A 41,230-nucleotide genomic window follows, 5' to 3' on the forward strand; every position below is an offset into this window, starting at 1 on the left:
TCTCCGACTCGTTGTTGCAATCACCAACTACGAGCGAGGAAACGAACCGGGCTGTGAGAAGCTATGAGATGGATTCTATGACACGCTCTTCTCTAAATAGCTATCCCATGGAGGAGCAATACAACGACGGTGACGATTGAGGCGTGTACTCTCCCACGACAACAGAATCTGCTACCGTGTTGATTGTCCCGAGCCCCGCGTTCGTGAACGCGTCCCGGCAACCAGATCCCCGAGCGACAGTGCCCGCCGTGCTCTCGCCGATCGGCGGGACTGTCTTTGCGCTGTCAGAATCACTACCGACCGATCAGTACAGGTTGGTCAGCTACCGCGTCTCACCTCAGTTAGGGTACAGCGGAGGGGCGATGTGAGACGGAGCACTCAAGAGACTCTTCTCCATAGGCGAGAGCAGTGAGTCAGGACGCCATCACGGTACTGTTCGGCGATCCGTTCGCCGTTATGAACACCATCGGACTCGTCGCGTTCGCCCTCGTCGGCTCGTCGAAAGCCATCCGCGAGGAGTTCGACGTGTTTGGAATCGCCATCGTCGGCCTGGCGATGGCGTTCGCCGGTGGCATCACCCGCGACCTGCTCGTCACGCGCGTCCCGCTGGCGCTCCAGTCACCGATCGAAATCAGTCTGGGACTGCTCGGCGTTGGGCTGGCAATCGCGCTGAGCGTTGTTCTGTCGTCACCCGAACAGCATCCAGTCACCATCGTCTCCGACGCAATCGGGCTGGCTGCTTTCGCGACGACCGGTGCGATCGTCGCGACAGCGGCCGGCGTCTCCGCGTTCGGCGTCGTCGCGATCGCAACGATCAACGCCGTCGGCGGCGGTGCGTTCGCGGATATCCTCCTCGATCGTGCCCCGTTCATCCTCTTCGAGGATTTCTACGCGAGCTGTGCGGTTCTGGGCGGCAGCGCCTACTGGCTCGTCGGAACGGTCGGCGGTGCCGAAGGGCTCGCCGCCGTGGTCTGTGCGGCAGTGACCGTGGTGACCCGGTTAGCTGCGGTGACGTACAGCTGGAATCTCCCGAGGGTCCACCATCTGGGCCGACAGCGCAACCAGTGAGTGGTGTGGATCAGCCAGTGAGTGTGTTGAGTGTGACACGACCGAAGAGAGCGAAGCGAACAATCTGCTCCGACACCAGCACACCACCGCAGTACTGACACAGACCGAAAGTGCCAGAAAGGGTGCCCACGTTGTCTCCACATCTCTCGCCGTTGTCCCGCCAGCGGCACGCTCACCACCTATGGCCACACAGATCAAAGACCCAGTCCACGGCTATATCGAACTCGACCAGCCGCTGGTCGACCGCATCGTCGACACCCGCGCATTCCAGCGCCTGCGGTACGTCCGCCAGCTCTCGGCAACCCACCTCGTCTACCCCGGCGCAAACCACACCCGCTTCGAGCACAGCCTCGGCGTCTACCACCTCGGACGCACCGTCTTCGAAAAGCTCCGCGGGCAGTCGTACTTCACCCGAAATACCAACAGCGACAGTCTGGACGAAATCCAGCGGACACTCGAGTGCGCCTGCCTGCTCCACGACGTCGGCCACCCGCCGTTTTCGCATCTGGCGGAGCAGTTTCTTGATCGGGAGGAGCTATACGATCGACTCGAGGACGCGGGACTCGTTGGTGCGTTTGTGGAGGCAGGACTCGACGAGAGTGCGATTCAAACGGCGAGTTCGCACGAACTGCTCGGTTGCCTCATCATCATCAAGGAGTTTGGCGAGGCGCTGCAGGCGCTCGGTGTCGATCCCTACGAGGTCTGTGGCTACGTGCTCGGTTACAGTCTCGTCTTCGAACGCGGCGGCCCCTGGCAGTACGGCCTCGGGGCGCAACTGCTACACTCGCCGATCGACGTCGACCGGCTAGACTACATCACGCGAGATAACCGGATGACCGGCGCTGACGTGTTGAGCTTCGATACGAGCCGGATGGTCGACGCCTACACCGCCCACCCGGAGGAGGGGCTTGCGCTCTCGGAGAAGGCCCTGAGCACCATTGGGAACTATCTCGAGGGCCGAATCGCGCTGTACATGTGGGTCACCCAACACCACAAGTCAGTGTACGCGAACGTGTTGCTCCGAGCGATGCTTGAGGAACTGGATTCGCTCACCGCGGTACGGCCGGTGACGATCGACCAGGTGATCGGCGAGGAAATAGACGATAACACGCTGATGGAGCGCCTGCGGAAGACGGCTCGCGAGCATCCGGAGTCGACGCTCGCGGCGCTGTACGACCGCTTCCGGACGCGGCGCTTTCACAAAACCTGCTGGAAACACCGAATCGCCTATGCGGACCGCGTGGATGCAGACCGGGAGGCGTTCGGCCAGTGGCTCATCGGGAACGCGACGCGACTCGAGGAGTTGCTCGCGTCGGAGCTGGACGTGCCGACCCACGAGGTCTGGATCGAGCGTTCGTACGTCCCGGAGTACGAGCCGGGCGAGTTGCGGGATATTCCGATCGCCTACGGTGGAACGACCCGCTCGGTCGGTGACTGGGGCCTGTACGGTGAGCGGGCGTTCGACACGCCGATTCCGTTCGTGTACGTTCCCGACGGTGAGAAAAAGCGAGCGACGAAGACGCTTGTTGGGCAGTTTCACACGGAGTACGGCGGCCACTGAGTACGGTTTGCTATCGCTCAGGCGCAGCTCTTTGGTCTCCCAACTCGTCGAGCGTTCCGTGTCGAATTTGATTTGATCTGTGATCGCAAATTCCCATACTGACTCGGACGCGTTCATAGGGAGCTATAGTAGCCACTACAAGTCACTGCACACCTGATCGCCCGGCAGCTGTGCGATCAGTGTGTAACTAGTTGCAGTTGTTACTATAGTTCCACGAACAGTTACTCGTGTGGCAAACCCGTAATCGCATACCTTGGGTTCAGACGTGCCCGGCCTGCCTCGCGCTCCGGCGAGCGCACCGTCGAAGCGTAATCGCATACCTTGGGTTCAGACGTGCCCACAATGGCGTGCTCGCGGGTCGAGATGGTATGGGTATGAATCACCGACGAATCGGGGTAAGAAACTATTATGACGGTTACATGAGCAGGTGGAGACATGTCCCACAGACACTCTCGCCGAGCGGTGCTAGCCACCGTTGTGGCGGGGGCGACCGCAGGCGTCGGCGGTTGTCTCACGGGAACGGACGACGCCGAGCCAAAGCGATTGCTGTATCTGATGCTCACCAACAACCGTGTGCAGGAACAGCGGATCGAGGTCCACCTCGATATCGGGGATGAACGAGTCAGTGAGACAGTCTACAAGTTCCCACCGTTCGGGTCGGAGGAATCAGCAATTCCCGGTACCACACCGCCGTCGCAGTACATGGTGGTTCCCGACGAGACGGAGCCCGAGACCAAGCACGGTCTCAGGGTTCGGTACCCCGAGACAGACACATGGGTTGAAGCGGAATTTGGGGCGGTTGAGACCAAACAGTTCGCGGTCTGGGTTACGATGTGGCAGCCACAGGAACCGTCGGTCGAGACCGAAGTGTTTGTCGCGGACGACTCCGAGCGCAACGAAGCCGACGATGCAGCTGGAATGACGCTTGCAGAGGGAGAAGCGTTCAGAGATTCGTTTCTGGAACGGCAAGCGGACCGAGACTATGCTGTTGGGTCGGAATGAGACACAGCGATTGGTGTTGTTGTCGTTCATGGCGGTGCTGACGGTGCTGGTAGTGCTGCTAGCGCTCTAGTGTAGCCGCCTGTCGATCAGCTGCCAGTATGTGTGGTGTACTGGATAGTGAATCGATACAGCGGACACACAGAATACTCACCACAGGACACCCATAGGCCACCGAATCAGTGTAGATCCTGCGTATAGACGTAACTCGCCCTGTCCATCTCCACACGATTCTCGTAGAAGCGATGCGCTTCGTCTCGTTGTAGTCCGGACGACAGGGCTATTTTCTCGCACCCTTTGTTTTCGGCCCATTCTACGAGGTACCGGAAGAGTTGTTCTCCGAATCCCCTCGACCGATGGTCGGCATCGGTGACCAACTCGAACACCCACAAGTGCCGCCCGTAATACATATTGGTCAAAATATCCACTCCCGCAACCGCGGCGAGATCATCATCCGAGAACAGGCCGAACAATCGATAGCCGTCGGCGGTCATCTGTTCGAGATAACTGAGATACTGATCCTCGTCGAGATGCGTGCGTAACTGCTTTATCACAGGGAATGCGCCCAGCCACTCTGATTCAGACTCAAGTTCCCGTATTTTCACATCGCTCATACGACGACTATTAGAGTGAATTACGATATTCTCTCCGGTACCTTGGCAGATTCACTCATACCGTAGATTCAATCGACTCAGCACGAATAGAACGCGACTGTTGTGCTGCAGCCTCTATATTCACCTATGGGAATTCTGCTGGTTAAACAAACCACGTTTGCCAAGATAATTCTTCGGGAGAGAAGGACTTGCCGTAGTTTTCTGGAGATTACCCACTGCTAGAAGCGTGCTGTCCAGTACCTCAGTCGTGCACCTCACATCTGTGAACACACGCGCAAGCGAGCACATCAGCTCGGTATTGATCTCGTCTTTCTTCCGGTCGGCTCACCGCATCTCAATCCAATCGAGCAGGTCTGGAAAGTGCTCAAACGGAATGCTTCACCAATCGTCGTGGCGAGCGAGAGCGCGTTCCGCACTCTCGCTCGCCGTCTCTTCAACACCCTCACCGATCGACTTGGATTCGTCAAGTCCTGGATCGACCAGTTCCTCAGTCCATATTTGCAAAAGTTATCTTGATCATTAATATTTCCGTACGACCCCGAGGCATTCGGCCTGTTCCGCCTGTAGAAATCCTCGGCAGACAACAAGAGTTGGCTGCTGAATATGGAGCATTAGTACAGCACGTCGACTTCGTTTGTTTCACATCGAAAACGATGAACCATCCGCACACTACATGTGCCAACCTTTTTCTCTGCGCTCCGTCGCTATCGCTCGGTCGCTCGGCAAAACGTTGATGAAAAGCACGGCGTCACCTCCTCAGCCGCGCCGTGGCGCGGCTTCGAGGGACTCCTTGGCCCGCTCGCTCACTCCGTTCGCTCGCGGTGAGTGCACACTTCTCCGCCTGCACTTTTCGTTCGCCGGATAGTTGCAGAGAAGACATGCGAACTGTTCTATGATACCCTCAACCCAATGCCTATTTTCGTCCGCCCGTACCACCCGTATCAATGACCGCTCCCCGCCACACATCGCAGCCACGACCCGACCTCGCGCCAGACCCGTCCCTTGGCCGCGCAGAGATGGAAGCGCTGCAGCATGACATCGCCGACGCCGCGGTGTTTGACGATGAGTTCAGGTTCGACCCCGAACCGCTGACCAATCCGCTGGCCGCAAGCGCTGCGACGACGACAACTGGCGACGCTGCTGCCAACGACGAGACCAACAACAGCCTCGACGACAACCACACACCCAACCCCACTGTCGTCGGCATTGATCAATCGTTCCTCACCAACGAGGCAGGCGACCAGGACCGCGCCCTGAGCGCCGTCGTCGCCATGCGCAGCGGCGAGGTCGTCGAACGCGTCCACGCCGTCACCACCCTCGAAACTCCCTACATACCCGGCCTCCTCTCGTTTCGCGAAGGTGGTGCGATTCTGGCTGCACTCGAGTCCCTTGCAGTCGAACCCGATCTCTTCCTGTTCGACGGAAGCGGGCGCATCCACTTCCGACAGGCGGGCATTGCGACGCACATCGGGGTCGTCCGTGACGTGCCGAGCATCGGGGTCGCAAAGAGTCTGCTCTGTGGCAGTCTCCAGGGAGACACTGCCAATCTGTCTGCAGGCACGCGCGTCGCCATCGAGGCCGATGACTCGGTTGACGCGCCCGAGGGAACACTGCTCGGCTATGCGGTGCAGACGCGGCAGTACGACTCGCCGAACCGATACATCAATCCGCTGTACGTGAGCCCCGGCCATCGCGTCGGTCCGGAGACGGCTGCTGATCTTGCGCTTGGACTTGCAGGCACCTACAAGTTGCCGGAGCCGGTACGATTGGCGGATTCCTATGCCACCGAGGCCAAAGGAGAGGGTCTCGACTGAGCGATGACTCGTCCGGGAGAAGGACAGTCATCCCAACCGGACCATACACCGAGCGCGACAAACCGTCGATACTTAGGTATCGTCTCACGAACGGGTCACGTATGGCCACCGCTGAGGAAGCCGATCGTCCCGCGGACTCCGACGGGGTCGGGGCCGATAGCGCCGACACGAATCGGGAGACGGATACGCGCACGAACACGGGCGCACAGACGGGTCCAGAGACGGAAACGGATCCGGAGACCGGCACAACCACAGCCGACGACCGCTACACCCGCAAACAGTGCGTTCTGATCACCGGCTGCTCCTCCGGGATCGGTCGCGCGACCGCACTCGCATTTCTCCAGCGCGACTGGCAGGTCATCGCGACCGCCCGCAACACCGACGACATCGCCGAGCTCGCGGAGGCCGGCTGTACGACACTCGAACTCGACGTCACCGATCCCGAGCAGGTCGCCACCGCCGTCGAGCAAACCGTCGAGATCGGCGGCGCAATCGACTGCCTCGTCAACAACGCCGGCTACGCACAGACGGGGCCACTCGAGGACGTCTCCACAGCAGATCTCCACCGTCAATTCGACGTGAACGTCTACGGGCCACACCGACTCACCCGCGCTGCACTTCCGCACATGCGCGCCCAGGGTGAGGGCCGAATCATCAACGTCTCGAGTGTGGTCGGCCGCATCTCGGTGCCGGGGATGGGCTCGTACGCCGGATCGAAACACGCACTCGAGGCGATGACCGACTCGCTTCGTGCTGAGGTCGAGGGATTCGATATCGAGGTGACGTTGATCGAACCCGGTCCGGTGCAGACAAACTTCTCAGAGCGTCTCGACGAGGAACTGCCTGAAGACGAGCGGACGCCGGCCTACGGAACGCTCTATGAGTTGCTCGACGAAGCGGAGTTGATCGGCAGCGGTGCCGGTGGCCCGTTCGCCTCAGAGCCCAAAGACGTTGCGGCGGCGATTCTCGATGCTGCGTCGACGCCCGAACCGCCGGCTCGGTATCCAGTCGGTCCAATCGCCCAGTACGGCGTCTACGCCCGCTTCCTGCCGGATCGACTGCGCGATGCGGCCTACGGCCTCATTCAGCGGCTGGTGTGAGTTTACGTCAGAATTACGTAACTTGGGTGCGTAGAACGACACCAGAACCCGGATGTCCGATTCCAACAGCGCTGTCGTTGCACTCGCTGACGCCGTTTCTGAACTCCTCTACGGTATCGTTGGCTGGCTCCTGGTCGGCTTCGGGCTCTTCGCTGCCCTTACTGTCTCCCTGAACGCTGTCGGTGAGGGACTGGCCGGTATGGCGGCGCTGTTAGCTGCGCTCATGCTGGCAGTTTCGTTCGTCTTCATTGCGCTCGGCATCTTCGTCAACCCACGTTTTCGCCGTCGACTCGACCGACGGCACTCACCCTCGACGGTTGGCCGCGTCCAGTCTGTCGACCAGCGCGTAATTCGACCCGAGGAGGACTGTACTGAACGCTGTGTCGCCTGCCAGTCAGCAATCGAGAAAGGGATGGTTCGGCGCTATCGAACCGAGTTCGCACTCGCGGGCGTGCCGGTGTACACCGATTCCGTGGGACACAACCACTACTGCCTCTCGTGTGCGACCGACGAACTCCAGTTACCGGCCGCTGGAGATGAGCGCGAGTTCGAATCGGGGGACCTGAGCAAGGCTGTGACTGCGGACGAGCATGCGCCACACAACGAAACCGCAGCAGACACAGAGGCAACCAGTGAGGAAGGTAGCGACCCTGAGACTGACCGCACAACCGACCTCGAAACCGAGGCGGCTGTCGAGACCGAGACAACACGGAACTAGTCTCAAAGCAAGGACGGCACGAAACGAGTCCCCGAAAGAACACCGTGAGTATCGAGTATCGGGCCCCGCCCTCAATCCGCAGCCGTCTGCCGTCTCGACGCACCCGCTCTCGTCAACCGATACGCACCACCAGGTCCGCGATTCAGATATCCCGCCTGCTGTAACGCCTGGCAACGACGTTCGACCGTCATCGGATGTGGTCTGGACTCGAGTACGGCTGCAAGTTCAGCGACGGTCGCCGGCTGTGCGCTGTCGAGGACAGCAAGAATCGATCGATCCTGAGACGAGAGTCGAGTCATCGCGTAAGTGCTTGTTGTCGAATCGGGAAATCAAGCACCGAGCCGATTCTCAGCTAGTGGGAACCAGCCCCAGCACCAGCACCGGCCGGGCACGCATCTACCGGAGACAGGCCGCCACGACCTCGAGCATCCCCTCACCACGGACTTCGTCCGCGAACAGCGGAACGCGCCGAACCTCCGGCCCGCGAAAGAGGTCCTGGGCCTCCGCAAGGGCGTTCTGCTGAACGTCCCAGCGCCGTTGACAGAACTCACAGTCGTCCAGATTCGGCTGTAAGAACTCGCCGCGCACGTCGTCGGTCACGTTCGACAGCGGCTCCATCACACGGTTGACGACGACTGTCCCCACCGGAATGTCGAACTCCTGGAGTTGCTGGCGCAGTCGCGTCGACTCATAGACGCTCATCTCCTCAGGGATCATCACGATTCGGAAGTCCGTCCGCGTCGGGTCCTGTAGCGCCGCCCGCAGGCGTTCGATTCGCTCCTGAAGCTCGTCTAGATCGGAGAGATCCGGCGTCTGGTCTGCCGGCTGGTCCTGTCCCCCGAACATCCCCTTCATTCCCTCGAAGAGGCCACTCATACGCTGGCGGAACTGCAGGATTTTTCCGACCATCGAGTCCATGATCTCGGGTAGCTGGAGCAGTCTAAGGGTGTGACCCGTCGGCGCGGTGTCGATCACGACCCGCTCGAATCGCGGGTCGTCCATGTACTCGAGTAGTAACTGCATCGCGGCGGCTTCGTCGGCACCTGGCATGGACCCGCCGAACAGGGCGTCCATGGGGTTGTCATCGCCGAGGAGTTGGCCGATGCCGCCGAGGTCGCCCTGGTCACCGCCGAAGGGGTTGCTGCTGCCTCCGAGCCCGTCGTCGCCGAGTCCATCATCTTCCCACTCGGAGTCCGTTTCTACACTCGCATTACTCCCAAAGACGGCCTGGCCGCGCTCAGCAGCCGCCTCGGGGTCGATCTCGGCACCGTACAGCGGGATGTCCTCGCGCAGTCGGCCGGGTTCTGCGGGCACGTCCGTCTCGAAGGTATCAGAGAGAGAGTGGGCAGGATCTGTGGAGACGACGAGCGTACTGGTGCCGCCGCGAGCGCTGTCGAGTGCGGTGGCTGCGGCCATGGTCGTCTTTCCGACGCCCCCCTTCCCGCCGTAGAGGATGTAATCGGGGCCGTCGATCGGCTCGTCGGATGGCTCGACATCGATGGTCGTGCGGTCTTCGTCCGCGTCCGTCTCCGGGGTGTCGGTCGAACCGGTCGGCGTGACCTCGATGGTGTTGTCCGAGTCGGCATCGCCCTGGTTGCCACCGTCTGCTGCGGTGTCCGCGTCGTCCTCGTCGACGACTTCGACATCGATTCCACTCATGACAGGCGGTTCGGGGTGACCACACGAGTATTCGTCGGTCCGTGTGCTCGGTCAGCTATGTGTCGATCCCGATCCGAGTGCGGCTCAGCTACCGAACCACCGTCACCGGCACCGGTGCCCGTCGAACGACTGGCTCCGCAACGCTGCCGAGCAACACGCGCGAAGCCAGGGGTCGTCCGTGCGCCCCAATAACGAGATAATCGTATCCCTCGCCTGCTCGCTCGACGATCCGTCGCTCCGGTCGCCCCGTCGCGATGGCGGTGTCAACCGTCTGATCCGCAGCCGCCGCGTGCTCTGCTGCCTCCTCGAGTACCCCCGACGCGTACTCACGTGCCTGCTCGGAAACCGGCAGCGTGAGATCCGGCCCATCGAGTCGCTTGAGGTCCAGTTCGGGAATCGGAATGACGTAGAGGACGGTGATGTCGGCGTCAGAGTGTGCATCGAGTGCGAACTCGAGTGCGGCGGTCGCCGGCTCTGACCCGTCGTAGGGGACGAGCACGCGGTCGGTCATGGTGAGAACTCCAACGGCCGACAGTATAAGCGTAGAGACGTGTTCGGGAAGGGTGTGTTCACGCTGGTCGGTCGGGTTTGCTGCTCGGTTCGATCCGGTACGTTACTGAGTAGCCCTGGGTCGTGCAGTTACGGCGGTTAGGATGTCTCCTGTTCGTCAGCCGTCTCGACCAGTTCGAACAGCGGGTCGAAGTCCTCGGGGAGCCCGTTATCGACCTTCTCGATATTCCCCGGCGGGACGACCGACGCAACGACGGCCATCACCTGCTGGGCGTGGTAGTTCGCATCCGACTTGTCGACGCCTTCTCGCTCCGCGACCCGGTCGAGGAACTCCTGGTAATCAAAGCGCTGTCCGTGGGCTGCTGTCGTCAGGTAGCGGTCGATCTCCATCGGAAGCGGACTGGCGAGATCCGTCGCCTCTCCCTCCGGCAGCCGCTCGCCGAGCGTCGTCAGGACGGCACGAGTGGCGCGAACGGCCTGGCCAATCTGGGCGTACTCGAGTCGGTGCTGGACCTGCCCGGTGAATTCGTTGTACTTCATCGATCTGGGGGTGACGACACCGACGGTGAGCATAAAGGGTGGTGGGCAAGGAGCGGTGGGTAGCGGACAGTACCTGACTCACTCGAAGTACTGCGCCAGCCGCTCTGCCGCCTCCTCGACGCGCGGCGAAACCAGCGCGAATCGGAGCCACTCCCCACGGGAGTCGCCAAACGCCTCTCCCGGCATCCCCGCGACGCCCGTCTCGTCGATCAGTCGCTCGACGTTCTCGAGTGTCCCCGGGTAGCCGTCGAAGCGTGCCATCACGTAGAACGCACCCTGGGGTGTCGTGTATTCAGCACCTGCAGCATCCAACGCGTCAGTAAAGGTCTCGACCCGCTCGCGCAGGAGGTCCCGGTTCTGCTCGTAGTAGTCGGGACCCGTCTCCCGGAGTGCGTGCAACACCGCGTACTGCGAGGGCCGACTCCCGGCCACGTTCACTAGCATGTGACGGCTCTTCGCGTTCTCGACGAGCTCCGGCGGGAAAATCGCATAGCCCACGCGAAAGCCCGTGATGGCGAGTGACTTCGAGAACGCATTGGTGACGATCCGGTGATCAGAATCGAACTCGAGTGCGCTCGCGAAGCGCCCGGCGTGATCGAAGTGATCGTAGACTTCGTCGCTGACGAGGATCGCGTCGTTCTCCTCGGCGATGGTGACCAGTTCGCGGATCGTCTCCCGTGGGTAGACCGCGCCCGTCGGGTTGTTTGGCGAGTTGACGACGATGGCGGCCGTTTCGTCGCTCGCAGCAGCGCGAACGTTTTCGGGGTCCAGTTGTCCGTCCGCCGCCGTCTCGACGAACGTTTTCGTGCCGCCGAGCATCGTCGTCTTCCCCGGATAGTAGGGGTAGACCGGCTCCGTGAGTATGATTTCGCTCCCACGATCACGTTCCAGAGCGCGCGCCATCGCAAGATAGTTTGCCTCGCCCGCGCCGTTCGTAATGACGACCTGCTCAGTGGCGACGCCGCGTCGTTCGGCGATTTCCTCGCGTAACTCGAGTAGTCCCTCGCTCGGTGGGTACTGGAACTGGTCAGAGTCGCCGTCGGCGTACTCGTGGAGGCCTGCGCGAAGCGCCTCGGGCGGCTCCCAGTCGGGGTTGCCACTGATCATGTCGATCACGTCGGTATCGGCATTGGCGGCGTACTCCATGACGTGGAAGAAAAGCGGCGTCTCGTACTCCGTGTCCATAGGAGAGTGTGTGCACGCTGGTACCGTTGTTCTTTCCGTTCGGTCTATTCGGCCCGTTCGGTCTGTTCGTTCTTCCCGTGCTCACTCGGGAAGCCACAGCCACCCCCACCGTCGAAGACCGCGCCTTGACAAGCCTGGCGTTCCTCGTGCCAACCATGAACGACGACATCGACCGTACCCTCCCGATGGACGTCGCGGATGCCCTACGAGAGACTGAAGAAACCCTCGCAGTCGCCGAGTCCTGTACCGGCGGGCTGATCGGCGCGGCGATCACCGCGGTCCCGGGTGCGAGTGACTACTTCGATTCGGGGCTGACGACCTACGCCTACGACGCCAAGCGCCGCCACCTCGGTGTGAGCCGCGAGGCACTCGACGAGCACGGTGCGGTCTCGGAGCCGGTCGCGCGCGAGATGGCCCGCGGCGTCCGTGACGTGACAGACGTAACCTGGGGAATCGCGACGACCGGCGTTGCGGGGCCGACTGGCGGCACCGAGGACGAACCGGTTGGAACGGTGTATATCGCCATTTCCTACGCCGGCCCCTGGGGAAGCGACTCCTCGTACGCGACGGTCTCACGCTACGAGTTCGACGGCGACCGAGCGGACGTACGGGCCAAGACCGTCGATCAGGCGCTGCTGGATCTCCTCAGCGCAGTCGAACACCAGTATCCCGAGGCGGTCGATCCCGAGTCGACGGAGTGACGATGACCCGACGCGACCTGATACGAACAGCTACCACAAGCTGAGAGTCACGACAGAAAGCTATTCGGCGGTCCGGTCGCCAGTTGCTGGTAATGAACAAGAAGGGGCACGTGCTCAACGCTGTCTTGCTGAGTATTGGACTGGGGTATCTCCTCGAGCCGTCCGGGAGCCTAGAGACGTTCGAAATGATCATCGCTATCGGCGTGCCGATCACGCTTGGGGCAATGGTCCCCGATATCGACACGGCGTTTGGCAAGCACCGAAAGACGCTGCACAACCTCCCGCTGCTCGCCGGGTTCATGGCGTTTCCGTACCTCTTCGGCAATCTGGAGTGGGTCTGGGTCGGCATCCTGACCCACTACGTCCTCGACATCGCAGGCAGCAAGCGCGGCATTGCGCTCTTCTACCCACTCCTGAAGACGGAGTACGGGCTGCCGGTCGGTGTCACGGTCAGCAGCAAGCGCGCCGACCTCGTGACGGTGCTCGTCACTGCAGGCGAACTCGTCATCGCAGCCATCATCATCTTCCAACTACCGCAAGAAGGGTTCGAGTTGGCGCGTCAGTCGATCGGAGTCTAACGCTTTTTACCGGCAAGACGACGGGTCTACTGGCTACCGACTATCGACTATCGACTATCGACTATCGCCGATTCGGCGTCCACTCCTCACAGGCATCCATATCGTCCATCGCCTGCTCGTGGCGACCACAGTACGGCACCATTCCAGACGACGAACGCACGTACTCGAAGTGCCGGCAGTTGCCACAGTATCGGTCCGTCGGCTCGGTCGGCGGCTCGTCTGCGTCCGACGCATCCGTCACAATCTCGGCATCTCGTCCGTCGCCGACCGGCTGGGACTCGAGTGGCGAGGAGATATCCTGGGTGGTCGAGCCGCCGTCGCTGGTGACGGCGCTGCGCCCGCCGAGTCCGGAGCGGGAGGCGTTCGACTGTGATTTCGACTGCGTGCGGCTCGTGGTCGACTGTGACTCGCTGTAGGAGAACGTCGAGTCGCCAGTGGCTGCGTCAGGTTGTCTGCCAGAGACGGTCGTGTTCTCGTCGTCGGTATCGTCCCCGCTCGAGGCGTTCGTCTGCGTCTCAACGTCACCGTCGGGTGTGCCACCGAGGAAGCCAATACCACCGAAGCCGCCGGTATCCGTCGACTCGTCGACTTCGACGACGGTCTGGTTGTGTCGGGTCACGTTCATCTCGAGCATACCACCAGGGTCGTTCCGTGTCTTGAAGTTGACAACGGCGACGAACAGACACCAGAGGGCGATGAAGAGCCCGAGCAGGTAGATGGCGGAGATTTCGAGCGTGAGCTGATCGCTTCCGAACCGCCAGCGCTGTGGATAGGCGTGCCAAAAGAGGACGACCCCGAGTAAACAGAGACTCGCACTAATTGCAGCGGCGGCGCGAACGCGACGGCTCGCCGGGAGCACGATGAAGACGCCCACGAGTGCGGCTGGAACACCAATTCCCGCGAGCACGCCGGCGACGCGGACGACCGCGTACTGATCGTCCATCCCCCACTCGGAGAGGCCGATCGCGAGATCAGCAAAGAAGTCTGTCGTCGCGACGAGCACAGCGACCACTGCAAGCGTCGCACCGAGCAGGACGAGGGCGGTTCCCGCGTACAGCCGCCGGAGGCTCGTCACCTCCCGTGCGTTCCCCTGATATGCCTCCGTCAGGCTTGTCATGCTGGGTCGTTCGTGTTCCCAGCACAAAACGATACGTCAGACATATATCAGCGACAAAAGACTATCTCCGCCGCCGATCAGTCACCTCCTCGTAATTCAGACACCAGACACCAGACACCAGACACCCGTCACTCGTCGATCACTGGCACATCCACAACCGCAGGTCCCGCCGTCGTGAGTGCCTCCTTGAGTACCGACTCGAGTTCCCCTGGCTCCTCGACGGTCACTCCCGTCGCACCGTGGGCGGCGGCACTCGCTGCAATGTCGACGGGCGGCTCAAAGTCGAAGCCGACGTAGTCGTACTCGTCTGCCTCGCCGCCGAGCAGGTTCGCCGTGTTCTCCTTCAGAATCCGGTAGTTGCGGTTGTCGGGGACGACGACAGTGAGGTCGAGGTCGTTTCGAACCGCCGTGTACAGCGCCTGTGGGTAGTAGAGATAAGAGCCGTCGCCGACGTAGCCGAGGACCGAGCGGTCACCGCCAGCCTCCCGCTCTGCGACCGCAGCGCCCACACTGGCCGGCAGTCCGTAGCCGAGGCCACCGCCTTTCGTGCCCAGCAACTGGTTGGCCTCGAACTCGAACTCGTCGAACAGCGGGGGCGACGCGGTGATCGCTTCGCTGACCACCAGCGCGTCCGGTGCAACGCTGTCGAACGCCCGTGCGAGCCCTGCCTTCGTCAGCGTCCCATCGATCGTTTCGGGGGCAGGATCGGTGTCGTGTCCGTTCGCCCAGTCGCGGACGGACTCGAGTCGACGCTCGCGTTCACTATCGTCGATGGCGTCGCTGACACTAGCAGCGAGGTTCGCAAGGACGGCCGCGGGGTCGCCGATCACCGCAGTTTCTGCTGGGGAGTGTTTGCCGAGTTCCCACGCGTCGGGCGAGATGTGGACCCGCGTCGCTTCGTCAGGCACGAGTTGAGTCGTCGGCCGCGTCACTGTCGTATTCGTCGAACAGCCGACGAAGACGAGCGTGTCGGTGTCCATCGCGGCCGCCGAGCTGGGCGCTTTCGTCGAGAGGACACCCTGCCACTGGTCGTGGTCCGTCGGGAAGTTCACTTCGTAGGCGAGGACTTCGTTGTGCACGCGTGCCCCCGTCGATTCGGCGAGTTCGACCGCGGCTTCGATCGCGTCGGGGCCGCTGCGCCCAACCTCGTCGCCGAGGACGAACACCGGTTCGTCCGCTTCGGCGAGGACTGTGGCTGCCTCCTGAATCGCCGCCTCGTCACCGCGGCCCGCCGTCGGAATCCGACCGAGCGGCTCCGGTGAGGCTGTCGTCTCCTCCGTCTGGACATCGACCGGGATCGAAAGGAAGACCGGCCCCGTCGGCGGCGTCAGCGCGGTCCGGACGGCCCGGCGAACCATCGTCGGCAGCGCGTCGACGTGTTTCACCTCGGCGCTCCACTTCGTGAACGGTTCGGCCATCTCGACGAGGTCACCGCTGAGGATCGGCTCCTCCTGCTGGTAGTCTCGGCTGTGGGTCCCCGACGTGAGCAGCAGCGGCGCGCCCGAGACATCCGCGTTGTAGAGGTTCCCCAACCCGTGTGCCAGTCCGCCGGCGAGGTGGAGGTTCGCGACGCCGAGGGGAAGGATGTCGTCAGCATCGCTATCAGCAGTACCAGTTGCCGCTTCGTTCGCGTGATGCCGCCGCCGCATCGCATACCCCGCCGCCGCCCCCACCGCTACGTCCTCGTGCAACCCCAGTACGTACTCGAGTTCGCTCTCGACGAGCGACTGCATGAGCGGGAGCTCGGTGGTGCCGGGATTGCCGAACAAGTTTGTGACGCCGTACGATTCGAGACTTTCGATGAAGAGATCAGCACCCGTCGCTGCCATAGCACTATCTCTCGATGGAGGTTCCTTATAGTGTTATCACGGATGGATTGACGTGTCTCTGTAGGGTCACGAGCATCGCTCCGAGCCGCGCGTGGAAGCGAAACCTTGAATCAACGCGCTTGCAAACCTCCGTCCATGAGTGACGAGGACGATTCCGAGTCGGCCGTCGAACTCGGCGAGCACGTACCTGTCGAGGGTGCCCCGCTCGCTCGCGTGAGTTCGCGACTGACTTGGCCGAAAGAGCGCAGCGAGGTCGACCGCCTGGAAGGCGACAGCGTCATCCGCACGCCCGAGGGGCCAGTCGAACTCTCGACGGTACTCGAGTCGGTCGACGAGACGTACTTCCAGCGCCGCCAGGAGTTCGAGTCTCACGTGCGCGACGTGATCGGAACCGGCCCGGTCCCGACCGCGGACGAGTAACGACTCGTGGCGACCGAGGATGACCGGCGTTTCGCCGGCCTGCTCGGCTGGGTTCGCGACCAGACGGATCGCCTTTCCTGGTTTCAGAAGTCGTTGCTGACCGGCGCGGTGCTCACGCTGCTGTGGATGCACTACGTCCCCGGCGAGCTTGACCGTCGCGTCGTCGTCGACAGTATCCTGTTGATTGGCGGTCCGCTCACACTTGGCCTGACACACGGCCGTCACATCGGCTGGAATATCAACCGGGTCGCCGTCCGCAACGCGGTCTTGCTCTCGATGTTCGTCCTCCCCTTCTACCTCGTCGGCTCGACGCTGCCGACGATCCGCGAGTTCTACCCGATGTGGGAAACCTCGACCGCGCCCAGCGAGTTCATCCCGCACGCGTTTCAGCTGTTCATGCTCGCGCTGGCCGCCGAAACCTACTACCGTGGACTACTCTGTGTCGGCGTCAAGGATATCGGCTTCAAGGCGGTCTTCATCAGCCCCATCGTCTACATGATCCACCACGCCTCGAAGCCGCCCATCGAGTTCCTGCTCTCGGGGCCGACCGACGTCCTCTTCGGTGCAGTGGACTACAAATCGAACTCGATCCTCCCCTCCGTCATCGCCCACGGCGTCGGCCTCGTTCTCCTGGACTGGCTCGTCCTTCACGACCCGCTGTTCGATCCGAACCTGTTCCTCGGGGTACTCGAGTGGGTACCGATACCGCTGTAGCCAGCACCGTCTCACACCTGTCGGACCCAACGGCTTTTCATCGCCGAGTGCGAATTGCCTGTATGTCACTTCCTTTCGATCCGGCAACGATCGACCCGGAGGCCTACGGCGAAAAACAGACCGTACTCGAGATGGACCACGAGGAGGCGGTCGAGTTCGTCCGAGAGGTCTGTACCGACTGCGGCTTCGGGATCCCAGTTGAGTTCTCGCCAGCCGAACTGCTGAACGAGAAGATCGATGCGGACCGAGATCCCTACTACGTGCTCGGTGCCTGTAATCCCGAAATCGCGAACAAGGCGCTTGACGAGACCAACCGGATCGGCGGGCTGTTTCCCTGCAACGTAATCATCTGGGAGGAAGAACCAGGTCGCCAGCGCGTCTACCACGTCTCGATTATGAAGATTGCCCACCTGCTGGGCACTGCGCCAGACAACGAGGCCTGGGACGATATTCTCGACGAAACGGGCGAACTTACCGAAACGCTGTTCGAGGAGCTTGAGTCCGCTGACGACGCTGTCTCGGCGTAGTTCGCTCAATCTCTCTACGTTTTCATCGTTTTCTCACCCGTTACAAAATACCAAGACTTACATGTCAGACGGATCACGTAGCGCCATGGACGTTCGAACTGCCGCCTTCGCCCTCCTCCTCCTCGTCCTTGGCGCAATTGCCACCCTGATGGTCGCACCGCTGCTCCAGTACGTGATGGGCGCTGCCCTCCTCGCGTTCATCCTCTATCCGGCGTACGAACGACTCGAACCCAAACTCGGAACGCGGGTCAGCGCCTTCCTGTTGACCGTTGTCGCCGTCGTCGGTGCTATCGTCCCGCTCTTGCTTGTCTCCCTGATCGTTCTCGATACCGTCGTCTCGTTTCTCGTTGGGTTTGACGCCGCTGGCACCATCGAAGACCTCCGAACGATCGCAGAGGACGATCTCGGTATCGACACCGAACAGATTCAGTCACTCGAAACGGCCGTCATCGAGGAACTCGAAGACTCCGTCGCGGGCGCACTCGAGCTCGCCCTGTTCGAATTCGTTGGTCTCCTCAACCGCGGGATCGAGATGGGAATCGGGCTGCTCGTGTTCATTTTCTTGCTGTACTACCTGCTCGCCGACGGCGATACCTTCGTCGCCTGGCTCCGTGATGTCGTCCCGCTCAAAGATCACATCCGCGAGGAGCTATTCACCGAGATCAACGTCGTGACCTGGGCCGTAATCAAGAGCCACGTCCTCGTCGCGGTGATCGAGGGACTGCTCGGTGGACTCGGTTTCTACCTGCTCGGCGTCCCGAACGTCGCCTTCTGGACCGTGATCATGATCATCGTCTCCTTCCTGCCGGCGATCGGCGTCTGGCTCGTCTGGGGGCCTGCCGTGGGCTACCTGCTGATGACCGCGAGTCCAGTGAGTGCGGTCGTGCTGTTGCTCTACGGCATCACCGTTCTCTCGCTGGTCGATAATTACCTCCGGGCGTACGTGGTCGATCGGGACTCTGGGCTCCACCCTGCGGTCGTCATCGTCGGTGTCATCGGCGGAATCTACCTGCTGGGCATCATGGGCTTGTTCCTCGGTCCGGTCCTGCTCGCTGTGTTCAAAGCGGGACTGAACGTGTTTAACAAGACCTCATTGTCCGCCAGTCAGATGGCGACTGGGTCCGAACAGCGGCCAGGGCCGTCCGAACCAACCGGATCGGCTGGGCCAGGACCAGCAGACGCAGGTCCAAACACGCCAGGTGCGAACGACTGAGGCGGATTGCTGTAACTGTGTACCGGCGCAACCGCGACCCGCCCTGTGGTTGCACCGGTACAGACTTACAGCGAACCGTATGAGGTCGCAGTCGACGAGGCGACGTGGCGACAAGAAAACAAGACGACGGGACGACGGGGCGATCACCGACAAAAATGAATCACTTCGGGTTCCTTTCTCACAGTACGAACCACAAGTTCACACGACCAAAGCAGTACGCACCTCATACTGTCGGACAGAACGAGTCGAAGACCGGTCGCGCTACTGTGGCCGCCACCTTCGGGAACGGCTGCGACTTCGCGACCGACTTCTNTACTGTCGGACAGAACGAGTCGAAGACCGGTCGCGCTACTGTGGCCGCCACCTTCGGGAACGGCTGCGACTTCGCGACCGACTTCTGTCCGGCAGTATGAACTGAACCAGAACATCGGTTCATAGCCGACTTGGAATCGCGATCGGGTCGAACTGGGTGCGAGCACACAGCAACACTCGAGTCCGGTCGACACAGGCAAGTCGTCGCAATCGGCAGCGTCACGCCGTGTCGTCGAGTGCCACAGGGTCGCCGTGTTCGATCGAGTAANAGTCGTCGCAATCGGCAGCGTCACGCCGTGTCGTCGAGTGCCACAGGGTCGCCGTGTTCGATCGAGTAAATCCGCCACTCGCTGTCGTCAGTTCTGAGTTCGAAGACCATCGGAATGCGATGGGAAGTTGATTCCTCCTCGAACTCGAGGACGATGCGATCCGCTTCGTCCGTAGTGCGTCGCGGCGAGGTAACGATTGCGGCGTCGTTCAGGTGNAGTTCGTCGACGGCTGTGCTGGAGTGATACAGCGCCTGGACGGCCTGGAGATTCTTGGTGTCGATGCCGTCGTAGAACCGTTCGACGATTGCCTCTGGCGCAAGGCCAGTAGGAGCGATACCGGAGTCGGAAACAGAGTTTGTGGTGGCGTCGGCTGTATCCACGTCTTGGGTGGCGGTGTCAGCGTCATCTGGTTCGGTCTCCGAGTCACTCATAGGGGCGTCATCGAGTTCGGTATTCGGTTCGCCCGTGGGCCCGCCGAGTTCGGTATCCGGTTCTCCCGTGGACTCACCGGGTTCAGTATCGACCGCAGACACGTCATCGGCAGCGCCATCACTACTCATTGCGGCGTTCGAGGGCGTGTCGGTGGTTGTCCCGTTGTTGTCGGCCAGCGTGGGCTCGGTTCCGGCTTCTTTGGACCGGCCTGAATCGATCTCGGCATCGTCCTCACCGACACCNTTCTCCTCGTACTGGAAGAACTCCCCTTCGATGGCGACGCCACCGGCCTCCTCAGCGTACTGCAACCCGAGGACAACGTGATCGAAGGTAATCGCCACGTCCGCGAGGTCGGCAGCCGACTCCTCGAGGGGATGGCCGTCGTGGGCTTCGGTGGCAGCGATGTAGGCGGCGTATTTTGCGACCTTGTGGATGACCGCGGGCGTCAGCGAGAGTAAACCGAGGTACTCGTAGTCGAAGTTGGCGGTGTCAACGTCGGCCTCGTCGGGCCAGATCTCCCGCCAGATGCGCCGGCGGATACGCTCTTGGGGGACATCGAAGTTGATCGAGTGGGCGATCCGGCGTTTGAACGCCGGGTCGATCCCCGAGCGCTTGTTCGTTGTCAGCAACGCGATGCCGTCGAATGCCTCGAGGCGCTGCAACAGGAAGTTTGTCACGTTGTTGGCGTAGCGGTCGGTCGAATCACCGACGTCGGTGCGCTCGCCAAAGAGCGAGTCAGCCTCGTCGAACAGCAGGATGGCGTTTGAGCGTTCGGCTTCCTCGAGCAGTGCCGCGAGTCGGCTCTCAGTTTCACCGATGTACTTGTTGACGATCTGGGAGAGGTCGACCCGGTAGAGATCGAGGCCGGTTTCGGTGGCGATGATCTCGGCAGCCATCGTCTTCCCGGTGCCGGGTGGGCCGTAGAAAAGCGCGACGACGCCGTCGCCCCGATCGCCGGGCTCACCAAAGCCCCACTCACTCGTGACCTGGCCCCGATACTGGAGATGTCCACAGAGTTCCCGCAAGTGGGTCTTGGGTTTGTCGTTGAGGTAGATATCCTCGAAAGCGTAGCCCGGTTCCATCGACTCTGCGAGGGCCTCGAGGTTACTCGCCGAGTACCGTTTACACGCTTCGTAGAGATGGTCGCGCTCGAGTGCGCCGTCGACGGGGGCAAACACGTCCTCGCCGTCGCTGAAGTCGTCGGTCTTCTCGAGGTCGGGCACGTCCAGTTCCTCAAGGGCCTCGGCGTCTGCATCAGTCCGACAGAGGTATCGGGCTGTTGTGACCGCCCGGCGGATATCGCGCTGGGGGAGGCGAAAGTTCGTGGCGACGTTCTCGGTGAGGTACTCGTCGGCGACTTCCTCGCGGTACTCCTCCCAAATCTCGAGGCGTGTGTCGTAGTCGGGGAACGGACAGTGTGCGGTCTCGACGCGATGGTCGGCGAGGTCGACGTCGGGTTTCCACTCGTCGGTGTGCGAGAGGAAGACGTCGCCGGGGGCGTCGTCCAGCCGTTCGACGAGTTCGTCGATCGTGAGTCCGTCGTCGGTGGTGATCTCGAGGCCGCCGTCGTCCTCGTTGATCGTCGGGCTTTCCCCGTCGCCTGTGACCGCCTCAAGTCCCTCGAGGTGGATGGCTGCTTCCTGGAGGATGGCTTCGCGGATGAGCCGGGTAGTGAGTGCTTCGTCATGGAGGATATCAGCTGCGTCAGTTCGCAGGATCGGCATCTCGGGATCGGTGAGTGCACCGGGAAGGCGGTCTTTGCCGGTGCCATCCTCGCCGGAGAAATAGAAGATTGTTGGCCGGTCGGTGGCGCGACTGCGGGCGTGGATGGTCGCCAGGCTAGTGGTTGTGGTGTCGTCGAAGACGAGATCAGAGAGCGAGCGGTCGTGATACTCGAGGCTGACTCGCCCTCCTAGCTTCGGATCGAGACTATCGTCGCCTTTGAGATAGTTGATGATACGTTCGTCGACGACGACGTAGTTGCTAGCAGTGAGTTCGACCCCGGTATTTTCGACGATGCGGAGGAACCCCTGTTCGAACAGCGGTGAGGCGCGCGTGAGTGGCGAGCCAGGCTGGTCGGGAGTGGCAACTGGTTCGTGTCCCATAAAGGTGAGCAGCTCTTCAAGCAGGCCGTAGGTAAGCGTCGAGCCGGTGTTTCGATCTCGAAGGAGTCCATAGACCGAGAGCACTCGTTCGTCGAATTCGGGAGCGGCAGCCAACAGGAGGGCGTCCATCTCGCGTCTCGAGAGTGAGAACGCAGTGCGGAGTCGATGAAGGAGAGTATCCTGGTTCAAGTGTGTGGTTTGAACGAGTTGTTCGATGTTCTGTGCCATCTCATCGAACAGCTCGCTGGGGGTGTCCGGTTCGTCGGCGTGAGTAGATGCCTCGTCTGTGATCGTTGTCTTCTGCCGTTTCTGTGGGGTAAACGATGAGAAGAGGTTCTGGGGCACACGATAGTCGGGGTTTTCGCCGCTCGATTCCGTCTCGACGGCAAATAGCTGGCCGTGCTCCTTGTAGGCTTGCTTGGCTGCGTCGAGCACTCGCTCGATTCTTCCCAACTCGGCAACCAGATGCTTGCGGCCGGGACCGTTCATTATATTCTGCTGATTTGTTTATCAGATAAATATTGGGGTGTTGTCGTCTCATGGGTGTTGTCACTATGTCTCGCCGATCGCTGACCTGGTCTGGCGGTCGACGGGAAGTGATTACAACGACACCTCTCACTCGATGCCCAATCACGGGTGGGTTATGGTTAGCACGAACATTAATGAACACAACAACTATATTCATCCACACATAACGAGTATAGAAATGGCGCGACAATCACCATCGGTACCCACCGTGGAGGGCTGTTAAATGGGCAACACGCAAGAGCGTCGGAAATCGCGCCGCTCGTCGAAGCAGTCGACAGCGCAACGATCGCGTGACCGACTAGGCACAGCGACGTCCAGTCTGGCTGAGATTGTCCAGCGTTCGGGCCACCAACATGCGCCCGCGTCGGGCGAACGCTCGTTTCGGAGCGATCCCGATGACATCCTTCCAGGACTCGATTACAGCCCGGAGGGAATCGCCGACCAGCTCCGCGACATGCGAATCCAGCGTGCGTTAGATGGTACCGACACGACCAGGGGAGAAGTACCAGACACTGTCCTCGACGTCCTCGGGAGTGGTGGGCAACCCCTGGACGGGACGATCCAGCGCACGCTGGAAGACCGGATGGACGCCGACTTCTCGAACGTGCGCATCCACACGGGCGCGAAAGCAGCCGAAGCCGCGGATGCGATCGACGCGAAGGCGTTCACCTGTGGCAACGATATCGTCTTTAACGCGGGCGAATACGATCCCAACTCCGCGGAAGGTCAGTTCCTGCTGGCACACGAACTGGCGCACGTCACACAGCAAAACGGTGGGGCACCAATCTCGATGATGCCCAAGCCGGATGCGGATCTACAGATCGATCCGGACCCGCAGTTGGAGCGGGAGGCAGATCAGGCTGCCAAGGAGGCGCTATCCGGTGAGGAGCCGCTAACGGTCGGTCGGTTAGGTACCGAGGTACACGTTCAACGGGTTAAAAAAGACCAAGCGGACAAGATGCTCGCAATTTTGGAAGGTAACTTCCAAGCCGACAATGCAGAACATCAAGAGTTCCTCGACAATTCAGAACTGAGTCCAGATCGACGGCAATCATTAGATGCACAGTTGAAAGAATACGATCCCGAGGCAATCGCCACCCGAGAAGCGGATATCGATATAAACTATCGGAATAGCGAACAGGAGGAGAAGTATATCTGTGTGAAAGCGGCAGTTGAAGTTCTTGACACTGCCGAATCTCTCAACGATGATTTCGACGAGACCAAACAAAAGTGGCAACGTGCGAAAAACGAACGTCGGCAATTACTTAACCAGCTGGAGAACACCGGCCGAGGTAGCAAGGCGCGTTTGGATCTCGAAGAACGGTTGGAACGAACAGAAGCCGAGATCCACGAATGTATCTCGAATTTGAACCAGATTCACGTTGAGTTGGAAAACGCAATCGAAACTGCAGAACAGTTGTGGGAGCAGGCGGATATCGATAAGAAGGAACAGCTGTTTATTACCGGTGCAGCAGATACAACAAAGCAAAAGCTTTTCTCAAGGGGTACTGTCAAGGCGTTACTAAGTAAAATCGATGAGAAGTTTTCTCAAATACTCGAGATTAAATCGTTAGGCGAACATATTTTGGATATTAAACGAGCACGTGATCACTCTGGTGAGATCGTTGAGGGTGAGAAAGAGACTGGTGAGGGTAAGCGGCCAGACAGTGTGCCATCGAACGAAGAGGTGGACGTATGAAGGCTGTTATTGGAAAAGAAGACGATGACGGCGTTGGGTTGAGAGTCATAGACAATAACGATGTAAGTCATGGAATTCATGTTGGGTTCGACGGCGAGATCAAATACCATGAACAAGATGGGTATCCTGACGACCCGTCCGAACGCACGCCAAATGAAAACGAGCACGTCGCTCAAGCGAGAGAATACGCTCGTCACTACGTCTCTCAGGAAACCGAATACGAACCGTTCCCCGTGGAGAAGAATCTACTGGGGATAAAACGCGTCCGTGATACCATACAAAAGCTGTCAGATGAACGCTTTCGAGAGTTGTTCCAGGACGCGTCCGAGCAGGTAAATGGGAAAGGTGTTGGTGGGTTCTCGGGCCCTGTCGATCTCCCGCCTGCAGTCGGTGAGAACGACTGGGTGTTGTTCATGGTCGACGTGTATCTGAACGACGACACAGAGATCGAAGCCGTCTCAGATATCCATCTTCGGTATCGTGACGAGGACGGGGAGCTGACCTCTCAGTGGAACGACGACCCGTTCCCGGACCGAAAGCCAGATGCACGTCTCCAGCTCGTTCCCGATCTGGTGCCGTCGGTCGAAGAGTTCCGAGAGTACCTCGATTATCATCTCCGCTGCCAGATCCGCGATTGCTATATCGGTGCTGGACTGGAGCCACCAGAGGAATTCAAAGTCCTCGGCCATGGCATCAACGAGTATACTGGCCGTTACAATCTGGACGAAATAACGCTCTACGACCAATATAATAAACATCACGCGGAGATTCCGGGGTATTCGCTGGAGTATAATTATGGCCTCGGTGACTACGGCAAATCCATCACGAAACTGCAGACGTTGACTGATGAAGACGACGAACTCGAGGAAGCGATAGAGACAGTACTTGAGACAGGAGAAGGTATCGGCCACGTGTTGGAATTACTCGAAGAACGGGGGTTCGACGACCCAGAAGCGACCCTCATCGACGTCTTGGGTCCGTAATAGAACGTCGTACCAGGACGGACAGCTTCGGATCCAATTGACGATGATGGGTGTCGAGAACCAAGCACAAACCACAACGCTGGTCAGAGCACTACCCAGCGGTGGCAACGGTCCTGGTCGAACGTACCTGAAATCGGATCAAGCGTCCAGTAGGTTGACACTGACCCGCTCGAGCGACAGGGAGACGGTTACGAGACAGCCCGCGGCCAGCAGTCCCGTGCCGGAGCTACCACAAACGCGGAATCCACTGACCGACTCCCCGAGCACATACCCCGGTGTGAACTGGAACAAGGACGGTGTCGCCTCTCCGGAGTCGACCGACGGGGGACGACTCGAGTTCCGCGAGCAGACACCCCAGTCCTTCGAGAGTCGGGACTACGGTCCAGAGCCCCAGTCACACATCTATCGTGCGGTTAAAGGTACTGGCACTGATCCCGAGGAGGTCCCAAAGCCAGTTCTGGACGTACTCGCCGACTCGGGCCAGTCACTCGATGGAACTGTTCAACGGGCACTAGGAGACCGGATGGACGCCGACTTCTCGAACGTGCGCATCCACACGGGCGCGAAAGCAGCCGAAGCCGCCGAGGCGATCGACGCGAAGGCGTTCACGTGTGGCAACGATATCGTCTTTAACGCGGGAGAATACGATCCCAACTCCGCGGAAGGGCAGTTCCTGCTGGCACACGAACTCGCGCACGTCACACAGCAGACGGGGGCGGCGATCAGCATGATGCCCAAGCCGGATGCGGATCTCGAGATCGATCCGGATCCACAGTTAGAGCGGCAAGCGGACGAGGTGGCTACACAGGCGCTGTCGGGTGAGGAGCCGCTGACGATCAGTCGGTTAGGAACCGACGTCCACATTCAGCGACTCGGAGAACACGAAGCGCTCCAGGCGATGGCATTGTTCGAGAGCGAACTGGCAGACGGAGATCTCGATTCCCATCGTGAAGCACACAACCGGCTTCAGTTAGAATACCTCTCAGGATTCGTCGATGGTCTCGTCGAGAAACAGCAAGACGAAGCGAAACTGGAGATTAGCCAGATCGACAACCCGGACGCCGTCGCAGCGGAACTGCAACACCGTATCGACCGCTCCGAACATGAGCTGAAATCCGATATCCAGGAATTAAGTGACGAACTCGACGGGAAGTTAGACAACGTTGCACTGACCGAAGACCAGCGCCGTGCGCTGAGTGGCGACGTCGAGACGAATAAAGTGGACAGGATCTCCTGGACAATTATCAAACCGCTGTTGGTTGGAACCGGAATCACGAAACTGCTCGAGGTCGCCGATCTGGCGGAGGCCTTCGATGGTGGAGATGTCTTGACCGCAAAAGACGCTGGCACCCAGGCCAAGGAATTCGACGTCAACGACGAATGGTCCAGACAATTGCACAGATCCGCCAGCGAGAAATCAGTAGTCTCGAAGATCTGAAAGAGATCTGGACGCAGACGAACGGCTCTCTGGAGGAACGGGCTGCAGAAATCTTCGAAATCGTTCGCGATGACGCCAGGGAGTGGCTCGAAGAGTGCAAAGTCGTCCTCGAGGAGGTCGAGGAGCACGAGGAGGGTAACTACGCTGAAAAGTATGGAGGTAACTGATGGAGGGAGAAATTGATGGCGAGGATGAAGATGGGGTAGGGTTGAGAGTGTACGATAATAACCAAACAGAACACCGAATTGGCGTGGATTTCGATGGTGAAATATTCATACATGAGTGCGACGAGTACCCTGCCAAAGCCGCCAAACGAACGGACCGCCAGAACGCGCATTCAGGGCAGGTTCGCCGCTTCGCGAAGTGGCACGTCTACCGTGAGCGGGGCTACGAAACCGTTCGCCGGCGCGAGAATCCCGACGTCCTGATGGCTGGCTTGCTGGCGATTGCGGCGCTGTCCGACGACCAGTTCAGCGAGTATTTTGGCGACATCGAAACGCAACTCGAGCGTCACTACAGCGATGCGCCGGTCGACCTGCCGTTCGATGACGCCGATCCTGACGATACAATCATCTACGAGAAAGACGTCTATATCACGCCAGACCCACTTGAGTTCGAGCCGCCGGTGCTCGAGCAGTTCATCGCTCGCTTCGAGGGGAACCCCGATACGCCCACCGTCGCTAGTACTGGCGACGTTCCACTCGACGAACTCGATGACCTCCTGTTCGATGTTGAAGGCGTCTCCGAAAAGCACGTCCTGCATTACGGTTCTGAAGGGACGGAACAGTACGAACGCGGCACCCAACCCGCGCTCGACCGTAAACCCGATTTCCGGGTTGAATTGATGGCGTTCGATCCAGCTGAAGTCGGCTCCTTCCAACACTACGTGGTCTCACACCTCGCCTACCAGATCAGAGACTGTTTCCTCCTCATGGGCTTGAAGCCACCGGAAGGCTTCCGTGCCACTGGATGGGGTTCCTACAAAGGCTTTCTCTCCCAGTCGGCGTTCGACCTCTATGAAAACTACTGGTCTGCACAAACTGACGTGACGTCCTGGGAGCCATCCTAAGTCGAGTGAGATGATCTCAGATCAGTCGGCCGCCAGCAGTCACGTGCTGGAACTGCCACAGACGCGCAATCCCATCACGGATTCTCCGAGCACGTATTCCAGCGGGGACTGGGGTGAGGCTGGCACCGCGTCCCCGGCGGCGAGCGAGCCAACGCCGCTTCGATTCCCCGACTCGGTTCCAGACAGCTTCGAGAGCCGCAGCTATGACCCGGAGGCTCAGGCGAACATCTACCGCGCGACCAAGGACACGAGTACGGATCCCGGAGAGGTTCCAGACTCCGTCCTGGACGTTCACACAAGTCCGAGTCAACCACTCAACGACACCATCCAGCGCACGCTCGAGGAGCGGATGGACGCCGACTTCTCGAACGTGCGCATTCACACGGGCGCGAAAGCAGCCGAAGCCGCGGATGCGATCGACGCGAAGGCGTTCACGTGTGGCAACGACATCGTCTTTAATTCGGGAGAATACGACCCCAACTCCGCTGAAGGGCAGTTCCTGCTGGCGCACGAGTTAGCGCACGTCACACAGCAGACGGGGGCAGCAATTTCGATGATGCCCCAGGAGGGCGCGGATTTGGAGATTGATCCCGATCCACAGTTAGAGCGGGAAGCCGATCAGGCGGCTGAACAGGCACTCTCCGCCGACGAGCCATTGATCGTGAGCCGGATGGGGACGGACGTCCACATTCAGCGGACGGCCACCGACGACAGTGGGTTCGCAAGTCCATCCCAGATTCGCAAACTCGTCTCCGAAGAGATCGAACAGCGCGTTCCCGAGGAGGTAGACAAGCGCCTAGAACAGCGCTCCGAAGAACTCGAGGAGATGCTCAGCGGCTCGGGTGAACTGGACGAAGAAGCGTTGGAAGACCTCGGGGTCGATCTTGACGCGATCGACACCGGCGAGGGGAGCTGGTGGGAACGGCTACGCGACGGAGCGACCGACAATCGAACGGCGGTCACCGCCGGAGTCGGCGCAACGTTTGCAGCACTGACGACGGTCGCGTCCGCTGGCGCGTTACCGCTTGCCGCTGGCGCTGCCGTCGCTGCTTCTGGGGCCTTTGCCTCGAACATGCTCGGAAAGGGGGCTGCCGACGCCGCACTCGGTGAGGAGAGCAATCTCTCACCGGAAGAGTTCGCTACGATCGTCGAAACGGTCAAACGTGAATTGCAAGAGAGTGACGAGACCGGGGTAGAACCAGTTGCTGGTGAAGGAGGACACGTCTAGTTATGAAGGCTGTAATCACTGGCGAAACAGAGGAGTTGGTTGGTATCAACCTTCGAGACAATAATGGGACAGAGCATGTTTTGGACGTTAGAAAGTCTGATGGCGAAGTGACTGCCCATAAGCAAGACGGCTACCCGGACGACCCGTCCAAACGCACCCAGGAAGAACATGAGTGGGTCAATCAGACGCGCCGGTTCGCCAAGTTCTACGTCTACCGGCAGCGTGGGTACGAAACAGTCGACCCGCTTTCGAACCCCGATCGGATCGCGACCGCCGCGATGGCCATCGCCAACCTTCCAGCAGATTCATTCGAGGCGCACTTCGGCGAGTTCTACCAGCAGATGCGCCACGACGCTGGCGAGGCAGCCCCCGTCGTCGAGGTTCCGGACCTGCCACCGATGACCGTCCCACGCGTCGAACAGGACATCTACCTCGGGCTGGACAAGGCGGATACGGCAGCCTTACTCGAGGAATTGATCGCCGACGGGACTCTGGAAGCAGTTGTGCGAACGGTCGAACAGGCCACCGACAGTGGTGGGCTCATGAGTCGTATCCAGCGAGTTTTCGCCAGCGACGAGGGGATAGACACCTCCAGTGTGGCAGAATCGTTCAGTGAAGACGTCATCGAGGCCATCGGACCGGTTACGATCCGGTGGGCAAACGGCGACCGCGACGAAGCGCTGACAGGAGACACCGATGGAGCCGTCCCAGACCGCCATCCCGACGCCCGTCCACAGATGTTCGGCCGTGCGTACCAGTTCGACGGTCTCGAGGATTTCCGCCACTCGCTGGTTCGCCATCTGTGCTGTCAGGTTCGAGATTGCTACATCACGATGGGGATCGCGCCACCGGAAGACGTGCGGATTCAGGGGCCGGGCTTCTACGATCATCTCGGCTGGTACAGCAATCACGACTTCTACCAGAACTACCACGATCCCGGAGCAACGATTACCGACTGGCAAGAACAACACACGCCCGACGACGCGTACGATCTCTCGGGGCTGCTCAACACCACCTGACAGACCTGTCGATACGCCCCGATTCTGGTCCAATTATGTCCTCTCAATGCAGGTAACGAGATGAATCTGCGTCCTCGAACGTCCGTATTTTCATGGGTACGGAACCTGCGGAGGCGGCTGAACAGGCATTCGCTGATGAAGACTCAGTCGTCGTCACGGATATCGTACTGGGCCAGTTTGCGGTCCTTTCGGATCGGTTTCTCGATGGGGTTGTTCGAGGCGACTGGCGAGTCAATCTCGAGCGGGAGGTGCGGCCAGTCGATGGCGTAAGAAGTCACCAATCGGTCAATATCCTAACGTTCTTTACGATTGCTTGAGTATCCAACAGACGCGCACGAAAGTGCGCAGAGCCNCGTAAGAAGTCACCAATCGGTCAATATCCTAACGTTCTTTACGATTGCTTGAGTATCCAACAGACGCGCACGAAAGTGCGCAGAGCCGGAGTTCGATGCTTGGCGGCCCGGACTCCGGCTCGTTTGCAGCCCCCGCGTAGCGGGAGCACTCCATCATTGACGGCGGTGAAATAAAGACCTGCCGACCTATCGCCAACAGAGTCTCACAGGCGATTGGATCATCTTGGGATGCGCTTCGCTGCGTGTCGGGCTACGCTATCAGCTTGACACATGTACTGTGAACTGACGATCCACTGTAAGTGCGGTACTGACATCCGCGCGGACCCGGCTCAGGGCACGATCACGTGTCCCGACTGCGAGTCGACGTTCGTTGCGCGAATCATTGATCTTGAGACTACCAATGCATCCCGCTATTTCCACGGCACTTACTCGTATCGCGGCCCATAACGACCTCGACGTGGCCGATCTGCCACCGCTGTACGAGGTCGTTGATCCAGAGGCACTGGCTGCGGTGCTNGAACGCCCTCGTTGGCTTCGAGTACGAAGGCTATCGCGTCGTGATCGGACCCGGACCTGACGACGTGGCGGTGGAGGTGATCGACGAGAACCGGTGACGGTTCATTGACAGGGAGTGGCTGTCGATCACCGCGTTTTTCTCAGTGTTATCAGTTCGGCCAGCGCCTCAAAGTTGTTCGCCGAGTACCGTTTACTCGAACGCTGATTCTCCCGTCTCGACACGCGATTCGACCCACGAAGCCGCTGCGTCAACTGACTCCACGGTTGTCCCGGTGATCCGAATCCGCCCTGGTCGCTGCTCGCTGCTCGCTGCTCGCTGCGCGGATAGCTCCCAACGCTGACGTCGTCGGTCGTGACGGACTCGAGTACGTCGTGCAGCGAGCCCTCGGGAGCGGGGGTGTAGATCGTCCGCACGACAGCTTCGCCGGAGAACTCGTCGGCGACGGTGTCGAACATTGCGCGCATTTCGTCGGGGATGCCGGCGAAGACGTAGACGCTGTCGACGGCGCAGCCGGGTGCCCAGCCCTCGGCGACGGCAGGGACGGTGACGTCGTCGGGCGTGCCGCCGATGCCGCCGGTGACGATGATCGCGTCGAACTCGGGGTCGTCGTGCCAGCCGGCGACGGTGCTCGCGATGAGCTCGCGTTCATCGGGTACCGTCAGGATGCGTCTGACGGTCGCGCCGCGCTCGCTGAGTCGGGCGGCGAGCCACGAGGCGTTGGTGTTCGTCGTCTGCCCGGCAAGGAGTTCGTCGCCGACAGTGAGGAGTGCGACGTTCATACCGACGGGTTGGGCTCGATTCAATTAGCGTCCGCGGCTTGGCTTGTGTACACGGTGATTACTGGGAGCTAGCAGCACCGCTGCCTCCGCCGGTAGCAGTCGCGTCCGACTGTTTGCGTAGTCGTTCGATCCGTGCGCCGAACGACGGGTTTGGGGAGAGCCACTCTCGTCCCGGGTCGGTATCGTGAGCGAACCCACCCGTCCTAACAGCGTACTCGATGGCATCCGCGAGGACGGCAGCGCCGACTTCGTCGGCAGCTCGTCTGTCGGTGAAGTACCGCAGCCGTCTGGTTCCGCCCCATCCGAGCAGGACCATACTGAGTGCGAAGACCACACCGACAGCAGCCGCGCCGAGGAAGAACGCGAGAAGGAAGCCCATCACTGCACCGAGAAGCGGCACCATCACGACCAGCGTACTGTAGCAGCGCTTTTGCTCACGCCGCGCGACGACCAGTGCCGTGAGGGCCTCGTCGTCGAGCGACTCAAGTGCCGCCCGCGAGACGAACAGTACTCGGTACCGTGGCGGGCCGGCGAGACGAGTGGTCAGGAACTGAATCTCGGAGTCAACGACACGAACGCGGACGGAGCGTGGTGTGAGCGCCGCGGACTCGAGTACACCCGTCAGACGCGCTCGTTCAGCGTCGGTTGGCTGGCGGACGGGGTTCAGAAGCGAAATGAGAACGGGTGTAGTGGCCCAGCAGAGAAGACCGATGAGTGGGACGAGCGCGAGCATAGTGAGTGGGCCGCCCTGAAGGACCGGTCGAACGAGGAGGGCGGAAAAACCGAAGGCAAGAACGATGAGTATCGTCAGAGAGCGAGCGTACCGCCAACAAACGGTCGCCGGGTCAGCAGAATGGAACAGGTCGGGTGTCGTTCGAAGGGTACCGACGGCGGACGCCGTTCCGACGACTCCGCCGGCGAGTCCGACCAGCAGCACTGCGAAACCATCGGAGATGAGTCGGGGAACCGCGACGTGTCCGAGATTGATGTTGAACCAGAGGGCGAAGGCAACAGCGCTTGCGAAGCCTACTGTGATCGTGTTCAGTCCGCGTGTTGCCGTTTCTCCACTGATCCGAGATGCGACGTGGCCATACAGAACGCCGATGCCACCGGCAACGATTGTGGCGAGAGTGACAGTGACGACGAGCGAGAGCCAGCCACCGACGGTGATTTCCAGCGACATAGCTGGCGTTTAGGGAGCGGATATAAACGAGTTGTTCTTCTGATGGGTACTGTTGTTTATTCGGGGAACGCTTTTCCTTTCGCCCACAGTATCTCGACTATGGCCGACGTAGCTCTGGACGACCGCGGCCGTCTCACACTCCCGAAGGAAATTCGAGAGCGATACGGCGAGCGCTACCACATCGTGCAGCTTCACGACGGAATCAAGCTCGTGCCGGTCGCCGAGGACCCACTCGAGGCGCTCCGGGACGAATTCGAGGATGTCGGGAAATCGGCCGACGAACTTCGCGACGGCGCACGAGATGCAGCCCTCGACGAGGCCGGCCGATAGATGTACGCGGAAACCGACTTTCTACTGGCGCTCATCAAGGACGAGGACTGGCTCGGAGATGCTGCCGAGACGGTGTATCGAGAGCACCAAGACGAACTGTGGACCTCACAGTTCACGCTCATCGAACTACTCATGGTCGCCTACCGGGAGGACCGAGACACCGAACGCGTCGTTTCGAACGCCGCCAACCTCGTCGAGGTACGCGGTGACGTAGACACCGTCGTCGCCGCAGCAACGTACGTCGAAGACCACGGGTTCACGCCGTTCGATGCGCTCCACCTCGTCGAATCGAACGGTGAGACGATCGTCTCGAGTGACGATACGTACGCAGAGGTTACCTCCCGACTCGACCTGCAGACGGTCGCCGAGGAGTGATGCTCCGCAATCCCTAAACGCGACTCGTCCCAATGGCCAGCAATGAGCGACTGGACCGAGACGTACCGCCCGACGACGCTGTCGGAGGTACGCGGGAACAACAAGGCCCGTGACAAACTCGAGGAGTGGGCCGAGACCTGGGACGACCACCAGGACGCGGTGATCGTCCACGGGAGCCCCGGCGTCGGGAAGACCTCGGCCGCCCACGCGCTGGCGAACGATCTGGGGTGGCCCGTGATGGAACTCAACGCCAGCGACAGCCGCGGGGCCGACGTCATCGAGCGCATCGCCGGCGAGGCCGCAAAGAGCGGGACACTCACCGGCGGCGAGTCGGGCCGACGGCTGGTCATTCTGGACGAAGCGGACAACTTCCACGGCAACGCCGACTACGGCGGCTCGCGGGAGGTCACCCGCGTTGTCAAGAGCGCCAACCAGCCGATGGTGCTCGTGGCCAACGAGTTCTACGACATGAGCCAGAGTCTCCGCAACGCCTGCGAGACGATCGAATTCCGCGACGTCTCGAAGCGCTCGATCGTCCCCGTCCTGCGGGATATCTGCCGACGCGAGGATATCGAGTATGAGGAGGAAGCCCTGGAGGAGATCGCCGAGGGCACGAGCGGAGACCTTCGATCCGCGGTCAACGATCTTCAGGCAGTCGCCGAGGAGGCCGAACGACTGACCGTCGACGATGTGGTGACTGGCGACCGTGACACCACGGAAGGCATCTTCGACTTCCTCGACACGCTCATCAAGGAAGAAGACGCCGAAGGCGCGCTCAAGGCGTCCTACGATGTCGACGAGAATCCGGACGAGATGCTGAACTGGATCGAGGACAACGTCCCCAAGGACTACCAGGGCGCTGAACTGGCAGATGCCTACGAGTTCCTCGCGAACGCCGACCGCTGGTTAGGACGGGTTCGTTCGACACAGAACTACTCGTTCTGGCGCTACGCCTCGGACAACATGACTGCCGGCGTCGCGGCCTCCCGCCGCGAGCCAAAGGGTGGGTGGACCCGGTACGGCCCGCCGAGCTACTGGCGGAAACTCGGCAGCAGCAAGGGCACGCGCAAGACGCGCGACGCAATCGCCGAGCGGCTCGCCGAGCGTGAGGGGACGAGTGTCGGGACGGCCCGCCGGGAAATCATGCCGTTCCTCTCGGAAATGACCCACCACTGCAAGAATCGGGACCTGACTGTACAAATGGCCGCGGCATACGACCTCGACGAGAAGGAAGTCTCGTTCGTGACGGGGAGTGGAAAGAGCACCAACAAGGTCCAGTCGATCGTCGAGGACGCCGAAGAACTGCTCACTGAGCAGACGGTCGAACACTCCGGCTCCGCGTTCTTCGATACGTCCGATTCGGACACCGATTCAGCAGCAGAGACGGACACGGATTCGGCGACCGGTGATGAGGCGTCTCAAGCAGCCAGCGATGGCCAGGGACAGGAAACGCTCGTCTCTGCGGGAGAGAACGGGGCCGGTTCGTCTGAGGAAGACCCGGACGACGCACCCGCTGAAACAGGTACACCAGACGAGACGGACGACGATCAGTCCGGCCTGAACGACTTCTTCTGATTGGGCCCGTCTAATTTGGCGTCTATAGCATCTCCAGTGACAACGAGCTCGAAACGCTGTTTCTCGAGACGGAGCAGTCGAACACACCCTTCCGCTGGATGGTGTTGGGTGCGTTCTTCGCGCTGGTCGGGATTGGAATGGTCGTGGAGTGGCAGTTAGCGACGCGAGGGTCGACAAAAATGAGCAGGCAGAGTGAGAGAGTGAGAGTAGCGTTCAGCGAAAAGCGAGACTCACGCAGAACAGAGGGCGAACGAGACTGAGACTGAGACCAAGACCGAAGCTACCCCGCATATAGAACGAGCCGCTACAGCAGTCCAAGTTCAGAGCCGACCGTCCGGAACGCCTCCAGACACGTGATAATATCGTCGCGGTCGTGGGTCGCAATCGGCGCGACGCGGAGTCGACTCTCGCCCTCCGGCACCGCGGGCGGCCGAATCGGCGGGACGACGATCCCGCGGGCGCGAAGCCCGTCCGCGAACGCGAGCGCGTCTCGCTGGTCACCGACGACAACCGGGAGAATCTGGGACTCACCTGGGATCGAGAATCCCATCGTTTCGAGTCCGTCCCGGAGATGCGCAACGTTCTCCCAGAGCTGTTCGCGCGCCTCGCTGTGGCGTGCGAGGTGGAGTGACTCGCTCGCGGCCGCGGCTGCCGTCGGTGCGAGTCCCGTCGAGAAGGCGAACGAGCGCGCCTCGTTGAGCAGACTCTCGATGAGCGCGTCGCTGCCGGCGACGTAGCCGCCCTGGCTCGCGAGCGCCTTCGAAAGGGTCCCCATCTGGATGTGGACCCGGTCCGCAAGTCCTTCCGCCTGCACGACACCGCCGCCGTCCACGTAGAGCCCCGTCGCGTGGGCCTCGTCGACCATCACCCACGCGCCGAACTCCTCGGCCAGGTCGCAGATTGCCGAGAGCGGGGCGACGGTGCCGTCGACGCTGAAGACGGTGTCTGTGACGATGAGCCAGGACTCGTCTTCGTCGCCCGTGTCTGCATCTGCACCTGCACCTGCAGTTGCACTCACACTTCCTCCCGTGCTCTCAGCAGCTGCGGCACGGGTCTCGAGTGCATCGCGCAGACTCGACGGGTCGCAGTGGTCGTAGACGACGATCTCGCAGTCGGCGAGTCGGCAGCCGTCGATGAGGCTCGCGTGGTTGCGCTCGTCGGAGAAGATGACGTCCGGCTGGAGTGCGGTGATCGTGCCAACGTTTGCGGCGTAGCCGGAGGAGAACGCGAGCGCGCGCTCGGTGCCCTTGGTTTCGGCGAGCAGGCGCTCCAAATCGTGGTGGACCATGGTGTCGCCGGTGATGATGCGGCTCGCGCCGGCACCAGTACCGACGGTGGCAGCAGCCTGTCGGGCCGCGTCCTGCACCCGCTGGTCGTCTGTCAGCCCGAGGTAGTTGTTCGAGGAGAAGACGAGCGCCTCGTCGGCGTCGAGCACCGGCAAGTCACCGCCGACAGGGTCTGCGAAGTATCCCCGTTCGGCAACTCGGTCGACCGGCGAGAGCGTTCGTCTCTGCTCACGGTCCTCGAGTATCCCCAGTCGGGCCTCGAGGTCGAACCCGCGGTCGCAGTCTTCCATTCGCCTGAAGGGAGTCCGTGGCGTGGTTTTACTCTCACGGTTCCGTTTTCATCAGGCGGTTGGCACGACCGTGTCGTGCTGCGGTCGCTATCGCGGGGTTTCAGCTCCCCACTTATCGAGTGCAGTTGCGAGTTCTGCGTGGTCCTGGGCGTACTCCTCGAGTGGGACGCCCTCGAGACTCGCATCGGTGGCCTGCCGAAGCGCTTTCGCGCCGGCGTGGGTGCCGTCGGGGTGGCCGTGGATGCCGCCGCCGGCCTGGATGCAGATATCGGTGCCGAGCGCGTCGATGAGTCGGTCGACGACGCCGGGGTGGAGGCCGCCGGAGGCGACGGGCAAGACGGGGTTTAGCCCGTGACAGTCGCCGTGGAGCCAGTCGTTGATCCCAGGCGTGTCCTCGTTTGCGAGTTTGCCGAGTCCAGCGGTGCCGGTGTGAATGTGGTCGACGCCGCAGAGGCGGGAGATTTGCGCGATGACACGCATCGAGACACCGTGATGGTCCATGCGATCGAAAGCGGCGTGCATGGCTCGGTGGGCGTGGATCGCGAGTCCGTGATCCTGACACCGGTCACGGACGCTCTGGACGGCCGACCAGCCGCAGGTGATGATGTCGACCATCACGAAGCCGCCGCCGTGTTCGGCGACGAGGTCGACGCGCTCTAGCATCTCGTTCGTCTCCGCTGTGACGTTCACGAGGTAGTCCTTGCGCTCGCCGACGTCCTCCTCAACGCGGTCGCGAGCGGCGAGACTCTCCGCGAGGCGGTCCTCGAACGGGTTGAAGTCTTGATCGGTAAGGTTCTCGTCGTCTTTCAGCAGGTCGACGCCGCCGCGCCAGGCCTCCTCGCCGACGCGGACGTGTGCGTCCGTCGAGAGGCCAACCTTGGGTTTCGGGACCGTCGCCAGAATCGGCCGGTCGCCAGCGTCGAGTTTCTCGCGTGCGACGCTTGTGCCGAACTGCGGGCCGGGAAACCCCGACGTGATAGATTTGGGCCACTCACAGTCCTCGAGTCGGATCGCGTCGACGGCCTTCATACCCATGATGTTCCCCGCGATACAGGAGAGAATCTGTGGCATGCTGCCCACCTCGAACAGTTCCGCAGGATAGGCGACAGTGATTTCGTTGCCGTCCATTCCACAGGCGACTGCGCCGAGATGGGTCAGTTCGTCCTCGTCGACGTGCAGGGCAGCCCAGGTGCCGTTCGAGGACTCAGAGGCGACGCGGCTCGCGGCGGCTTCCATCGACATATCCTCGGCCGGGTCGATGCTGAAGGTACAGACGAGGTCAGTTGAATCAGGTTCGTACTCGCGGTTGAGGAAATCGTCGTACTCGATGCCAGTCATGGTAGTCTTTGACATTCATTGCGGTGACTAATAGTGTTTGCGCAGATTTCGCTGGCTGAAGGCAGCCGAAGCGAGCATGTGACCGGCCAGTCTCATCGTTCAGTATCGACGAATTCGCTACGTTGGCGATCTGGTGTAGGCTGTCGCGTACTCACTGTCCTGTCAACCGTTCCAGAGTCCGGCGACAACACGACAGGCGGAAGTGACCATTCGTCCACTCAACTATCGTTATTCGGGTGAGAACGGCCAGTACACTAATACAGTACGTCTCGCCACGAACGTGACAGGAAAAATTGCAAAAATTAATTAGCTGTTATAATATACTGTGAATGTGAGCGTGCATGACCGATAGTACGATCGACGACAACGCGGGGGATGGCGGCGTCGACGTCGGCGGGCACGGGGCGGATCTCTTCGGTGAGATGACCGACGACGTGTTCGACGAGCCGACAGTTGATGGGGAAGGGGCTGGAACGGGTGCTAACGACATCAACGACGCTAATGACGCCAACGAGAGCGATGGGACTGACGAGACCGAAAAAACGGGCGGACCCGACGACACCGGTTCTGACACCACCAGTCCGAGCGGCGACGGCGTCGCCGACCAGACCGCAGCGTCCGTTTTCGGCCAACTCAAGGGTGACGACGAAGCCGCCGTCGACGACGTCCTCGACGACGACAGTCCAGATGATATCATCGCAAGCGCCGACGAAGAGCCTGACGAGCACCCCGACGACCTCGAGGACCTCCTCGCAGATGAAGGGGAACTCGAGAAGCTGTTGCTCACAGGCCGGACGAAAGAACAGGAGTTCCTCTGGGTCGAGACGGGCGAATCGGTGGAAGATGACGAGAGAACGGTAGAGTCGGGAGTGGAGTCGGAGTCTGAATTTGGATCCAAATCCGAAGCCGGGACCGGAGCCGACTCTGAGTCCGGAACACCAACTGACGCCGAACCAGAACCTGATGCGTCCGCCACGGACGAATCGGTTGATGCACACGCCGACGCTGTCGACGCGCCTGCTAACTCTCCGCGAGTCGCCGACAGCGGTCCAATCACGGACCAAGCTGCCGATGAGACGAGCGACGAGCGCGCTGTTGACGAATCTGCAGATAGCGAACTTGCCGCCGATGTCGATGTCGATGCCGGTGCCGGTTCCGACCACGATCGAGCTGCCGGTACTGACACAGATGTCGATGTCGATACTCACACTGACACCGAAGCTAACGACGAGACAGACGCCGATGGCGTCCTCACCCGCCTCCGCGCCACCGTCGGTAACCTCTTCTGATCGCTATCGAGTTCCGGCACGGAGGCGCGTCGCTACTTGAGCCCCTCGCTACTGCGCTTTTACCGTAGGAAGTGTTCAATTCAGGATGATCAACTATCCTCGGCGTGGTGGCTGCCAGCGCCCATCAGACCTACACCGTCGAAGTCGTTTCTGCCATGAGACAGAAGGGCGTGAATCAACATCTGTAATCGGTGTGTGACGGCAGCGGCGTGAGCAGGTTGCGAATGGCAACTACTATCAGTTGACATCTAGGGTGATGACCGAATACACCTTTAGGCGCTCGCGTGTCGTGTGATACCATGGGGAAAGAATACCGAACGACGCCCGACCCACCAGAAGAGCCCACAGAACGGAGCTTCATTGATGCAGATGAGTCGGTGACGGCGGTGCGACGCGGTGCCTGGGTTGCAACCTCGTCGCTGTTCGGCCTGGCGTTCCTCGTGGTTGCTCTGATGCAGGTGACGCGCCTATTTGCCACGTCCTCACCCTACGGCGGATTCGGTGTTGTCGATGGGTTCGTGATCGGCGTCGTCGTCCTCTCGTTTCTCGTGGGACTGGTTATCGGCCGTCGCGAACTCGCAGCAGGATAGCTCGGTGTGGAGGATGTCGTCACTCGAGACCGAATCTATCTGACCGAGCCTGTGACTCTTTTCAGCGGAGGTGAGGCAGAAGTGAGTCACTGACGAGCGATACGCAGAGAGCGACGACACGCTCACGAGCACAAACGCAGCTTTGACACGGGGTGGGTCTCCATTGGTAGCTAATGAGTACAGACGTGGATTTGCGGGAGTTCGTCCCCGACAGCTGCGCGGCCCTACTCGAGCGCACTGACGGGGAGCTAAAGTCTGCACTCCCTGAACTCGCCCGGGACAGGGGACGAATGGGGGAGGTAGACCAGGCCGTCAACGCACTCCCGTCACATCACGAACTCCACCGTGGCGACGCGCGGGACCTCTCGATGGTGCCCGACGAGAGCATCGAACTCGTCGTCACCTCGCCGCCGTACTTCGACATCAAAGATTACGAGAACGGCACCGGCGGCGAGGACCAGCTGGGTGATATCGATGGCTACGAGGCGTTCAACAACGAAATCGACCGCGTCTGGGAGCAGTGCTACGAGAAGCTCGTCCCCGGTGGTCGCATGTGCATCGTCGTCGGCGACGTGCTCCGCTCGCGTAGCGACCACGGCCGCCACCGCGTGCTCCCGCTCCACGCCACCATTCAGGAGCGGTGCACCGACATCGGCTTCGACAACCTCGCGCCGATTATCTGGTACAAAATCGGGAACTCGAGTCTCGAAGCCGGCGGCAACGCTCGCTTTCTCGGCAAACCGTACGAACCCGGTGCCGTCATCAAAAACGATATCGAGTACATTCTGCTCTTTCGCAAACCTGGCGACTACCGCTCGCCGACTGTCGCAGAGCGCGTCCTGAGCCTGATCGAGGCCGACCGCCACCAGACGATGTTCCGCCAGCTCTGGACCGATATCACCGGCGAAGCACAGACCGACCACCCCGCACCCTACCCCGCATCGCTCTCCGAACGGCTCATCCGTATGTTCTCGTTCGTCCGTGACACTGTCCTCGACCCGTTCGCCGGCTCAGGCTCGACAGCCGTCGGTGCTACCCGCTGTGGCCGCGACTCGATTTCGGTCGAACTCGAGGAGGACTACTTCGAAATCGCGAAGCAACGGGTCGAACGCGAGCGGGGGACACTGACGAATTATCGAAACGTGTCGGTGGAGACGTTTCGGTAGTGAGAGTCGCGTACCATAGTAACAACTGCAACGATTTACACACTGCGCTCTTGTGTAGCACTTTGTTGATTTCACAGTGTGGCTTTGATAGCGTGTTTGAGCGCTTCTCTCCCTGGTTTCTGCAGTAGCTTGCGTCGAAGTTGAAACGCTCGGAGATACTGTGTGAGCTTATCTTTTGAGATGCCTCGATGAGGCGAGAGCCACGGTCGC

39 protein-coding genes and 4 pseudogenes are annotated in these 41,230 nt (G+C 60.8%); 28 read left to right on the forward strand and 15 right to left on the reverse strand.

Annotation, left to right across the window (positions count from 1 at the left end):
- Positions 1–408 precede the first annotated feature (408 nt).
- The 3 genes from C482_RS11125 (at position 409) to C482_RS11135 (ending at position 3,631) form a co-directional block, all read left to right on the forward strand.
- A complete protein-coding gene (locus tag C482_RS11125; protein WP_006167724.1) occupies positions 409–1,068 on the forward strand; it encodes a trimeric intracellular cation channel family protein in 660 nt (219 codons plus the stop codon).
- Between the two features lie 181 nt (positions 1,069–1,249).
- On the forward strand, positions 1,250–2,629 hold the full coding sequence (locus C482_RS11130; RefSeq protein WP_006167725.1) for an HD domain-containing protein: 1,380 nt from the start codon (positions 1,250–1,252) through the stop codon (positions 2,627–2,629).
- A gap of 435 nt (positions 2,630–3,064) precedes the next feature.
- Entirely contained in the window at positions 3,065–3,631 is a 567-nt protein-coding gene (locus tag C482_RS11135; protein ID WP_152421997.1) for a hypothetical protein, read from the forward strand.
- Between the two features lie 176 nt (positions 3,632–3,807).
- Here C482_RS11135 and C482_RS11140 read toward each other — a convergent pair whose 3' ends face one another.
- On the reverse strand, positions 3,808–4,242 hold the full coding sequence (locus C482_RS11140) for a GNAT family N-acetyltransferase (protein WP_006167727.1): 435 nt from the start codon (positions 4,240–4,242) through the stop codon (positions 3,808–3,810).
- A 255-nt stretch (positions 4,243–4,497) separates the two neighbouring features.
- Between C482_RS11140 and C482_RS20445 the strand changes: the two are divergent.
- The 5 genes and pseudogenes from C482_RS20445 to C482_RS11155 form a co-directional block, all read left to right on the forward strand.
- Positions 4,498–4,758 (forward strand): annotated as a pseudogene (locus tag C482_RS20445) (transposase); the annotation flags it as partial.
- Positions 4,759–4,917: 159 nt separating this feature from the next.
- Positions 4,918–5,067, forward strand: coding sequence for a hypothetical protein (locus C482_RS21515; RefSeq protein WP_161605599.1), 150 nt, complete (start codon positions 4,918–4,920; stop codon positions 5,065–5,067).
- A 119-nt stretch (positions 5,068–5,186) separates the two neighbouring features.
- Positions 5,187–6,056 (forward strand): endonuclease V, encoded by an 870-nt coding sequence (locus C482_RS11145; protein ID WP_006167728.1) that lies wholly within the window; start codon positions 5,187–5,189, stop codon positions 6,054–6,056.
- Positions 6,057–6,157: 101 nt separating this feature from the next.
- Positions 6,158–7,156, forward strand: coding sequence for an SDR family oxidoreductase (locus tag C482_RS11150; protein ID WP_006167729.1), 999 nt, complete (start codon positions 6,158–6,160; stop codon positions 7,154–7,156).
- A 52-nt stretch (positions 7,157–7,208) separates the two neighbouring features.
- The gene (locus C482_RS11155) at positions 7,209–7,874 is read left to right on the forward strand and encodes a hypothetical protein (RefSeq protein WP_006167730.1); all 666 of its coding nucleotides are present in this window, start codon (positions 7,209–7,211) and stop codon (positions 7,872–7,874) included.
- A 71-nt stretch (positions 7,875–7,945) separates the two neighbouring features.
- Here C482_RS11155 and C482_RS11160 read toward each other — a convergent pair whose 3' ends face one another.
- The 5 genes from C482_RS11160 to C482_RS11180 all read right to left on the reverse strand — a co-directional run bounded on the left by C482_RS11160 (position 7,946) and on the right by C482_RS11180 (position 11,768).
- Positions 7,946–8,173: a helix-turn-helix domain-containing protein gene (locus tag C482_RS11160; protein ID WP_006167731.1), complete on the reverse strand. Its 228-nt coding sequence runs from the start codon at positions 8,171–8,173 to the stop codon at positions 7,946–7,948.
- 97 nt (positions 8,174–8,270) lie between these two features.
- Positions 8,271–9,533: an ArsA family ATPase gene (locus C482_RS11165; RefSeq protein ID WP_006167732.1), complete on the reverse strand. Its 1,263-nt coding sequence runs from the start codon at positions 9,531–9,533 to the stop codon at positions 8,271–8,273.
- Between the two features lie 88 nt (positions 9,534–9,621).
- Positions 9,622–10,044 carry a universal stress protein gene (locus C482_RS11170; RefSeq protein ID WP_006167733.1) on the reverse strand — a complete coding sequence of 141 codons (423 nt, stop codon included), beginning with the start codon at positions 10,042–10,044 and terminating at the stop codon, positions 9,622–9,624.
- A 137-nt stretch (positions 10,045–10,181) separates the two neighbouring features.
- Complete coding sequence (locus tag C482_RS11175; protein WP_049896648.1) at positions 10,182–10,583, reverse strand: DUF2267 domain-containing protein; 402 nt, start codon at positions 10,581–10,583, stop codon at positions 10,182–10,184.
- Between the two features lie 78 nt (positions 10,584–10,661).
- The gene (locus tag C482_RS11180; RefSeq protein ID WP_006167735.1) at positions 10,662–11,768 is read right to left on the reverse strand and encodes a pyridoxal phosphate-dependent aminotransferase; all 1,107 of its coding nucleotides are present in this window, start codon (positions 11,766–11,768) and stop codon (positions 10,662–10,664) included.
- Positions 11,769–11,923: 155 nt separating this feature from the next.
- Between C482_RS11180 and C482_RS11185 the strand changes: the two genes are divergently transcribed.
- Together C482_RS11185 and C482_RS11190 are read left to right on the forward strand one after the other, a co-directional pair.
- A complete protein-coding gene (locus tag C482_RS11185) occupies positions 11,924–12,469 on the forward strand; it encodes a CinA family protein (protein WP_049896651.1) in 546 nt (181 codons plus the stop codon).
- 92 nt (positions 12,470–12,561) lie between these two features.
- A complete protein-coding gene (locus tag C482_RS11190) occupies positions 12,562–13,047 on the forward strand; it encodes a metal-dependent hydrolase (protein ID WP_006167737.1) in 486 nt (161 codons plus the stop codon).
- 61 nt (positions 13,048–13,108) lie between these two features.
- On the opposite strand, the gene C482_RS11195 is transcribed toward C482_RS11190, so the two are convergent.
- Positions 13,109–14,164, reverse strand: a complete 1,056-nt coding sequence (locus tag C482_RS11195; RefSeq protein ID WP_006167738.1) for a DUF7139 domain-containing protein — start codon at positions 14,162–14,164, stop codon at positions 13,109–13,111.
- Between the two features lie 128 nt (positions 14,165–14,292).
- Positions 14,293–15,993 (reverse strand): thiamine pyrophosphate-binding protein, encoded by a 1,701-nt coding sequence (locus C482_RS11200; RefSeq protein WP_006167739.1) that lies wholly within the window; start codon positions 15,991–15,993, stop codon positions 14,293–14,295.
- 135 nt (positions 15,994–16,128) lie between these two features.
- On the opposite strand from C482_RS11200, the gene C482_RS11205 reads away from it, so the two are divergent.
- The 4 genes from C482_RS11205 to C482_RS11220 all read left to right on the forward strand — a co-directional run bounded on the left by C482_RS11205 (position 16,129) and on the right by C482_RS11220 (position 18,867).
- Positions 16,129–16,413 (forward strand): DUF5789 family protein, encoded by a 285-nt coding sequence (locus tag C482_RS11205; RefSeq protein ID WP_006167740.1) that lies wholly within the window; start codon positions 16,129–16,131, stop codon positions 16,411–16,413.
- 6 nt (positions 16,414–16,419) lie between these two features.
- The gene (locus C482_RS11210) at positions 16,420–17,127 is read left to right on the forward strand and encodes a CPBP family glutamic-type intramembrane protease (protein ID WP_006167741.1); all 708 of its coding nucleotides are present in this window, start codon (positions 16,420–16,422) and stop codon (positions 17,125–17,127) included.
- Positions 17,128–17,189: 62 nt separating this feature from the next.
- Positions 17,190–17,654 (forward strand): DUF302 domain-containing protein, encoded by a 465-nt coding sequence (locus tag C482_RS11215; RefSeq protein WP_006167742.1) that lies wholly within the window; start codon positions 17,190–17,192, stop codon positions 17,652–17,654.
- An 85-nt stretch (positions 17,655–17,739) separates the two neighbouring features.
- Positions 17,740–18,867 carry an AI-2E family transporter gene (locus C482_RS11220; protein ID WP_006167743.1) on the forward strand — a complete coding sequence of 376 codons (1,128 nt, stop codon included), beginning with the start codon at positions 17,740–17,742 and terminating at the stop codon, positions 18,865–18,867.
- Positions 18,868–19,468: 601 nt separating this feature from the next.
- Here the strand turns inward: C482_RS11220 and C482_RS11230 are convergent.
- A complete protein-coding gene (locus C482_RS11230) occupies positions 19,469–22,474 on the reverse strand; it encodes an AAA family ATPase (protein ID WP_006167745.1) in 3,006 nt (1,001 codons plus the stop codon).
- A gap of 493 nt (positions 22,475–22,967) precedes the next feature.
- Here C482_RS11230 and C482_RS22375 point away from each other — a divergent pair, with 493 nt between their 5' ends.
- The 7 genes from C482_RS22375 (at position 22,968) to C482_RS11265 (ending at position 29,949) form a co-directional block, all read left to right on the forward strand.
- Entirely contained in the window at positions 22,968–24,212 is a 1,245-nt protein-coding gene (locus tag C482_RS22375; protein ID WP_394295541.1) for an eCIS core domain-containing protein, read from the forward strand.
- Positions 24,209–25,195 (forward strand): hypothetical protein, encoded by a 987-nt coding sequence (locus tag C482_RS11240; RefSeq protein WP_006167747.1) that lies wholly within the window; start codon positions 24,209–24,211, stop codon positions 25,193–25,195. The genes C482_RS22375 and C482_RS11240 overlap by 4 nt, the downstream gene beginning before the upstream one ends.
- A gap of 400 nt (positions 25,196–25,595) precedes the next feature.
- The gene (locus C482_RS21155) at positions 25,596–26,633 is read left to right on the forward strand and encodes an eCIS core domain-containing protein (RefSeq protein WP_241431920.1); all 1,038 of its coding nucleotides are present in this window, start codon (positions 25,596–25,598) and stop codon (positions 26,631–26,633) included.
- Positions 26,576–26,800 carry a hypothetical protein gene (locus tag C482_RS11250; protein WP_006167749.1) on the forward strand — a complete coding sequence of 75 codons (225 nt, stop codon included), beginning with the start codon at positions 26,576–26,578 and terminating at the stop codon, positions 26,798–26,800. The genes C482_RS21155 and C482_RS11250 overlap by 58 nt, the downstream gene beginning before the upstream one ends.
- Positions 26,800–27,702 carry a hypothetical protein gene (locus C482_RS11255; RefSeq protein WP_049896645.1) on the forward strand — a complete coding sequence of 301 codons (903 nt, stop codon included), beginning with the start codon at positions 26,800–26,802 and terminating at the stop codon, positions 27,700–27,702. The genes C482_RS11250 and C482_RS11255 overlap by 1 nt, the downstream gene beginning before the upstream one ends.
- Before the next feature lie 10 nt (positions 27,703–27,712).
- Positions 27,713–28,930, forward strand: a complete 1,218-nt coding sequence (locus C482_RS11260; protein WP_006167751.1) for an eCIS core domain-containing protein — start codon at positions 27,713–27,715, stop codon at positions 28,928–28,930.
- A gap of 2 nt (positions 28,931–28,932) precedes the next feature.
- Positions 28,933–29,949: a hypothetical protein gene (locus tag C482_RS11265; RefSeq protein WP_049896646.1), complete on the forward strand. Its 1,017-nt coding sequence runs from the start codon at positions 28,933–28,935 to the stop codon at positions 29,947–29,949.
- Positions 29,950–30,092: 143 nt separating this feature from the next.
- Here C482_RS11265 and C482_RS22665 read toward each other — a convergent pair whose 3' ends face one another.
- On the reverse strand, positions 30,093–30,227 hold the full coding sequence (locus tag C482_RS22665; protein WP_275039628.1) for a hypothetical protein: 135 nt from the start codon (positions 30,225–30,227) through the stop codon (positions 30,093–30,095).
- Between the two features lie 475 nt (positions 30,228–30,702).
- Between C482_RS22665 and C482_RS11270 the strand changes: the two are divergent.
- Positions 30,703–30,916: pseudogene (locus C482_RS11270) on the forward strand (HalOD1 output domain-containing protein).
- Positions 30,917–31,008: 92 nt separating this feature from the next.
- Here C482_RS11270 and C482_RS11275 read toward each other — a convergent pair.
- Both C482_RS11275 and C482_RS22380 read right to left on the reverse strand, forming a co-directional pair.
- Positions 31,009–31,598: pseudogene (locus C482_RS11275) on the reverse strand (competence/damage-inducible protein A).
- Between the two features lie 58 nt (positions 31,599–31,656).
- Entirely contained in the window at positions 31,657–32,781 is a 1,125-nt protein-coding gene (locus C482_RS22380) for a hypothetical protein (protein WP_006167754.1), read from the reverse strand.
- 99 nt (positions 32,782–32,880) lie between these two features.
- Here C482_RS22380 and C482_RS11285 point away from each other — a divergent pair, with 99 nt between their 5' ends.
- From C482_RS11285 to C482_RS11295, 3 genes are read left to right on the forward strand one after another with little or no spacing between them, the layout of a single operon-like run.
- A complete protein-coding gene (locus C482_RS11285) occupies positions 32,881–33,111 on the forward strand; it encodes an AbrB/MazE/SpoVT family DNA-binding domain-containing protein (RefSeq protein ID WP_006167755.1) in 231 nt (76 codons plus the stop codon).
- A complete protein-coding gene (locus C482_RS11290) occupies positions 33,112–33,486 on the forward strand; it encodes a PIN domain-containing protein (protein WP_006167756.1) in 375 nt (124 codons plus the stop codon).
- Positions 33,487–33,528: 42 nt separating this feature from the next.
- Complete coding sequence (locus C482_RS11295; protein WP_006167757.1) at positions 33,529–35,061, forward strand: replication factor C large subunit; 1,533 nt, start codon at positions 33,529–33,531, stop codon at positions 35,059–35,061.
- Between the two features lie 304 nt (positions 35,062–35,365).
- On the opposite strand, the gene C482_RS11300 is transcribed toward C482_RS11295, so the two are convergent.
- Together C482_RS11300 and rbcL are read right to left on the reverse strand one after the other, a co-directional pair.
- Positions 35,366–36,637: an aminotransferase class I/II-fold pyridoxal phosphate-dependent enzyme gene (locus tag C482_RS11300; protein WP_006167758.1), complete on the reverse strand. Its 1,272-nt coding sequence runs from the start codon at positions 36,635–36,637 to the stop codon at positions 35,366–35,368.
- 87 nt (positions 36,638–36,724) lie between these two features.
- Positions 36,725–37,975, reverse strand: a complete 1,251-nt coding sequence (rbcL, locus tag C482_RS11305; RefSeq protein ID WP_006167759.1) for a type III ribulose-bisphosphate carboxylase — start codon at positions 37,973–37,975, stop codon at positions 36,725–36,727.
- Between the two features lie 341 nt (positions 37,976–38,316).
- Between rbcL and C482_RS11310 the strand changes: the two genes are divergently transcribed.
- The 3 genes from C482_RS11310 (at position 38,317) to C482_RS11320 (ending at position 41,020) form a co-directional block, all read left to right on the forward strand.
- A complete protein-coding gene (locus C482_RS11310) occupies positions 38,317–39,264 on the forward strand; it encodes a midas domain-containing protein (RefSeq protein ID WP_006167760.1) in 948 nt (315 codons plus the stop codon).
- A gap of 299 nt (positions 39,265–39,563) precedes the next feature.
- Positions 39,564–39,854, forward strand: coding sequence for a hypothetical protein (locus tag C482_RS11315; RefSeq protein ID WP_006167761.1), 291 nt, complete (start codon positions 39,564–39,566; stop codon positions 39,852–39,854).
- A gap of 173 nt (positions 39,855–40,027) precedes the next feature.
- A complete protein-coding gene (locus C482_RS11320) occupies positions 40,028–41,020 on the forward strand; it encodes a DNA-methyltransferase (RefSeq protein WP_049896647.1) in 993 nt (330 codons plus the stop codon).
- 71 nt (positions 41,021–41,091) lie between these two features.
- On the opposite strand, the pseudogene C482_RS21165 reads toward C482_RS11320, so the two are convergent.
- Positions 41,092–41,230: pseudogene (locus C482_RS21165) on the reverse strand (IS1595 family transposase); the annotation flags it as partial.

The sequence above is a fragment of the Natrialba chahannaoensis JCM 10990 genome, from assembly GCF_000337135.1.
Lineage (GTDB): Archaea > Halobacteriota > Halobacteria > Halobacteriales > Natrialbaceae > Natrialba > Natrialba chahannaoensis.

Coding starts and splice junctions, on each gene's coding strand:
- C482_RS11155 (WP_006167730.1), top strand. CDS start 7,209: ATGTCCGATTCCAACAGCGCTGTCGTTGCACTCGCTGACGCCGTTTCT.
- C482_RS22375 (WP_394295541.1), top strand. CDS start 22,968: ATGCGAATCCAGCGTGCGTTAGATGGTACCGACACGACCAGGGGAGAA.
- C482_RS11140 (WP_006167727.1), bottom strand. CDS start 4,242: ATGAGCGATGTGAAAATACGGGAACTTGAGTCTGAATCAGAGTGGCTG.
- C482_RS11215 (WP_006167742.1), top strand. CDS start 17,190: ATGTCACTTCCTTTCGATCCGGCAACGATCGACCCGGAGGCCTACGGC.
- C482_RS11175 (WP_049896648.1), bottom strand. CDS start 10,583: ATGAAGTACAACGAATTCACCGGGCAGGTCCAGCACCGACTCGAGTAC.
- C482_RS11220 (WP_006167743.1), top strand. CDS start 17,740: ATGGACGTTCGAACTGCCGCCTTCGCCCTCCTCCTCCTCGTCCTTGGC.
- C482_RS11310 (WP_006167760.1), top strand. CDS start 38,317: ATGACCGATAGTACGATCGACGACAACGCGGGGGATGGCGGCGTCGAC.
- C482_RS11180 (WP_006167735.1), bottom strand. CDS start 11,768: ATGGACACGGAGTACGAGACGCCGCTTTTCTTCCACGTCATGGAGTAC.
- C482_RS11200 (WP_006167739.1), bottom strand. CDS start 15,993: ATGGCAGCGACGGGTGCTGATCTCTTCATCGAAAGTCTCGAATCGTAC.
- C482_RS22380 (WP_006167754.1), bottom strand. CDS start 32,781: ATGTCGCTGGAAATCACCGTCGGTGGCTGGCTCTCGCTCGTCGTCACT.
- C482_RS11260 (WP_006167751.1), top strand. CDS start 27,713: ATGATCTCAGATCAGTCGGCCGCCAGCAGTCACGTGCTGGAACTGCCA.
- C482_RS11185 (WP_049896651.1), top strand. CDS start 11,924: ATGAACGACGACATCGACCGTACCCTCCCGATGGACGTCGCGGATGCC.
- C482_RS11315 (WP_006167761.1), top strand. CDS start 39,564: ATGGGGAAAGAATACCGAACGACGCCCGACCCACCAGAAGAGCCCACA.
- C482_RS11205 (WP_006167740.1), top strand. CDS start 16,129: ATGAGTGACGAGGACGATTCCGAGTCGGCCGTCGAACTCGGCGAGCAC.
- C482_RS11135 (WP_152421997.1), top strand. CDS start 3,065: ATGTCCCACAGACACTCTCGCCGAGCGGTGCTAGCCACCGTTGTGGCG.
- C482_RS11190 (WP_006167737.1), top strand. CDS start 12,562: ATGAACAAGAAGGGGCACGTGCTCAACGCTGTCTTGCTGAGTATTGGA.
- C482_RS11165 (WP_006167732.1), bottom strand. CDS start 9,533: ATGAGTGGAATCGATGTCGAAGTCGTCGACGAGGACGACGCGGACACC.
- C482_RS11195 (WP_006167738.1), bottom strand. CDS start 14,164: ATGACAAGCCTGACGGAGGCATATCAGGGGAACGCACGGGAGGTGACG.
- C482_RS11295 (WP_006167757.1), top strand. CDS start 33,529: ATGAGCGACTGGACCGAGACGTACCGCCCGACGACGCTGTCGGAGGTA.
- C482_RS11250 (WP_006167749.1), top strand. CDS start 26,576: ATGGTCCAGACAATTGCACAGATCCGCCAGCGAGAAATCAGTAGTCTC.
- C482_RS11255 (WP_049896645.1), top strand. CDS start 26,800: ATGGAGGGAGAAATTGATGGCGAGGATGAAGATGGGGTAGGGTTGAGA.
- C482_RS11130 (WP_006167725.1), top strand. CDS start 1,250: ATGGCCACACAGATCAAAGACCCAGTCCACGGCTATATCGAACTCGAC.
- C482_RS11240 (WP_006167747.1), top strand. CDS start 24,209: ATGAAGGCTGTTATTGGAAAAGAAGACGATGACGGCGTTGGGTTGAGA.
- C482_RS11160 (WP_006167731.1), bottom strand. CDS start 8,173: ATGACTCGACTCTCGTCTCAGGATCGATCGATTCTTGCTGTCCTCGAC.
- C482_RS11300 (WP_006167758.1), bottom strand. CDS start 36,637: ATGGAAGACTGCGACCGCGGGTTCGACCTCGAGGCCCGACTGGGGATA.
- C482_RS11285 (WP_006167755.1), top strand. CDS start 32,881: ATGGCCGACGTAGCTCTGGACGACCGCGGCCGTCTCACACTCCCGAAG.
- C482_RS11150 (WP_006167729.1), top strand. CDS start 6,158: ATGGCCACCGCTGAGGAAGCCGATCGTCCCGCGGACTCCGACGGGGTC.
- rbcL (WP_006167759.1), bottom strand. CDS start 37,975: ATGACTGGCATCGAGTACGACGATTTCCTCAACCGCGAGTACGAACCT.
- C482_RS11265 (WP_049896646.1), top strand. CDS start 28,933: ATGAAGGCTGTAATCACTGGCGAAACAGAGGAGTTGGTTGGTATCAAC.
- C482_RS11320 (WP_049896647.1), top strand. CDS start 40,028: ATGAGTACAGACGTGGATTTGCGGGAGTTCGTCCCCGACAGCTGCGCG.
- C482_RS11145 (WP_006167728.1), top strand. CDS start 5,187: ATGACCGCTCCCCGCCACACATCGCAGCCACGACCCGACCTCGCGCCA.
- C482_RS11290 (WP_006167756.1), top strand. CDS start 33,112: ATGTACGCGGAAACCGACTTTCTACTGGCGCTCATCAAGGACGAGGAC.
- C482_RS11170 (WP_006167733.1), bottom strand. CDS start 10,044: ATGACCGACCGCGTGCTCGTCCCCTACGACGGGTCAGAGCCGGCGACC.